Origin of the sequence: Geomonas oryzisoli, assembly GCF_018986915.1 — a bacterium.
In the GTDB taxonomy this organism is placed as follows: domain Bacteria; phylum Desulfobacterota; class Desulfuromonadia; order Geobacterales; family Geobacteraceae; genus Geomonas; species Geomonas oryzisoli.
The window spans coordinates 3,076,085-3,133,114 of sequence record NZ_CP076723.1; the positions used below are offsets into that span (position 1 = coordinate 3,076,085).

The 57,030-nt window shown below is 62.6% G+C and carries 52 protein-coding genes and 3 tRNA genes (1 of these 55 running past the window's edge); 7 read left to right on the forward strand and 48 right to left on the reverse strand.

What is annotated here, in order from left to right; all coding sequences use genetic code 11:
• Positions 1-12 precede the first annotated feature (12 nt).
• Both KP004_RS13410 and KP004_RS13415 read left to right on the forward strand, forming a co-directional pair.
• Complete coding sequence (locus KP004_RS13410; protein WP_216799031.1) at positions 13-426, forward strand: MerR family transcriptional regulator; 414 nt, start codon at positions 13-15, stop codon at positions 424-426.
• A 63-nt stretch (positions 427-489) separates the two neighbouring features.
• Positions 490-1,737 (forward strand): endonuclease Q family protein, encoded by a 1,248-nt coding sequence (locus KP004_RS13415; RefSeq protein ID WP_216799032.1) that lies wholly within the window; start codon positions 490-492, stop codon positions 1,735-1,737.
• On the opposite strand, the gene KP004_RS13420 is transcribed toward KP004_RS13415, so the two are convergent.
• The 3 genes from KP004_RS13420 to KP004_RS13430 form a co-directional block, all read right to left on the reverse strand.
• Positions 1,730-2,437, reverse strand: coding sequence for a DsbC family protein (locus tag KP004_RS13420; protein WP_216799033.1), 708 nt, complete (start codon positions 2,435-2,437; stop codon positions 1,730-1,732). The two genes, KP004_RS13415 and KP004_RS13420, sit on opposite strands and share 8 nt — an antisense overlap.
• Positions 2,438-2,539: 102 nt before the next feature.
• A complete protein-coding gene (locus tag KP004_RS13425) occupies positions 2,540-3,439 on the reverse strand; it encodes an ROK family protein (RefSeq protein WP_216799034.1) in 900 nt (299 codons plus the stop codon).
• Positions 3,436-3,918 carry an HIT family protein gene (locus tag KP004_RS13430; protein WP_216799035.1) on the reverse strand — a complete coding sequence of 161 codons (483 nt, stop codon included), beginning with the start codon at positions 3,916-3,918 and terminating at the stop codon, positions 3,436-3,438. The genes KP004_RS13425 and KP004_RS13430 overlap by 4 nt, the downstream gene beginning before the upstream one ends.
• Before the next feature lie 310 nt (positions 3,919-4,228).
• Between KP004_RS13430 and KP004_RS13435 the strand changes: the two genes are divergently transcribed.
• Entirely contained in the window at positions 4,229-6,544 is a 2,316-nt protein-coding gene (locus tag KP004_RS13435; RefSeq protein WP_239026806.1) for an NADP-dependent malic enzyme, read from the forward strand.
• Positions 6,545-6,864: 320 nt separating this feature from the next.
• Complete coding sequence (locus KP004_RS13440; protein ID WP_216799036.1) at positions 6,865-7,605, forward strand: energy transducer TonB; 741 nt, start codon at positions 6,865-6,867, stop codon at positions 7,603-7,605.
• A 3-nt stretch (positions 7,606-7,608) separates the two neighbouring features.
• On the opposite strand, the gene KP004_RS13445 is transcribed toward KP004_RS13440, so the two are convergent.
• The 20 genes from KP004_RS13445 to rimP all read right to left on the reverse strand — a co-directional run bounded on the left by KP004_RS13445 (position 7,609) and on the right by rimP (position 28,941).
• Complete coding sequence (locus KP004_RS13445; RefSeq protein WP_216799037.1) at positions 7,609-9,468, reverse strand: tetratricopeptide repeat protein; 1,860 nt, start codon at positions 9,466-9,468, stop codon at positions 7,609-7,611.
• A gap of 62 nt (positions 9,469-9,530) precedes the next feature.
• Positions 9,531-11,417, reverse strand: a complete 1,887-nt coding sequence (locus KP004_RS13450; protein ID WP_216799038.1) for a transglutaminase TgpA family protein — start codon at positions 11,415-11,417, stop codon at positions 9,531-9,533.
• On the reverse strand, positions 11,404-12,240 hold the full coding sequence (locus KP004_RS13455; RefSeq protein ID WP_239026807.1) for a DUF58 domain-containing protein: 837 nt from the start codon (positions 12,238-12,240) through the stop codon (positions 11,404-11,406). Before KP004_RS13455 ends, KP004_RS13450 begins: the two co-directional genes overlap by 14 nt.
• A gap of 26 nt (positions 12,241-12,266) precedes the next feature.
• A complete protein-coding gene (locus KP004_RS13460) occupies positions 12,267-13,184 on the reverse strand; it encodes an AAA family ATPase (RefSeq protein ID WP_216802568.1) in 918 nt (305 codons plus the stop codon).
• Positions 13,185-13,344: 160 nt separating this feature from the next.
• Positions 13,345-14,097, reverse strand: coding sequence for a 7-carboxy-7-deazaguanine synthase QueE (locus tag KP004_RS13465; RefSeq protein WP_216799039.1), 753 nt, complete (start codon positions 14,095-14,097; stop codon positions 13,345-13,347).
• Positions 14,090-14,458, reverse strand: coding sequence for a 6-carboxytetrahydropterin synthase QueD (gene queD, locus KP004_RS13470; protein ID WP_216799040.1), 369 nt, complete (start codon positions 14,456-14,458; stop codon positions 14,090-14,092). The genes KP004_RS13465 and queD overlap by 8 nt, the downstream gene beginning before the upstream one ends.
• Before the next feature lie 133 nt (positions 14,459-14,591).
• Positions 14,592-14,945 carry a hypothetical protein gene (locus tag KP004_RS13475; protein WP_216799041.1) on the reverse strand — a complete coding sequence of 118 codons (354 nt, stop codon included), beginning with the start codon at positions 14,943-14,945 and terminating at the stop codon, positions 14,592-14,594.
• 27 nt (positions 14,946-14,972) lie between these two features.
• Positions 14,973-15,581, reverse strand: a complete 609-nt coding sequence (locus tag KP004_RS13480; RefSeq protein WP_216799042.1) for an L-threonylcarbamoyladenylate synthase — start codon at positions 15,579-15,581, stop codon at positions 14,973-14,975.
• A gap of 2 nt (positions 15,582-15,583) precedes the next feature.
• Complete coding sequence (locus tag KP004_RS13485) at positions 15,584-16,687, reverse strand: aminopeptidase (RefSeq protein WP_216799043.1); 1,104 nt, start codon at positions 16,685-16,687, stop codon at positions 15,584-15,586.
• A gap of 238 nt (positions 16,688-16,925) precedes the next feature.
• Positions 16,926-17,366, reverse strand: a complete 441-nt coding sequence (gene dut / locus KP004_RS13490; RefSeq protein ID WP_216799044.1) for a dUTP diphosphatase — start codon at positions 17,364-17,366, stop codon at positions 16,926-16,928.
• Complete coding sequence (locus tag KP004_RS13495; RefSeq protein WP_216799045.1) at positions 17,366-18,622, reverse strand: M16 family metallopeptidase; 1,257 nt, start codon at positions 18,620-18,622, stop codon at positions 17,366-17,368. Before KP004_RS13495 ends, dut begins: the two co-directional genes overlap by 1 nt.
• 53 nt (positions 18,623-18,675) lie before the next feature.
• The gene (gene pnp / locus KP004_RS13500) at positions 18,676-20,766 is read right to left on the reverse strand and encodes a polyribonucleotide nucleotidyltransferase (protein WP_216799046.1); all 2,091 of its coding nucleotides are present in this window, start codon (positions 20,764-20,766) and stop codon (positions 18,676-18,678) included.
• 182 nt (positions 20,767-20,948) lie between these two features.
• A complete protein-coding gene (gene rpsO, locus KP004_RS13505; RefSeq protein ID WP_129127510.1) occupies positions 20,949-21,215 on the reverse strand; it encodes a 30S ribosomal protein S15 in 267 nt (88 codons plus the stop codon).
• Positions 21,216-21,343: 128 nt separating this feature from the next.
• The gene (truB, locus tag KP004_RS13510; RefSeq protein WP_239027049.1) at positions 21,344-22,228 is read right to left on the reverse strand and encodes a tRNA pseudouridine(55) synthase TruB; all 885 of its coding nucleotides are present in this window, start codon (positions 22,226-22,228) and stop codon (positions 21,344-21,346) included.
• A gap of 2 nt (positions 22,229-22,230) precedes the next feature.
• A complete protein-coding gene (locus KP004_RS13515; protein WP_216799048.1) occupies positions 22,231-23,199 on the reverse strand; it encodes a DHH family phosphoesterase in 969 nt (322 codons plus the stop codon).
• Positions 23,180-23,539, reverse strand: a complete 360-nt coding sequence (locus KP004_RS13520) for a ribosome-binding factor A (RefSeq protein WP_216799049.1) — start codon at positions 23,537-23,539, stop codon at positions 23,180-23,182. Before KP004_RS13520 ends, KP004_RS13515 begins: the two co-directional genes overlap by 20 nt.
• Before the next feature lie 232 nt (positions 23,540-23,771).
• Entirely contained in the window at positions 23,772-26,672 is a 2,901-nt protein-coding gene (infB, locus tag KP004_RS13525) for a translation initiation factor IF-2 (RefSeq protein WP_216799050.1), read from the reverse strand.
• The gene (locus KP004_RS13530) at positions 26,673-27,266 is read right to left on the reverse strand and encodes a DUF448 domain-containing protein (protein ID WP_216799051.1); all 594 of its coding nucleotides are present in this window, start codon (positions 27,264-27,266) and stop codon (positions 26,673-26,675) included.
• 1 nt (position 27,267) lies between these two features.
• Entirely contained in the window at positions 27,268-28,419 is a 1,152-nt protein-coding gene (gene nusA, locus KP004_RS13535; protein WP_216799052.1) for a transcription termination factor NusA, read from the reverse strand.
• A gap of 42 nt (positions 28,420-28,461) precedes the next feature.
• A complete protein-coding gene (gene rimP, locus KP004_RS13540; RefSeq protein WP_216799053.1) occupies positions 28,462-28,941 on the reverse strand; it encodes a ribosome maturation factor RimP in 480 nt (159 codons plus the stop codon).
• 403 nt (positions 28,942-29,344) lie between these two features.
• Between rimP and thrC the strand changes: the two genes are divergently transcribed.
• On the forward strand, positions 29,345-30,721 hold the full coding sequence (gene thrC / locus KP004_RS13545) for a threonine synthase (protein WP_216799054.1): 1,377 nt from the start codon (positions 29,345-29,347) through the stop codon (positions 30,719-30,721).
• Between the two features lie 76 nt (positions 30,722-30,797).
• Positions 30,798-31,511: a GMP/IMP nucleotidase gene (gene yrfG / locus KP004_RS13550; RefSeq protein WP_216799055.1), complete on the forward strand. Its 714-nt coding sequence runs from the start codon at positions 30,798-30,800 to the stop codon at positions 31,509-31,511.
• Here the strand turns inward: yrfG and KP004_RS21145 are convergent.
• Complete coding sequence (locus KP004_RS21145) at positions 31,495-31,734, reverse strand: helix-turn-helix domain-containing protein (protein WP_239026808.1); 240 nt, start codon at positions 31,732-31,734, stop codon at positions 31,495-31,497. The genes yrfG and KP004_RS21145 overlap by 17 nt on opposite strands.
• Positions 31,735-32,157: 423 nt before the next feature.
• Between KP004_RS21145 and KP004_RS13560 the strand changes: the two genes are divergently transcribed.
• The gene (locus KP004_RS13560) at positions 32,158-33,924 is read left to right on the forward strand and encodes a M3 family oligoendopeptidase (protein WP_216799057.1); all 1,767 of its coding nucleotides are present in this window, start codon (positions 32,158-32,160) and stop codon (positions 33,922-33,924) included.
• A 178-nt stretch (positions 33,925-34,102) separates the two neighbouring features.
• Here the strand turns inward: KP004_RS13560 and acnB are convergent, their stop codons facing one another.
• The 24 genes from acnB to lon all read right to left on the reverse strand — a co-directional run.
• Positions 34,103-36,622 carry a bifunctional aconitate hydratase 2/2-methylisocitrate dehydratase gene (gene acnB, locus KP004_RS13565; protein WP_216799058.1) on the reverse strand — a complete coding sequence of 840 codons (2,520 nt, stop codon included), beginning with the start codon at positions 36,620-36,622 and terminating at the stop codon, positions 34,103-34,105.
• Positions 36,623-36,840: 218 nt separating this feature from the next.
• Entirely contained in the window at positions 36,841-37,599 is a 759-nt protein-coding gene (gene fdhD / locus KP004_RS13570; protein WP_216799059.1) for a formate dehydrogenase accessory sulfurtransferase FdhD, read from the reverse strand.
• 121 nt (positions 37,600-37,720) lie between these two features.
• On the reverse strand, positions 37,721-39,178 hold the full coding sequence (gabD, locus tag KP004_RS13575) for an NADP-dependent succinate-semialdehyde dehydrogenase (RefSeq protein ID WP_216799060.1): 1,458 nt from the start codon (positions 39,176-39,178) through the stop codon (positions 37,721-37,723).
• A gap of 201 nt (positions 39,179-39,379) precedes the next feature.
• Positions 39,380-40,711 (reverse strand): cohesin domain-containing protein, encoded by a 1,332-nt coding sequence (locus KP004_RS13580; RefSeq protein WP_216799061.1) that lies wholly within the window; start codon positions 40,709-40,711, stop codon positions 39,380-39,382.
• A gap of 210 nt (positions 40,712-40,921) precedes the next feature.
• Positions 40,922-42,256, reverse strand: coding sequence for a S41 family peptidase (locus KP004_RS13585; protein WP_216799062.1), 1,335 nt, complete (start codon positions 42,254-42,256; stop codon positions 40,922-40,924).
• Positions 42,257-42,290: 34 nt separating this feature from the next.
• On the reverse strand, positions 42,291-43,490 hold the full coding sequence (locus tag KP004_RS13590) for a murein hydrolase activator EnvC family protein (protein ID WP_216799063.1): 1,200 nt from the start codon (positions 43,488-43,490) through the stop codon (positions 42,291-42,293).
• A 1-nt stretch (position 43,491) separates the two neighbouring features.
• Entirely contained in the window at positions 43,492-44,439 is a 948-nt protein-coding gene (ftsX, locus tag KP004_RS13595) for a permease-like cell division protein FtsX (protein WP_216799064.1), read from the reverse strand.
• Positions 44,426-45,157: a cell division ATP-binding protein FtsE gene (gene ftsE, locus KP004_RS13600; protein ID WP_239026809.1), complete on the reverse strand. Its 732-nt coding sequence runs from the start codon at positions 45,155-45,157 to the stop codon at positions 44,426-44,428. The genes ftsX and ftsE overlap by 14 nt, the downstream gene beginning before the upstream one ends.
• Before the next feature lie 19 nt (positions 45,158-45,176).
• Positions 45,177-45,590, reverse strand: a complete 414-nt coding sequence (locus KP004_RS13605) for a type IV pilin protein (RefSeq protein ID WP_216799065.1) — start codon at positions 45,588-45,590, stop codon at positions 45,177-45,179.
• A gap of 5 nt (positions 45,591-45,595) precedes the next feature.
• The gene (locus KP004_RS13610; protein ID WP_216799066.1) at positions 45,596-46,090 is read right to left on the reverse strand and encodes a type II secretion system protein; all 495 of its coding nucleotides are present in this window, start codon (positions 46,088-46,090) and stop codon (positions 45,596-45,598) included.
• Positions 46,091-46,109: 19 nt separating this feature from the next.
• Complete coding sequence (locus tag KP004_RS13615) at positions 46,110-48,704, reverse strand: secretin GspD/PilQ domain-containing protein (RefSeq protein ID WP_216799067.1); 2,595 nt, start codon at positions 48,702-48,704, stop codon at positions 46,110-46,112.
• A gap of 11 nt (positions 48,705-48,715) precedes the next feature.
• Entirely contained in the window at positions 48,716-49,393 is a 678-nt protein-coding gene (locus KP004_RS13620; RefSeq protein ID WP_216799068.1) for a type II secretion system protein PulP, read from the reverse strand.
• Entirely contained in the window at positions 49,390-49,944 is a 555-nt protein-coding gene (gene pilO, locus KP004_RS13625) for a type 4a pilus biogenesis protein PilO (RefSeq protein WP_216799069.1), read from the reverse strand. The genes KP004_RS13620 and pilO overlap by 4 nt, the downstream gene beginning before the upstream one ends.
• Positions 49,941-50,480: a PilN domain-containing protein gene (locus KP004_RS13630; RefSeq protein ID WP_216799070.1), complete on the reverse strand. Its 540-nt coding sequence runs from the start codon at positions 50,478-50,480 to the stop codon at positions 49,941-49,943. Before KP004_RS13630 ends, pilO begins: the two co-directional genes overlap by 4 nt.
• Before the next feature lies 1 nt (position 50,481).
• Entirely contained in the window at positions 50,482-51,390 is a 909-nt protein-coding gene (gene pilM / locus KP004_RS13635; RefSeq protein WP_239026810.1) for a type IV pilus biogenesis protein PilM, read from the reverse strand.
• A gap of 15 nt (positions 51,391-51,405) precedes the next feature.
• On the reverse strand, positions 51,406-53,127 hold the full coding sequence (locus KP004_RS13640) for a GspE/PulE family protein (RefSeq protein WP_216799071.1): 1,722 nt from the start codon (positions 53,125-53,127) through the stop codon (positions 51,406-51,408).
• Between the two features lie 7 nt (positions 53,128-53,134).
• Positions 53,135-54,340: a type II secretion system F family protein gene (locus KP004_RS13645; RefSeq protein ID WP_216799072.1), complete on the reverse strand. Its 1,206-nt coding sequence runs from the start codon at positions 54,338-54,340 to the stop codon at positions 53,135-53,137.
• Between the two features lie 73 nt (positions 54,341-54,413).
• A complete protein-coding gene (locus tag KP004_RS13650; protein WP_216799073.1) occupies positions 54,414-54,599 on the reverse strand; it encodes a hypothetical protein in 186 nt (61 codons plus the stop codon).
• Positions 54,599-55,357 carry a polyprenol monophosphomannose synthase gene (locus KP004_RS13655; RefSeq protein ID WP_239026811.1) on the reverse strand — a complete coding sequence of 253 codons (759 nt, stop codon included), beginning with the start codon at positions 55,355-55,357 and terminating at the stop codon, positions 54,599-54,601. The genes KP004_RS13650 and KP004_RS13655 overlap by 1 nt, the downstream gene beginning before the upstream one ends.
• A gap of 221 nt (positions 55,358-55,578) precedes the next feature.
• Positions 55,579-55,655 (reverse strand) — tRNA-Asp (locus tag KP004_RS13660).
• A 106-nt stretch (positions 55,656-55,761) separates the two neighbouring features.
• Positions 55,762-55,837 (reverse strand) — tRNA-Val (locus KP004_RS13665).
• Positions 55,838-55,847: 10 nt separating this feature from the next.
• Positions 55,848-55,924: transfer RNA gene (locus KP004_RS13670), tRNA-Asp, on the reverse strand.
• Positions 55,925-55,962: 38 nt separating this feature from the next.
• Complete coding sequence (locus tag KP004_RS13675) at positions 55,963-56,238, reverse strand: HU family DNA-binding protein (RefSeq protein WP_216799074.1); 276 nt, start codon at positions 56,236-56,238, stop codon at positions 55,963-55,965.
• Between the two features lie 87 nt (positions 56,239-56,325).
• On the reverse strand, positions 56,326-57,030 hold the 3' portion of the coding sequence (gene lon / locus KP004_RS13680; protein ID WP_216799075.1) for an endopeptidase La. 1,716 nt of this gene lie beyond the right edge of the window; the window shows 705 of its 2,421 coding nt (coding positions 1,717-2,421); the start codon falls outside the window, past its right edge; it ends in the stop codon at positions 56,326-56,328.

Sequence of the window (57,030 nt, forward strand, 5' to 3'; positions counted from 1 at the left end):
CGTGAGGTTTTCATGGACATCATCAAAGACGGCGAAGAGATAACCTCGATCGGGGACGTCGCCGCTGCTCTGGGACTCACCACCAGGACCATCCGCTATTGGGAGGAAGTCGGCATCGTCGAGAGCGTGCCGAGAAGCGACGGCGCCACGCGCGGCTTCACCCCCTACTTCGTGCGTCGCATCAAGTTCATCATCAAGCTCAAGGAGCTCGGGCTCACCATCAAGGAGATGCAGGACCTCTACGCCGCGTACGGCGAAGCCAAGCAGACCGAGCGCATGGTGCCGCGGCTGGTGGAAATCCTGGATGAGCATATCGAGAAGATCGACGAAAAGATGGCCAAGCTCGCCTCGCTGCGCAGCGACATCGTCAGCTACCGGCAGCACATGCTCAGCAAGTTCGGCTCCTCCCAGGCCAGCGGCGCCTGACATGCCGCCCCTTCGTCCCCGTGACCGCCGCGACGGCGCGGGGGCGCTACGCAAACACACCCCATGAGATTCACAGCAGACCTGCACATCCACTCCCGTTTCTCCAGGGCGACCAGCCGGGACCTCGACCTGGACCAGCTCCGGCGCTGGGCGCAGTTGAAGGGGATACGGGTGGTCGGCACCGGCGACTGTACCCATCCGGAGTGGCTCGCGGAGCTGGAGCGGGAGTTGGCCCCTGCCGAGGACGGGTTGCTGCGTCTGCGCCGGGAGCCTCCCCCGGACCAGGTGCCGCTTAGCTGCCGCGCCCCCGTTTCCTTCCTGCTCAGCGGCGAAATCAGCTGCATCTACCGCAAGGGAGGGCGCACCAGGAAGGTGCATTGCCTGGTGCTGCTCCCCGACTTTCACGCCGCGCACCGACTGAACGGCGCACTCTCCCGCGTCGGCACCCTAGCCTCCGACGGCAGGCCGATCCTGAAGCTCGACGCCAAGGACCTGCTGGCCATGGTGCTCGATGCTTCCCCACGCGCGCTCCTCATCCCCGCCCACGCCTGGACCCCCCACTTCTCCATCTTCGGCGCCTGCTCCGGGTTCGTGTCCCTGGAGGAGTGCTTCGAGGAGCTCGCCCCCGAGGTGCACGCCATCGAAACCGGACTCTCCTCCGACCCGGCCATGAACTGGCGGCTGTCGGTCCTGGACGGCATCACGCTCATCTCCAACTCCGATGCCCATTCCGCTTCCAAACTCGGGCGTGAAGCGACCATCTTCGACTCGGAGCTGAGCTACGACGGGATCTTTCACGCCATAGCCGGCGGCAAGGGAGTGGCGGGAACCATCGAGTTCTTCCCGGAACAGGGAAAGTACCACGCCGACGGCCACCGCTGCTGCGGCGTCAGGTTCTCTCCCGAAGAGACCATCGCCCACGACTATCGCTGCCCCGCCTGCGGCGGCAAGCTGACGGTGGGGGTGCTGCACCGGGTGGAACTGCTGGCGGACCGGACGGCGGGAGCTAAGCCGGCGCAGGCCCCGCCCTTCTGGTCCGTGATACCGCTCATCGATCTGATCGGGGGGGTGCTGCGGGTGGGGAGCAGCAGCAAGAAGGCGCAGGCGCTCTACTTCGAGCTCCTGGAGGGGCTGGGCAACGAGTTTCACATCCTGCTCGAGGCGCCCTTGAACGAAATCGCCGCCAGGTCGACGGCGACTCTGGCGGCGGGTATCGGCAGGATGCGTGCGGGGGAAGTGGAGATCGAGGCCGGATACGACGGCAGGTTCGGCACCGTATCGGTCTCCGCTTTACACGAGGATCTTACTTGAGCAGTTCGTCCAGGCGGTTCAGGTCGGCGCCCACCACCATCTGCCCGTTGATGAAGAAGGTGGGGGTCCCGGTGACGCCGGCCTTGCGGGCCAGGTCCATGTGCTCCTGGGCCAACCGCTTGATCTCGGGAGAGGCGGGCTTGGCGTTGGCGGGAATCTCCTGCCCCAGCATCATGGCGTCGTAGGCCTGCACCTTGTTCTCGGCCGAGAGGATGTACTCGATCTTGGTGATCGCGCCGGGATGGGCCAACGGCGCGAAGAAGATGTACTGGGTCACGTCGGTCCGCTTGGTGAAGTACTCGGCGCCCCTGCGGCAGAAGGGGCAGTCCGGGTCGGTGAACTCGATGACCACCTTCTTGCCGTCGCCGATCTTGAGGGCCTTGTCCAACGGCATGTCCTTCACCACCTTGGCCATCATGGCCCCTTTGCGTTCGGCGGTGCGGCTCTTCAGGTCCTTGCCCACGATCTCGCCGGTCACCACCAGTTCCTTGTCGGGGTAGTAGTAGAAGATGCGTTGCCCGGAGATGACCTCGTAGAGGCCGGGAATCTCCGTCGGCGTCATGCTGTCGAAGGGAACCTGCGGGAAAGCGTTGCGGAAAGAGTCCTCCGGTTTGACCGGGGCTGCGGCGAACGCGGTGGCCGCCAGGGCGAACAGAACGCACACAGTGAAAAGAGTGGTGAAAATCCTTCTAAACGACATGGACGCCTCCAGATAGCATGAGGTTGAAGCCCCGGCGTGCGGGACAGCGGTAACTATAGCATAGGTTCGCCGCAAACGGCGCCTTAATAATGAGAGTTCCTTCTAAAAAACGGTATCGAAGGCCGCCACCGCAGCCCCCAGAACCCCGGCATCGTCCCCAAGCTCCCCCGGTGCGACATGCACGCGGCCGCCGGAGACGGGAAAGGTGCGGGAAACCAGTTCCCGGCGCAGGGCGGGCTCCAGCAGGTCGAAGCTCTGCGCCACCCCGCCGCACAGGATGACCGCCTCCAGGTTCAACATATTCACCACGCCCGCCGCGGCAATCCCGAGGTAGCGCCCGGCCGCGGCAAACGCCGCGAGTGCCGCGGCGTCCCCCTGCCGTGCCCGGCGGGCGACCGCTTCGGCACCCTCCCCCTCCCGGGCAATGGCGCCTGCCGAAGCGTACTGCTCCAGACACCCCCGGCTGCCGCAGCCGCAGGGGCGTCCCTCCGGCTCTACCGGGATGTGGCCGAACTCCCCCGCAGCACCGTCTACCCCGGTCCAGAGTTTACCGTCCAGGATCAACCCCGCGCCGACCCCGGTCCCTATGGTGAGGGCTATCAGGGAGTGGTAGCCGCGCCCGGCACCGTAGCGTTTTTCTCCCAGAGCGCACGCGTTGGCATCGTTGAGCACCACAACCGGCATCCCGGTCGCTGCGGAGAGCTCCCGGGCCAGGGGCACTCCCTCGAGAGCGGGGACGTTGACGCTGGCGCGAACGACACCGTCGCTGCAGACAAGCCCCGGAACCCCGACGGCGAGTGCGGCGACGGAAGTCCCGATGCGGGCGGCCTCCTCCTGCAACTGCCCAACCCGCGCCTGCAGCCGGGAGAGCAGGGAGTCGAGCCCGGCCGACGGCAGGGTGGGCTCCGCGCTGCGCGCCAGCACCCTCCCTTGCCGGTCCACCAGGGCGAACCTCAGGTTGCTCCCCCCGAGATCCACGCCGATGCACAGTTCCCGCTTCACGCACCCTCCGTTTCACGGAAGAAGGGGAGCAGGCGATCGTAGGTCGTCAGCAGGGCCTCGGGAAGCACCCGAAGGTCGGCGGTCACCGACATGAAGTTGCTGTCGCCGTTCCAGCGCGGCACCACGTGCAGGTGGAGGTGGTCGACGACGCCCGCCCCGGCCGCCTTGCCCAGGTTCAGCCCGATGTTGAAACCGTCGGGACTGCTGGCGCGGGCCAGCACCTCCTTGCACAGCGCCACGGTACGAAACAGCTCCTGCATCTCTTCCCCGGAAAGCTCGTTCAGCTCGGCGCTGTGACGGTGCAGGGAAACCAGCAGGTGCCCGTTGCAGTACGGGTAGCGGTTCAGCATGACGCGGGCCAGCGGCGTGCGGTGAATGATGAGCAGCTCCCGATCGTCCCCCTGCGCGCAGAAGATGCAGCCAGGCGCCGGCGGCTGCGTCAGGTATTCCATCCTCCAGGGCGCCCAAAGCCTGTCCATGACATCCTCCCCTCGTTTCCAGTTATAGCCGCGAAGATTATCAACCAGATTGTCTCAATTTTCAACCTCGACCTGACATTGCAGGAAAGGCACTGCGGGTCGTGATGGTCTTGAAATCAATCTGGCGGCACGACCGGAGATTGATCCGGTGACCTGCCATGCTATAATTTCGCATCCCCTTCTACAACTTCCCTTTTCTGATCAATCTTCATGTGGCAGCACCGTTTCCTTCTTTACACGTAGACATCGCTCCAGCCGTATTTTCCAGTCCGTATAACTCACCGTCCCTACCTGTCTCGAGGAGGATCCCATGACGAAGAAGATAGACGCACTCGAATATCACGCCAGCGGCCGCAAGGGAAAGATCGAAGTCGTCTCCTCCAAGCCCTGTCTCACGTCCCTCGACCTGTCACTCGCCTACACCCCCGGCGTCGCGGAGCCCTGCCTGGCCATCGAACAGCGCCCCTCGGACGCCTACCTCTACACCGCCAAGGGGAACCTGGTGGCGGTCGTTTCCAACGGCACCGCGGTGCTCGGATTGGGCAACATCGGCGCCCTGGCCGGCAAGCCGGTCATGGAGGGCAAGGGGGTCCTCTTCAAGCGCTTCGCCGACGTCGACGTCTTCGACCTGGAGGTGAAGTCGGAGGACCCGGACGACGTGATCAAGGTGGTGCAGCTCCTGGAGCCGACCTTCGGCGGCATCAACCTGGAGGACATCAAGGCGCCGGAATGCTTCTACATCGAGGAAGAGCTCAAAAAGACCATGAACATCCCGGTCTTTCACGACGACCAGCACGGCACCGCCATCATCTGCTCGGCAGCACTCATCAACGCGCTGCAGCTCGTCGGGAAGAAGATCGAGAAGGTCCGCATCGTGGTGAACGGCGCCGGTGCCGCCGGCGTCGCCTGCGCCAACCTGGTCATCTCGCTGGGGGCGAACCCCGAACACCTCTGCATGTGCGACACCAAGGGGGTGATCTACCGGGGGAGGCCCGAGGGGATGAACCCCTACAAGGAACGCCTCGCACTGGACACGGAGCTGCGCACCCTGGAAGAGGCGATGCGCGGCGCCGACGTCTTCATCGGCGTTTCCGCCAAGGGGGCGGTGACCCCGCAGATGGTGCGGGACATGGCCAAGGACCCCATCATCATGGCGATGGCGAACCCGGACCCGGAGATCACCCCGGAAGAGGCGCTCTCGGTGCGCTCCGACGTGATCATGGCCACCGGCCGCAGCGACTATCCGAACCAGGTGAACAACGTGCTCGGCTTCCCCTTCATCTTCAGGGGCGCCCTCGACGTCAGGGCCAGCACCATCAACGAGGAGATGAAAAAGGCGGCGGTGTTCGCGCTGGCTCAGCTGGCCCAGGAGGAATGCCCCGACTCGGTCTGCCGTGCCTATGGCAACGAAAGCTTCTCCTTCGGGCGCAACTACATCATCCCCAAACCCTTCGACCCGCGCGCGCTGTTGCGGGTGGCGCCGGCGGTGGCGCGAGCGGCCATGGAGAGCGGCGTGGCGCGCACCCCCATCGAGGACATGGACCGCTACGTCGAGTGGCTGGAAACCCTGCAGGGACGCGCCAAGGAGACCATGCGCGCCATCATCAACAAGGCCAAGTGCGACCCGAAGAAGATCGTCTTCCCCGAAGGGGACAACGAGAAGATCCTCAAGGCGGCCTACCACCTGGTGGAGGAAGGGATCGCAAAGCCGATCCTGATCGGCAACCGCGACAAGGTGCTGGAGAAGATGGCCGAATTGGGGATGGAGCTCAACGTGACCATCGTCGATCCCGAGGACTCCGAGCTGACTGAGTCCTATGCCCAGGAGCTGTACCGAATGAGGCAGCGCAAGGGGATCACGCTCACCGAAGCGCAGCGCATCGTGCGCCGCAAGTCGCGCAACCATTTCGGCGCCATGATGGTGCACATGGGGGACGCCGACGCGCTCCTGGGCGGGATCGACACCCACTACCCGGACACAATCCGCCCGGCGCTGGAGGTGATCGGCAGGCAGCCGCAGCTGACCGGCGTGCACGGCATGTACATGATGGTCTTCAAGAAGGGGATCTACTTCATGGCGGACACGACCGTGGAGATCGAGCCAACCGCGGAGGAACTGGCGGAGACCGCGCTCCTGGCTGCGGAAAAGGTGCAGCTGCTGGACATCGTGCCGAGGATCGCCATGCTCTCCTTCGCCAACTTCGGCTCGGTCAACCACGCGCTGACCCAGAAAGTGAAACGTGCGGTGGAGATCGTGAAGGAACGTGCCCCGGACCTGGAGATCGACGGCGAGATGCAGGCGGACACGGCGGTGACACCGGAGCTTCTGGCCAACTACACCTTTTCCACCCTGACCGGCCCCGCCAACATCCTGATTTTTCCGGACCTGAACTCGGGGAACATCTGCTATAAGCTGTTGCACCGACTGGGAGGCGCCGAGGCGATCGGGCCGCTGTTGATGGGAATGAAAAAACCGGTGCACGTGCTGCAAAGAGGGGACGACGTGGCCACCATCGTCAACATGGCAGCCATTGCGGTCGTGGACGCACAGAGCATGCAGGAGGAGCTGCGCTGGGACTTTAGCCGGACCGCCCCTGCCCTTGGCGCCCCCTCCCCCGCCCCATAACCCGAGGGGCGAGCCCCCATCCTTCCGAGGACAGCTGCTGAACCTCCCCCTCCCTTGACGGGAGGGGGCCGGGGGGGTGGGTGAAGCTGCCATGAGCATCGGAGGTGGCACCCTCCCCCACCCCCTACCCCCCTCCCGCAAGGGGAGGGGAATCTCCCATGGTTGCGGATGAACGTAAAAAGGGACCCGTTAAGGTCCCTTGCTTTTTCCGTAAACGTCTTTCTTTGGTTGCCAGATCCGACGCGAATTTGTTATACATGACGGACACTAACCATGCCCGCCGCCCCGCTTTTCAGGCCCGGAGAAGGACCCAAGCCGTTATGCAAGACGCGATAGATCCACTTGATCCTCTCCAGGAAGAGAACTACCCGACCAGCCTCAACAAGCAGTTGATCACCGGCCTCGGGGTCTCACTGATCTTGCACCTGGTCTGCGCCGCGCTGATCCTGGGCATCCCCGGAGGAGGCGAACCCGCCCGCCCCGCCGTGACCTACGTCGACCTCAACACCATCCCAGCACCCGTTCCGGCCGCCCCCGCAGTGCAGCCCCAGCCGGAGCCGGAACCCGAACCGGAACAACCCCAGGAAGAGGCGGAACCGCTCCCGCCGACGCCTCCAGCGCAGCAGGCGCAGGCTGCGCAACCCGCGGCCCCCGTCCCCCAGCCCGCGCAGCCCCAGACTGCAGTCGAGGAGCGTTCCCACACCACCTTCGGAATGGGACTCACCAAGGGATACTTCAAGCCGCTGAGCGACGGCGAAACGCTGCGCCCGGAGATCAGGGAGTACTATATTCGGCTGCTGCAGGGGGTAAACGAGAAGTGGTGGCTGGAACAGAAGGATCAGAAGGTGGCGCCGATAGTGGTGAACATCACCATCACCCGTAACGGCGAGATCATCGGCAGCACCATCCTGCAAAGTTCGGGGAACATCGTCTACGACCGGGCCGTGCAGAAGACGCTGGAAGCGGCCGGTCCGCTGCCACCGGTACCCGCCAACTACATCGGGGACTTCTTCCAGGCGCCGGTCCGCCTGGTCCCGCCGCTCAACCTCTTATCCTGGTAAGGGTCAGCTCCCCTCTTCCAGCTCCAGGTCGATGATGTCCGGGATTTCCTCGCCCGAAAGGGTGGAAAGCCTGTTGGAAGCATCCTGGTAGGCGGGGTTGGCACGGATCACCTCCCGGTACATTTCAATTGCCTCATCTGCCGCGCCTCTTGCCTCCGCCAGCACCCCCAGCTCATAGTTGAGACAGGTACGCTCATCCTTGGAAATGACGTCCAGGTCCAGGCCGCGCCGCAACAGCTCCTCTGCCTTGGCCGGCTCCCCCTTGTCGCGGTAGCAGATCGCCTGCAGGGTCAGGCAGTCGAAACGGCGCTGCGGGTTGGCCGCGGCGATGTCGAACTCCTTGATGGCACCGGCGTACATCCCCATCTCCTTGTAGCCGATCCCCAAATCGTAATGCGACTCCAGCTCCTCGAGGTCGAGGTCGGCTTCCCCGGCTGCGGCGTTCGGAAAGATCTCCTCCCACCCGCGCTGCCTGACCGGCTCCGGGGGGGCGAGCGCTTCCGGCTCCTGCTCCTCGAGCGGCTCCTGCTCGGACACCAGCTCGAGCTCCGGCTCCGCGAACGGCTCGAGTTCCAGCTCTACTTCCTCGAGCTCGGCCAGCTCCTCCGCCTGCTCCGGCACCTCGGGCTCTTGCGGCAGCTCCTGCTCCCCTTCTTCCTCCCAGGAGAGCTCGCCGAAAGGAGCTTCCTGGTCCGGCAGGGTCAATTCCAGTTCCCCTCCCTGTTCCAGGTCGAGCTCAACCACCGGCACCTGCTCCGGCTCGGCCTCCTCCAGTTCCTGGTCAACCTCGTCGAAGTTCAGCTCCAGCGAAAAATCGAGCGGGAGCTCCACCTCGGCCGCAGGCGCGGCGGCGGGCTCGGGGGGCGCCTGGGGCTCCTCGGAAACCGCAAACGGTTCGGGAGCCGGTGCCGCCTGGAAACCATCGTCATCCAGGTCGAGATCGATCTCCTCTTCCCAGGCGATGGAACCCGCCGACTCGGCGTCTTCCTGCTCGGTGTCCCAGGGCGCAGGGGCCTCGTAGGAGGCCGGGGCCGTCGCCGCGGCTGCGGGTTCTGCGGGTTCTGCAAGTTCGGCCTGCGGTGTCGCCGGTGCCGCGAAGGGATCGGGGAGCTCAGCCGCGGGAGCGTCCCAGTCCGGAAGCGCGGGTTCCTCGATGGGAGCCTCCCAAGGGGCCGCCGCCACACCGGGCACCTCGTCACCTGCGTCGAAACCGTTCACGGAAAGCCCTTCATTTTCAAGGGAAACCGGGGGCTCGACGGCTTCCTGTTGCGGGAAGAGCTCCCGGGCGCGGGCTACGACCGAGGCGGCCTCGCCTGTGAGGCCGCGGCTGCGGAGTCCGGCCTCCAGAGCGGCAAAGGCCTCCCGGGACTGCTCCTGCGCGCCAGTCGCGTACAGCAGCTCCGCATATTTCAGCTTGGTGGCAGCATGGTCGGCGTCGACGCCCACCATCTTTTCCACCACCTTGAGGGCCTCCTTCAAGTCCCCTTCTCTCTCGTAGTGCGCCACCACCTGTCCGTATTCGGCCATCGCGTTGCCGATCAGTCCCTGCTGGTGATTCAGGTGGGCGATGGTGAGTGCGGTGGACAGATTGCCGGGGTTGAGACGCTGTATCTGCTTATAGGTGGCGATCGCCTTGAGGAAATAGCCGTTGTCGGCGTAGTGCTTGCCGATGTCCTCGTATTGCTGGCTCGCCTCATCCTTGCGGTTGTCGCGCACCAGGAGCTCGGCCAGACGCTGGCGCGAGCGGAGGTCGCCGGGCTCCATGGCCACCACCTGCTGGTACTCCTTGATAGCCTTGTCGATCTGCCCCTTCAGCACGAACCGCTGGGCACTCTCAAGAATTTTGTCTTTTTTGGAAGCCAAGTTAACGCCTCGTAACCGCTGAGAATACGGAATGCTAAAACTAAATCAAACCCGGTCCGGTGTCAAGGACGATCCTGGGATACTTCCCGAACGATTTGCTCGAGCTCTGCGGCCTCGACGCGGCTTAAGGGGCGATCGTGGTAGACGGCGGAGCCGTACACGGCGGCGAAGCGGGCCAGGTGCCGGTCGTGCAGCCGGGCGGAGAGTTCGAAGAGTCCCTCGTTCCCGCTGATCTCTCCGGGGTACCGCTTGGCCAGCTGGCGGAGCATGCGTCGCAGAAGACGCGCCTCGACAGTGGCCGGTCGCCGTCTGCGCCACAGGATCCAAAGCAGCAGCGGCACCACAGCGAGCAGGGCCAGCAGCCCCCCTCTCCCGAAGGAAGTGGGCAAGTGCAGGTTCCGTGCTTTGCTCCCGGCATTTCGCACCAAGGCCAACTGTTTGTCAAGGTCATAGGTGACCACGGCCTGGTCCCAATAAAAGCCGACCATGTCGAGGTACATGGAAATCCCCCTCGCCTGGCTGCCGCGCACCGTCCCCAGTGCCCACGCGCTCGGGTCCACCATCCGCCACCCCACCCCATCCAGGTACGCCTCCACCCAGACGTGCGCCATATCCTCGGTGACCAGGTAGTAACCGCCGATGTCGTTGTAGGTCCCGCCGCGGTACCCTCCGACCAGGCGCGAGGGAACCCCGGCCAGTCGCAGCAGCAACGCGTAACAGGAGGCGAAGTACTCGCAGTTGCCACGCTTCTTGTCGAAGAGGAAGGCACCCAGCGGGTCTTCACCGACCGGAAGGTCGGTGTTGGCGTAGCGCAGGCGCTGGTCGCGGAAGAAAGCCTCCAGTGCCGTCATCTTCTCTTCGGTACTCCGGCCGGTACGCGCCAGCTCGCGCCCCAGGGCCCGCATCCGTTCCGAGACCTGCTCCGGAAGCCGGAGGTAGAAGTCCCGTTCGATGTGCCTGGTCCGGAGCGTGTCGGCGAGTACCGACTCGGCACGGTACCTCACCTTTTTGTCCAGGGGGCGCCGGGACACGAAGGTGCCGTCGCTGGCCCCCTCGTTGCGCAGGTCCGAGACGGCGCGGGTGACGTTGAGGGCGGGGAGATAGGAGGTAGCCGAGCGCTCGGGATAAATCTCCTGGAGCACCGCGTCCCCCTTGGCTACCGATGGGGCATCGCCGGCTACCGGCTCGCGCACCCAGGCGTCCTTTTTGAACGCGTTCAGAACCACCGCACGCCAGTACAGTTTCTGTTCCGGGACCTTGGGGGTCACCGCCCTCAGCACCACCCCCTTCACTTCCGAGACGGCCGGAGCGCTCCCCGGCTGCACCGTGTCCGACAGTCCCGTCTTCTTCCCTGCCGGCCCGTTCAAGAAGTTCCACATCGGATACTGCGTCCTGGGCAGGACGAAGAAGAGCAACAGGAGCAGCGGCAGCGAAGCGACCGGCATCAGCGCTGCCACGGTCAGCACCATCTTCGCCTCCCGCCCCGGCAGGACGGTTGCCGGATCCTGGGCGTGGAAGGTCAACAGCACCAGGGCCACGGCCACCAGGATCAGCAGGGAGAAGATATACACCAGGAAAACGGCGGATATTTCGTAGAGTGATGAGGCGGCCAGACAGAAGAGGGAAAGGGCGAAGGCCTGCAGGTAGTTGCGCCCGATCCGCTCGCCCAGAAGCCTTACGCCGAGAAAGACGACCAGCAGGTCGGCCGTTACCGGCACCAGCCGGCTCAGGGAGAACTGCGAAGCGAGGAAGAAAAAGAGCAGTATCGAGGCCGGTGTCAGCACCCGTGGCGGCAAGGGCCGCCCGCGGAACTGCAGGTAGGCCGCAAGCAGGAGCGCCGCCGGGAAGAAGTAGCGCGCGAAGGGGTCGAGGTAGGCCTGCAGGGGCAGGTACCCGATCAGGGCGATGCAGGCGGTGAGCCCGCTCAGAAGCAGGTCAATTCTTACCATGGTTGCCAAGTTCCGTGAGGAGCCTCAGGCGATGGCTCCTGGTGCTGCCGGGGGGGATGACACGCTCCCCCAGCTTCAGGCCGACTGGGCGTCCCCCCTTGATGAGGCGGTTCACCAGGAAGGTACAGAAAGAGAGGCGCTGTTCCACGTCGCGCCCGGGGATCGAATCAAGCTCGAGCAGCAGCGGTTCGGCGGCCGTCGCGGTGAGCTCCTTCACCTTGAACACCTCATGCTTGGCGGACAGGCGCCAGTGGATCAGTTTCAGGGGCTCCCCGCCCCGGTAGTCCGAGATCTTGGCCAGCTCCCCGTCGTAACCCGCGGAGGCGGTGGCGGCCGCCTCCCCGGCATCGGGCTTTCCGCCCGGCGCCGGGACCTGCAGCGGGCGCGGCGCGGGAAAAACCGTGCAATCCTGGTGGATAGGCAGCGACGTGGCACGGATGAAGAAGTTGACGGGAAAGGGGGAACTGATCGAAGCCTCGGCCAGTTGCAGGGGGCCGCGCACGGGAAAGGAAAGCAGCAGCGCCCCCGACTGCGGGCGTTTTCTCTCCACGAGGAGAAAGGATGTCGTTTCTCCCAAAACGGCCACCCGGATCAGGAAGGACGGCAGGAACTTCTTCGCGTTATGGAGCGTGATGGAGAGGAAGGTGTCCGTGCCGGCATAGACCTCGTCCGGCAGGTGCACGTTCAGGGTGAGCCCCCGAATGTTCAGCCACCCCAGCACCCCGGTGGTCGCCATGAAAGCGAGCATGGCGGCGACGATGAGAAAAAGGAGGTTGTTGCCGGTGTTGACCGCGGACACCCCCAACAGCAGCGTGGAGGCCACGTAGAGCCCGCCCCCCGTGGTCAGCTTTATGTGAGAGGGAGGGGTATCTCTTTTAAGATCGCGTTTAATACGTGCTCCTTGTCCACTCCTTCGTGCTCGGGGCGGAAGATGAGGCGGTGCGGGCAAACGGCGTGGGCGACATCCCTGACGTCCTCGGGCGCCACGAAGTCGCGGCCATGCAGGTAGGCGGCCGCCTTGGCGGCGTCGACCATGCCGATGCCGCCGCGGGTGGAGAGGCCGGCCTGGATCAGTGGGTGGTTGCGGGTCGCCTTGATGATGGCGTAGACGTAGTCGGTCACCCTCTCGCCCACGTACACCTCGCTCTTCACGGTGGCGATCGCGGTGACCAGGTCATCCATCCGCACCAGCGCCGGGATGTGCATGATATCGTCCCGGATGCTCCCCTGCCTCAGGATACCCTTCTCGATCTCCTCGGGGGGGTAGCCGATGCCGGTGCGGATCAGGAAGCGGTCCATCTGCGACTCGGGCAGGGGATACGTCCCCACCTGCTCCACCGGGTTCTGCGTCGCCAGCACCAAAAAGGGCTCGGGGAGCTGATAGGTGACCCCCTCGACGGTGACGCGGCGCTCCTCCATCGCCTCCAGGAGCGCGCTCTGGGTCTTGGGCATGGCGCGGTTGATCTCGTCGATCAGGACGATGTTGTTGAAGATGGGGCCCCGGATGAAGTTGAAGCGCCCCTCGGTGCGGTCGAAGACGGAGAGACCGGTGATGTCGGAGGGGAGCAGGTCGCTGGTGCACTGGACCCGGCCGAAGGAGAGCCCCAGGGCGCTGGCGAAAGCGAGGGCCATGGTGGTCTTGCCCAGGCCCGGGATGTCCTCCAGGAGGATGTGACCGCCGGTCAGAAGGGCCATCAGGCTCAGGCGCAGGGCCCTCACCTTTCCCTTGAGGTGCTGGATGGAGAGCTCCTCCAGCACCGCGTTCATCTCGTCTACCTTGGCTAGCTTCTGCACGTGGAAAACCTCCTGGACGATGCCACAGCCACTCATTATAACGGGCACCCCGCCAAAATGAAAGGGCGCCCGGAACGGGCGCCCTTAGGCTCTGTCGTGTCTCCCCTCCCCCACTGGAGAGAGAGGACGCGGGCTAGAGCTGCCCCATGAACTTGTGGGTCTGCGGGATGACCCGCACCTCCCTGAGTGACGAGCAGAGTTCCTGGAGTTCCAGGGTCCGCAGGGCGTCGATGCCGATGCTCCCGTCGGCGCGGGTCACCGGCTGTAGGATGAGCGGGATGGCCGGATCCACCGAGGCGATCATGGCGCAGGCGCGCTGGATCTCCCAGTCCTCGGTCCCCTGGGCCACCACGATCTTGACGAAGACCTCCTTTATGGCCGCAAGCTCGAGGAAGGCGTGGTGCTGGTCCCACAGCTCAGGGCAGCCGGTCGAGGAGGGAAGCTTGATGTCCATCCCGATCGAGTCCAGATGCGGGATGAGCGGCGCCAGCGCCTCGGGGAGGGTCCCGTTGGTTTCCAGGTAAATAGGGAGGAGCTTTTTCAGCACCGGCAGCCACTCTTCGAGCAGGGTCCCGAAGAGAAGCGGTTCGCCGCCGGTGACGCTGATGGAGTGGTGGATCCCCGGCCAGGCGGCGGTCCAGCTTTCGATCAGGGTGGCCACACGCTCCAGTGGAACCGGGTTGGGCACCTTGAAAAAATCGCGCCGCCCCGGGGTGAGCTCCAGCAGGCAGTCATCGGGAACGGCGCTCATGCCGGGGGTGTCGCAGAAATTGCAGTTCAGGTTGCAGCCGGAGAAGCGCAGGAATACCTGGCGCAGGCCGACCAGCACCCCCTCCCCCTGGATGGAGGAGAAACATTCGACCAGGGGCGCCTGCAGTTTACTCATAATAGCTCGCTGCCGCGAAGTCGGACTCCCACACCGTGACCATGTCCACCTTGACCTTCTCCGAACCGAAGATCTTGGTCAGTTCGTGGTAAAGGTAGCGGGCGATGTTTTCGGACGAAGGTGAGACCTCGGCAAACGGCGCCAGTTCGTTGAGGTATTTGTGGTCCAGCGTCTTCAGGAGATCGTTGGTCTCCCGCTTGAGTATCTTGAAGTCGATGCCCAAGCCGGCCTTGTCAAGCTCGTTGGTGGTGATGGAAACTTCGACCTTCCAGTTGTGGCCGTGCAGGTTCTCGCAGTCGCCCTGGTAATTGATCAGATTGTGGGCCGCGGCAAACGCAGTGTGAATGGTGAGACGGAACATGCCACCCTCCCTTTTCATTATTTTTGGTCCGGCCAATATATCATGAAAACGGGGTTGAGGTTAAGGTTAAGGTTGAGGAGAACCGAAAAAAGCGGGTCGTTTTCTCAACCTCGACCTTAACCTCAACCTGCCTTTAAATGTTGATGCTCTCTCCCGGCGGGAGGGCCGGAGGGGGGGGCGTGGTGATCCAGGTGTACGTGAAGACGAAGAAGAGTACGACCAGGGAGAAGAGGAGCACCAGGCTGGGGAAAAGGCGCACCCGCGGCTGTCCCACCCCGCTTTGCAGCAGGCCCAGGGCGGCCATCAGCACACCGAAGCCTCCCAGCATGCCGGACAGGAAAAATCCCAGGAAGGTGAGGCGCGCCTCCCCTTCGATGCCGAGCATGAGCAGGGTGGAGAGCTCGCTATGGAAGAAGGTGGCGACGATCAAGGCGATGATGCCGGCGCAGATGGCTCTGATGCCGCGGCGCACCGTGGTTTTACGCATGGATGATAACCTCGGGTCGGGACGGCCCTATTCGCACCAGCTCACGTCCCCGACGCCCTTTCTGAGCACCTCGGGACGGTCGCCGATCAGGCTGACCACGGAGCTCACGTCCGCGGAAAGATCGCCTCCGTCCACCACCAGGTCCAGCTGTTTGCCGAGTTCGTGTTCGACGGCCCAGGGGTTGCCGATCGGGTCCTCGCCGGAGAGGTTGGCGCTGGTGGTGACGATGGGGGCACCGAGTTCCTTGACGATGGCGAGGCAGATCTCGTTGTCCGGGATACGGATGCCCACCGTTTTCTGCTTGGTCTGCAACAGGTCCGGCACCACGGTGGCCGCCTCCAAGACGAAGGTGTACGGCCCCGGGAGCAGGCGGCGCAGCTGTTTGAAGGCGTAGTTGGACACCCGCGCGTAGCGGGCGATCTCGCTCATGTCGGTGCAGATGAAGGAAAAGGGCTTCTTGCGGTCGCGCTGCTTGATCTGGTAGATCCGCTCGATCCCCTTCTTGCTGAAGATGGAGCAGCCGATGCCGTAGGTGGTGTCGGTGGGGTAGGCCACGACGCCGCCGTTTTTCAGGATCTCGACCACCTTGGCGATCAGGCGCGGTTGCGGATTGTCGGGGTTGATCTCAAGCAGCATGGCTAGTCACCGGGGTTGAGTCCCAGAAGCGGCTCGTGCACGAAGCGGCCGTCCTTCTGGATCAGGATGTCGTCGAACCACAACTCGCCGTCGCCAGCGAGGATCTTCACCATGTCCCAGTGCACGGCGGAGCGGTTGCCGTTGTCGCACTCGTCGTAGGCCTGGCCCGGGGTGAAGTGGATCGAGCCGAAGATCTTCTCGTCGAAGAGAATGTTGCGCATCGGCACCCGGATGTTGGGGTTCACGCCGATGGCGAACTCGCCCACGTAGCGCGCCCCCTCGTCGGTGTCGAGGATGCGGTTCAGCTCCGCGTCCATACCGGGCGAGGTCGCCTTCACGATGCGCCCCTTCTCGAACTCGAGGCGGATGTTGTTGAATTCCTTACCCTGGTACACCGTCGGGCAGTTGTAGGTGATGTACCCCTCCACCGAGTCGCGTACCGGCGCGGTGAAGACCTCGCCGTCCGGGATGTTCAGGCGCCCGTCGCACTTGATGCCGGGGAGCCCCTTGATGCTGAAGGAGAGGTCCGTGTCCGAGGCCTTGATGCGGACCCGGTCGGCGGCGTCGACGCAGGCTTTCAGCGCGTCCTGCTTCTTCGACTCCTCCTCCCAGTCCATGCAGCAGGCGGCGAAGAGGTAATCCTCGTACTCATCCAGGCTCATGCGCGCTTCCTGTGCGGCGCCGTGGGTCGGGTAGCGGGTCACCACCCAGCGGGTCCCCTTGACGCGCTGGTCGATGATGGGGCGCACGACCTTGGACCAGGCGATCATGCTCTTCTGGTTGGCCTTGGCCATCACCATGGAGTTGTCCGCAGCGGAGAGGCCGAAGTAGACGTCCACCTGCTTCATGAAATCGAGCTTGTGCTGCGGGAAATAGGCGAGCTGATCGGCGCTGGCGAGGTTGTAGAAGTAGCGGCCGATGTCAGGGATGCTGAACTCGTACTCGACGTACTTGGCACCCTTCTCCAGGCACAGGGCGTAGAGTTCCTTCACCAGCGGCGCCCCTTCCAGGCCGGCGCAGGAGATGAGCACCACGTCGCCCGGCTGCACGCGGGCCGAGTAGTTGACCAGGACTTCGGCGAATTGTCTGACGCGAGGATCTTTCATATGCGTGCCCCCTTCTGGAGTTTTCAGTGTGGGTACCGCCGCTTCAGCTGCCATGACGTCCCCGCCCCCGCCTGCGGACCATAGCCCTACGGTGGGCGAAGGCCCGGAGGGGGAGGGACAGGGAGGGGGCTTCTGATCTTGGGGTTTAGGAGCATCCCCCCTCCCGACCTCCCCCCTCCGGGGGAGGAGCGTGGACCGGGTGTCATTCTTAATCTCAATCTTTGTCTTAATCTCGCCTTTACCTGCCTGTATGCCCGAACCCGCCCGCGCCGCGCTCGGTCTCGCCCAGCTCGTCCACCTCGATGAACTCGGCGCGTTCGCAGCGGGCGAAGACCATCTGGGCGATGCGCTCGCCGTCTTTGATGGCGAAAGGCTCGTTGCCGTGGTTGATCACGATGACGCCGATCTCGCCGCGGTAGTCGGCGTCGATGGTGCCCGGAGAGTTGACCAGCGCGATGCCGTGCCGAAGCGCGAGCCCGCTCCTGGGCCGCACCTGCGCCTCGAAGCCGGGGGGAATCTCGACGGAAAGCCCGGTGGGGACCAGGGCCCGCTCGCCTGGATGCAGCACGAAATCCTCCTCGAGCGCGGCATGCAGGTCGACACCCGCCGCCTGCTCGGTCATGTAGCAGGGAAGAGGTGTTGACCGCAGGCGCTTTATCCGTATCGGGGTCGTTTTCATCAGACGTTGATGTCGGAGTTCGTAAAGGCGGGCGTGCCGATCCGGCCCAGCATGACCAGGGTCAGCGCGTCGTTGTCCAGGATCTCGTTGGCGAGTTGCTGGATGCTCTCGGAGGTGACGTGGTCGAACCCGTCCATGATCTCGGAAAGCGGCAGCGGGGTGCCGAAGTAGATCTCGTTTTTGGCCAGGCGGGACATCCTGTTGTCGCTGGATTCCAGCGACAGGAGCAGGTTCCCCTTCAGTTGCTCGCGGGCCGCCTCGAGCTGGTCGGCGGGGACGGGCTCGCGCTTGAAGCGCCCGATCTCGCGCAGCATGATCTCGAGGAGTTCCTTGGCGTTTTCCGGGCTGGCGCCTGCGTAGACTACCAGGGAACCGGCATCGGCATGGGAGGCGATGTAGGAGTAGACGGAGTAGGCAAGGCCGCTCTTCTCACGCACTTCCTGGAACAGACGCGAGCTCATGGAGCCGCCCAGGATGGCGTTCATGATGAAGGCGTCGTAGCGCTGCGGGTGGCTCTGCTGCACCCCCTTGAGCCCCAGGCAGACGTGGATCTGTTCCAGGTCCTTCTCGACCAGCTCGATGCGGCGCTCGTACACCGGCGGCACCGACACGGACCTGCCGTGGCCGGGGGCCACGCCCTGCAGGTACTCCTCCAAAAGGGCGGTGAGCTTTTCGTGGGTTACGTTGCCTGCGGCGGTGACGATGATGTCGTCGGCGCGGTACATCTGATCCTTGTAGGCGATGATGGCATCGCGGGAGAGACCGGTGACGCTCTCGGCGTCGCCCAGGATGGACATCCCCAGCGGGTGCCCCTTCCAGAAGTGCTGGTGGAACAGGTCGTGGATCAGGTCGTCCGGGGTGTCCTCCATCATGTTGATCTCCTGGAGCACCACGCGGCGTTCCTTTTCGATCTCTTCGCTGTCGAAGGTGGAATGGAGGAAGATGTCGGTCAGAAGGTCGACCGCACGGGGGAGGAACTTGTCCAGCACCTTGGCGTAGTAGCAGACGTACTCGCGGCTGGTGAAGGCGTTCAGGACGCCGCCAACGGAGTCGATTTCGCGGGCGATATCCAATGAAGAACGACGTGCGGTGCCTTTAAAGAGGAGGTGTTCGATGAAATGGGCGACGCCGTTCGACTCCCGCCTTTCGTGGCGGGAGCCGTTGGCGACCCAAATTCCGATGGAAACCGAGCTGGCATACGGAATCCGCTCGGTGATGACGCGGATTCCGTTATTTAGGGTGGTCTTTTTAATCATGGCTAGAACTATACCGGGAAACCCATGAATTGCCAGTTTTCACATGAGAGAAATTATTCGGTGAAGGTCTGGCCCAGGGCCTCTTTGCGGGACAGCTTGATCTTGCCCTGCTTGTCGATGCCGATGCACTTCACCAGCACCTTGTCGCCTTCTTTCAGGATGTCGCTCACGTTCTTCACACGCTCGGTGTCGAGCTCGGAAACGTGCACCAGGCCGTCGGTGCCCGGGAAGATCTCGACGAATGCGCCGAACTCCATGATCTTCTTGACGGTACCCATGTAGAGCTTGCCTTCTTCGGCCTCTGCGGTCAGGTTGCGGATCATCTTGATGGCGAGGTCGCAGGCTTCCTTGTTGTTGGAAGCGATGTTGATCTTGCCGGTATCCTCGATGTCGATGGCAACGCCGGTTGCCTCGGTGACGCTGCGGATGTTCTTGCCGCCGCTACCGATGACGTCGCGGATCTTGTCGACTTTGACCCAGATGGTGGTGATACGCGGAGCGAAGGCGGAGAGGTCGCCGCGGGCGGTGGAGAGCGACTTGGCCATCTCGCCCAGGATGTGCACGCGGCCGGCTTTCGCCTGTGCCAGTGCAGCACCCATGATCTCGCGGGTCACGCCGCCGATCTTGATGTCCATCTGCAGCGCGGTGACGCCTTCAGCGGTACCGGCCACTTTGAAGTCCATGTCGCCCAGGTGGTCTTCGTCGCCCAGGATGTCGGAGAGGATGGCGTAGTCGTCACCTTCCTTGATGAGGCCCATGGCGATACCGGCGACCGGTGCCTTGATCGGGATACCGGCGTCCATCATGGACAGCGAGCCGCCGCAGACGGTAGCCATCGAGGAGGAGCCGTTGCTCTCGGTGATGTCGGAGACGATGCGGATGGTGTAGGGGAAGTCGTCGTGCTTCGGAAGCACCTGCTGCAGAGCGCGCTCGGCCAGCATGCCGTGGCCGATTTCGCGGCGGCCCGGGGCGAGGCGGAAGCTGGTCTCACCGACGGAGTACGGCGGGAAGTTGTAGTGCAGGAGGAATTTCTTCCTGGAATCGCCGTAGAGCGAATCGATGCGCTGCTCGTCGACCGAGGTGCCCAGGGTGGCAGCCACGATGGACTGGGTCTCGCCGCGGGTGAACAGGGCAGAACCGTGCGCGCGCGGCAGGAAGCCTACCTCGGTGCTGATGGTACGGATGGTCTTGGTATCGCGGCCGTCGATCCTGGAGCCGTCCTTGATGATGTGCTCGCGCACCAGGTCGTACTCGAGTTCTTCGATGAATGCCTTGACCTCTTTCTCGGAGCCTTCGAACTCACCTGCCAGAGCCGCCACGGTCTTCTCGGTGATGGCGTCGATGGCGTCGTGGCGCTCGCCCTTGGCCTTGATGCGCACGGCCGCTTTCATCTCTTCTTTGGCGAGAGCGTCAACCCGTGCCTTCAGCTCGGTGTTCACCACCGGGGCAGGGATGTCGCGCTTGACCGGCTGCACTTTGGCAACCAGCTCTTCCTGTGCGGCCAGGATGCCCTGGACGGCTTCCTTGCCGAAGAAGATCGCTTCGAGGAGGTCGTCCTCGGAGACTTCGGAGGCGCTGCCTTCTACCATCAAGATGGCGTCCTTGGAAGCGGCGATCACGATCTCCATGTCGCTCTTCTCTTCCTGCTCGGCAGTCGGGTTGGCGACGAACTGGCCGTCCACGCGCGCCACTTTCACGCCTGCGATCGGGCCGGCGAAGGGCACGTCGGAAACCATGAGGGCAGCGGAAGCGCCGATCATGGCCAGGATGCCGGGATCGTGGTCCTTGTCAGCCGACATGACGGTAGCCATGACCTGGGTGTCGTTCAGGAAGCCTTCCGGGAACAGCGGGCGGATCGGGCGGTCGATGAGACGGCTGGTGAGGGTTTCGTTGTCGGAGGGACGACCTTCGCGCTTGAAGAAGGAGCCGGGGATACGGCCGCCTGCGTAGGCTTTCTCCTGGTAGTTGACGGTCAGCGGGAAGAAGCCCTGCCCTTCCTTGGCCGATTTCATGGCGACGGCGGTGACGAGCACCATGGTGTCGCCGCTTTTGATCATGACCGCGCCGCTTGCCTGCTTGGCGATCTTGCCTGTTTCGATAGTGATAGTTTTGCCACAGCACTCTGCTTGGACAGTGTGTACCATTGTTACGGCCTCCATTAGGGTGTTTCGGTTGGTGTTGGGGCCGCCGAGAAAAGCGCCATGCGGGCGTAACAGTGCGCCGCAGGGCAGTTTTATCCACGCCCCCAACAAGAAAAAGGGCACGAGGCCCTTACATGATGAAAAAGAGGAAAGGCAATATACCCGGGGAGGTATACTGCCTTTTCTTACCTTCTGATGCCGAGTTTAGCGATGATCGCTTTGTACCTTTCGACGTCTTTCTTCTTCAGGTAGTCAAGCAGACCCCTTCTCTGACCGACGATCTTCAGCAGACCGCGACGGCTGTGATGATCCTTCTTGTGAGTCTTGAAGTGCTCAGTCAGATAAGTGATACGCTCCGAAAGAATTGCAATCTGCACTTCCGGCGAACCCGTGTCGGAATCGTGCAGCTTATGAGCTGTGATGATTTCCTGCTTCTTTTCCGTTTGCAGCATGTGGTTACACCCCCTTCCGCTTCCTAGTTATTTTGCTTATTTATGCCTACCCGCTGAGATTGCTCCCGCGGTTTAGATCAAGACCTTTAACTCTTATCACAAAAGCAAGTACGTGTAAAGAAGGAATACTAATTGAATACGCGTGCCAGGCGCAGCCCTTTGAGCTTGTCGTACTCCGCTACTGCCGCAAAGCGCTCCCCCAGATAGAGTCGCACCTGCTCCCCCTGTGCAAAATCTCCGGGAGGTTCAACGAATTCATGAGGCTTGGGCACCACGCCGTTCAAGACCTTCCTCCCGCCCGCCTCGGTGAGCGCCAACGCCCTCAGGTGGTCGAGTGCCCGGTCCAGCGGCATGAGCAGCGCCTCCTGGTCGGCGCCCCCGGCCAGCGCCTCGATGCTGATGGCGTCGGCCTCGCGGAAGAGCCCGCTCCTCGTGCGCCGCAACTCCAAGAGATGGGCGCCGCAGCCGAGCGCCTCGCCGATGTCGCAGGCGAGCGTCCTGACGTAGGTGCCGCGCGAGCAGCGCACGGTGAAGCAGGCTTCGGGAAGACGGATCCATTCGAAGGTGAGCGACTGGATCTCCACCTCGCGCTCCTCGCGCTCCACCTCGATCCCTTTCCTGGCCAGCTTGTACAGCGGCACCCCGCCCTGCTTGATGGCGGAAAACATGGGAGGCAGCTGCTTCTGGAGCCCGAGAAACTGCGGCACCAGCCGTTCCAGGTCCTCGGCCGTCAGGTGCGACCACTCCCGCTCGGAGATTACCGCTCCGGTCAGGTCCTGGGTGTCGGTGGCGATGCCCAGCCGCAGCACGGCCCGGTACTCCTTCTCCGACTCGTCCAGGAACTGGATCGCCTTAGTCCCCTCCCCCACCGCGACCGGCAACACGCCGGTGGCAAAGGGATCCAGGGTCCCGGTGTGCCCGACCTTCTTCTGATTGATGGCGCGACGGACCTTGGACACGATGTCATGCGAGGTGACACCGGCCGGCTTGTCGATCACGAAAAAGCCGTTCAGCATCAGCGCATCTGCTCCAGTCGGTCGAAGACCTGCGCCTTGACCTCGGCGAGCGTGCCGCGCACCATGCAGCCGGCGGCGTTGTGGTGCCCGCCGCCGCCGAAGGAGGCGGAGACGGCAGAGACGTCGACCTTACCCTTGGACCGGAAGCCGACCTTGAAGGTCCCCTCGTCGACCTGGCGGAAAAAGAGCGCCACCTGCACCCCCTTGATGGAGCGGGGGTAGTTGATGAAGCGGTCGGTGTCCTGGGCGGTGGCGCCGGTCTTTTGGTACATGTCCAGGGTCACGGTGACCGAGGCATACTCGCCGGACGGGGAGACGGTCAGGTCGGACAGCGCCAGTGCGAGGAGCGCGATCCTCTGCAGCGGCTCGCTCTCGTAGAGGTTCTCGTTGACGCTCCAGGCGTTCACCCCCTTGCCGATCATCTCGCCGGCTATGGCGAAGGACTCGGGGTCGGAGTTGGAATAGTGGAAGCTCCCGGTGTCGGAGAGGATGGCTGTGTAGATGCAGAGCGCGGTCGGGTAATCGACCTCGTCACCGGCAGCCCGGATGACCCTGTAGATGAGGGCCGCAGTGGCGCTCGCCTTGGGGTCGATCAGGTTACAGACGCCGAAGTTCTCGCACCCCAGGTGATGATCGATGTTGATGTAGCGGCCTACCCGCTTGTTCTCGGTGACCGCCTTGCCGGCGCGCCGGAACTCGCCCACGTCCAGCACGAAGCAGACGTCGAAGTCGCGGTCAGGCATCTCGCCGTAGACCTGCTCGGCCATGGGGAGGAAGGAGCAGTTATCGGGGACCGGGTCGCTCAGGTAGACGGTGACGTCCTTGCCGCGCGCGGTGAGGTAATTGGCCAACGCGAGGGAGGAACCGACCGCGTCGGGGTCGGGGCTCTCGTGGCTGGTGATAAGAAAGCTGTTTGCCTGCTCGATCTCCGCAACTATCCGTTTAATCTCAGCTGTCGTCGCCGTCATCCGTAGCCCCAATCTCCTTCAGAATCGATTCGATATGCTGGCCGTAATCTAACGAGGTGTCGTACTTGAAGATCACCTCGGGGGTGAAACGCAACTTGAGGGCCTGGCCGATCTCTTTACGGATGTAGCCCTTGGCGGAGTTGAGGCCCGCCTCGGAGTTCTTCTTGGCGGCGTCGTCACCGTGAACGGTGAAGTAGACGGTCGCCTGTCTCAGGTCGGGAGTCAGCTTGACGCCGGTAATGGTGAGGAAACCAATGCGGGGGTCCTTGAGACCCTTTATCAGGAGTTCCGAGATGATCTTGTGGATCTCTTCGGCAACCTTGTCGGAACGCTTTACCATGATCTTTCTCTCTTGTGTGTATCCCGGCCCTTCTTACAAGTACGGGGTTGCTTACAGGTCCCCGCCCCCGGAGGGGGAGGGTCAGGGAGGGGGATGTTTACTGGTAACTGCAGCCCCCCTCCCGGCCTCCCCCCTCCGGGTGGAGGAGCTGAGGCGAAAACGATAAGGGGAGAGCGGCCTCCGCCGCCGGGATGCCGGACGCGGGACGCCGCTCTCCCCGTTTGCTTGACTGTTAAAGCTTGCCGGCAACCTTCTCCATCTCGAAGCACTCGAAGATGTCGCCGACCTTGATGTCGTTGTAGTTCTCCAGCGACATGCCGCACTCGTAACCGGTAGCCACTTCCTTGACATCGTCCTTGAAGCGGCGCAGGCTGCCGAGCTTCCCTTCGAAGACCACCATGTTGTCGCGCAGCAGGCGGACCTGAGCGTTCCTGATGATCTTGCCGTCGGTGACGTAGGAACCTGCGACCATGCCCGCCTTGGGCACCGAGAAGACTTCCCTGATCTCGGCGCGGCCCAGGTATTTCTCCTTGAAGGTCGGCTCGAGGAGGCCTTCCATCGCCTTCTTGATGTCGTCCACCGCGTCGTAGATGATGTTGTACAGCCTGACGTCGACACCTTCCTTCTCGGCGAGCGCCGCCGCCTTGACTTCGGGACGGACGTTGAAGCCCAGGATGATGGCGTTGGAGGCACTGGCCAGGTTGACGTCGGTCTCGGTGATGGCGCCGACGGAGGCGTGCAGCACGTTGAGACGGATGGCGTCGGTGGTGAGCTTCCTGAGGGACTCGGCCACGGCCTCGACGGAACCCTGCACGTCGCCCTTGACGATGGTGTTGAGGTCCTTGACCTCGCCCTTCTGGATCTTCTCGTAGAGCTGCTCCAGGGAGAGCTTGCTGTGCTTGGCCAGTTCGGACTCGCGCAGCTTCATCTGGCGGTGGCTCGCGATCTCCTTGGCCTGCTTCTCGTCGGTCATGGCCACGAAGATGTCACCCGCATCGGGCACTCCGTTGAAGCCGATGACCTCGACCGGCATGGCCGGGCCGGCGGCGGTCACCTTCTCGCCGCGGTCGTTCTGCATGGCGCGCACGCGGCCGAAGTGGATGCCGGCCACGAAGTAATCGCCCGCCTTCAGCGTACCTTCCTGGACCAGGACGGTGGCGACCGGGCCGCGTCCCTTGTCCAGCTTGGCCTCGACCACGGTGCCGCGCGCGGTCTTGTCCGGGTTGGCCTTGAGCTCGAGGACGTCGGCCTGCAGCAGAACCATCTCGAGCAGCGACTCGAGGTTGAGATGCTTCTTCGCAGAGACCTCGACGAAGATGGTCTCTCCGCCCCACTCCTCGGAAACCAGGCCGAACTCCATCAGTTCCTGCTTCACCTTGCTCGGGTTGGCGTCCGGCTTGTCGATCTTGTTGATGGCGACGATGATGGGAACGCCGGCAGCCTTGGAGTGGTTGACCGCCTCGCGGGTCTGCGGCATGACGCCGTCGTCGGCCGCGACCACCAGGATGACGATGTCGGTGACCTTGGCGCCCCTGGCGCGCATCGCGGTAAACGCTTCGTGGCCCGGGGTGTCGAGGAAGGTGATCTTCTGCCCCTTGAGCTCAACGTCGTAGGCGCCGATGTGCTGGGTGATGCCGCCCGCTTCGCCGGCGATGACGTTGGCCTGGCGGATGGCGTCGAGCAGCGAGGTCTTACCATGGTCGACGTGACCCATGATGGTGACGACCGGCGGACGCTTGATGAGGGATTCCGGCGCATCGGGCTCGGCCTCGAGGATCTCGTCCACGTCCAGAGCCACGTTCTCGATCTCGTAGCCGAAATCGGTGGCCAGAAGGGTCGCGGTGTCGAAGTCCAGCGGATGGTTGATGGTCGCCATGACGCCCAGCTTCATGAGGGCGCGGATCAGGTCGGTGGCCTTGATGCCCATGCGCTTGGCCAGTTCGCCCACGGTGATGGACTCGCTGATCTTGATGATCCTCTTGATGGCCTTGGGCACCGTGATCTCGGTCTTCTTGCCGATCTGGACCTTCTCGACGTACTTACCCTTCTTCCCCTTGGAGCGGGGACCGGGCTCGAAGACCCGCTCGCGTTTGTCGAGCATGTCCTTGAAGCTGTCTTTCTTACCCTTGCCGGCGGGTGCGCCACCTTTCTTGGCGTTCTTGCCGAAGTCGGTGCCACCTGCCGGAGCGGGCTTACGCCCTTTCCTGCCACGGTCGTCAAGCATCGGCGGCGGCTCAACCGGGGTCAGCGGGGCCGGACGGTCCGGACGCGGACCGGTGGGGCGCTCGCCGGGACGGCCTGCACCCGGGCGGGGTGCCGGACGCTCGGTGCCGGGACGCTCGACGCCGCGCGGCATGCCCGGGCGCGGTGCCGGACGCTCGCCCTGCGCGGGGCGCTGGTACTCGCGGCGCTCGGCCGGACGCTGGGTCGGGATCGGGATCTCGACGCGGCCGAGGATCCTGGCGCGGGTCGCGGTCGGTTTATCCGGCTCGGGCTCAACCTTGGCGGCTGCGGCCTCCGGTGCCTTGGCCGGAGCGGCCTCGACAGCAGGCTGCTCGACCGGCTTGGCTGCCTCAGGTGCTGCGGCCGGAGCTGCGGGAGCGGCTTCTGCCTTGGGGGCCTCGACGGCGGGCTTCTCAGCCGCAACCGGCGCCGCCGGGACGGGCTCGGCAACCGCGGGCTTCTCTTCCTTCACGGGCGCGGCCTGGGGGGCCGGCGCCTCGGGCTTAGCCACCGGCTTGGGTGCGGGAGCCGCCTCGATGATCCTGGCGCGGACCGGTTCCGGACGCTTGGGAGCCTCCTCTACCGGGGCCGGCTTCTCGACCGGTGCGGGCTGTGCGGCCTCGACCTTCTCCGGCTCGTTCGGCGCTGCCGGCTCGGCCGCTGCTGCCGGGGCTTCCGGCTCGACCGCCTTGGCGCGACGGCGGATCAGGGTCGGTTTCACCCTCACTTCTTCCTGGGATACTTCTTTGTGGGGGGTCTGCGCAGGGGCGGATACCGCCTTGATATCCGAATCCTCAAGGACAGCCATATGGTTCTTGACCTGCACGCCTGCCTCGGCCAACCTTGCCATAAGCTCCTTATTGTCGATCCCCATCTGCTGCGCCAGCTCATATACGCGGGTTTTGCTCATCTACTCACGCTCCTCCTCAAAGAAGTTCCTGTACTTTTCCATTTCCAATCCAATCGATCCCACGAAGCCGCTTTCCATAACAACCAGGACGCTTCTGAGTTCCTTTCCCAAGAGTTCCCCAAGGCGGTCCTTGGTGAACAGGGAGATGCAGGGGACCTGTTTGAGCTGCGCCAGCCCCCTGAATTTTTCGCCGATGTCCGGCGAGATGTCGGTGGCGACGAACAAAAGACCGGCGCCCCCTTTTTTCAATTTATCCTGTACCTGGTCCGAGCCCGACACCACCTTGCCCGCCTTGTTGGCCAGGCTGATGTAGGAGGCGATGCGCTCTTCGAGCTTGTGCAGCACCTGCTGCACCAGCCCGTCTGCGTCGGCGCCCAGCACCTCCCCTTTGAAGCCGCGGGAGAACTGCTTCTTCTGGGCCGCCTGCCTCAGGCAGGAGGCCTTCAGGCAGGTGTACGCCCCGCGACCGGGGAGCTTGTTCTGCAGGTCGGGGACCAGGGTGCGGTCCGGTGCCAGCACGAAGCGAAGCAGCTCGCCCTTGTCCTTGGTCTCACGGCAGGCAAGACAGCTTCTCTGTGGTGTGGCCTTGGGCATGCTAATCCTCTTCGGTCGCCTCTACTACTGCCGGCTCGGCTGCCTCAACCGGCTCGGCGGGCTCTTCTTCAGACTCGGTGCCGTCGTAGGAGGCGAACTGCTGCAGCTCGGCCTCGGCCATGCGGGTCTCGCTCTTGATATCGATCTTCCAGCCGGTCAGCTTGGCGGCGAGACGCACGTTCTGGCCGCGCTTGCCGATGGCCAGCGAGAGCTGGTCGTCCGCCACGATGACTTCCATGGCGTAGTCCTCTTCGTCAACATACACCTTGGTGACCACGGCCGGGGCCAGGGCGTTGCAGGCGAAGCGGGCGATGTCCTCGCTCCAGGGGATGATGTCGATCTTCTCGCCGCGCAGCTCGGACACCACATTCTGGACGCGGGAGCCGCGCATACCGACGCAGGCGCCGACCGGATCGACGTCGCCGTCATGCGAGTAGACAGCGATCTTGGCACGCCCGCCCGGCTCGCGTACGACGCTCTTGATCTCGACGATGCCTTCCGCGATCTCCGGCACCTCGGCCTCGAACAGCTTGGCCAGCATGGTGGGATGGGTGCGGGAGAGCATGATCTGGGGACCCTTGGTGGTCATGCGGATCTCGGTGATGAGGGCCTTGACGCGGTCGCCCTGGCGGTACACCTCGCGCGGAGCCTGCTCCTTGTGCGGCAAGAGAGCCTCGGCGCGGCCGAGGTCCACGATCAGGTCGCCCTTCTCGAAACGGCGCACCACGCCATTGACTATCTCGCCCTGGCGCTCCTGGAACTCGTTGAAGATGGTCTCGCGCTCCGCCTCGCGCACGCGCTGGATGATCACCTGCTTGGCGGTCTGCGCGGCAATCCTGGAGAAGCCGGACGCGTCCATCTTCATACCGATGGAGTCGCCGATCTCGACCTCCGGATCCTCCTCGCGCGCCTCGTCCAGCTCGATCTCGCGGTAGGAATCCTGCACCTCTTCCACGACAGTTACGAACTCGAACAACTCAACCTCGCCGATCTCGGGGTTGTAGTGCGCCTCCAGATCGCGGGTATTGCGGAATTTCTTGTTAGCCGCGGTGAGAACTGCCTGTTCCAGCGCCTCTACCACAATCCCTTTATCAATACCCTTCTCTTTTACGATCTGGTCGATCGTGTGCTTGAGGTTAAAGCTCGTTTCCACGTGACTGTCTCCTTCTGCTTGCTGATAATTGCAAAGTAAATTTTAGAATTCGAATTCGAGGTTGGCCTTGGCCACCTTGTCCAGCGGGATCGAGGCGTGCTGCCCCTCGGTGAGATCGATGCTGATCATCCCGTCCTGAACCCCGAGCAGTTTCCCGGTGAAGGTCTTGCGCTTGTTGCCCGCATCGTCAGCGAGCATGTCGAAGGTCTTCACCTTGACCAGGTGCCCCTGGAAGCGCTCGTAGTCGGCGAGCTTCTTAAGCGGACGACAGATACCCGGTGAGGAAACCTCCAGGTTGTAGTGGTCCGGCATGAAGTCTTCGACGTCCAGCATGTCGGAAAGCTGTCTGCTCACGTCGGCACAGTCGTCGAGGGTGATGCCGCCTTCCTTTTCCAGGAATACCCGCAGCACCATGTCGCGGCCTTCTCGCTTATACTCCAGGTCCACCAGGTCGATCCCGAGAGGCCCGCCGACTTCGGCGACAATCTCTGTGACTCTTTCTACTACATCAACCTTTGCCATCTGCGTTTTCCCATAAAAAAAAGCGAGCCGGAGGAGCTCACTTTTGAGTGAACATTAACATGTGACCCATTATGTAGCATGGAAGGCTTCTTTATGCAAGCGCTTTTTTTGCGAAAGTAAGCTGTTTTTCTAGCTTTCACGCCTGATTTGCAGCTGATTCTGCTGCGCTGTTTTTTGTGTCGCAGCACCCCAAAATCTCCGTTCAGGGAGTGTGACATTGTCGCAATTTAATAGTCACCTGTAATTTTTCCTGTGCGCACTGCGTTTCCTCCTGCCAGTGGACCCCAGCACGCCCCTGACAACAGGGCCGTTCCAACCAATCTCTTCACTTTTGCAGTATTAACTGCTATATATTGGCGTTGCCGCAACGGCACAAAAACCAGCACCAGGAAAGAGAACTGACATGAAATACATAAGCACCAGGGGAAACATCGCGCCGATCGGCTTCAAGGAAGCAGTGATGATGGGACTTGCCACCGACGGCGGCTTGATCCTGCCGGAGAGCATCCCGCAGATCGCACCGGAAACCCTTGCCGCGTGGGCCAAGCTCCCCTACCGCGAGCTCGCCTTCAATATCATCTCCCTGTTCGCCACCGACATCCCGGCAGCGGACCTGAAAGCGCTCATCGACCGCTCCTACGGCAGCTTCGAGCACCAGGAGACCACGCCGCTGGTCAAGAAGGACGGCGTCTACATCCTGGAACTCTTCCACGGCCCCACCCTCGCCTTCAAGGACGTGGCTCTGCAGTTGCTGGGCAACCTGTTCGAGTACCTCCTGAAGGAGCGCGGCGAGAAGATGAACATCCTCGGCGCCACCTCCGGCGACACCGGCAGCGCCGCCATCGCCGGCGTGCGCGGTAAGGAAAACATCAACATCTTCATCCTGCACCCGCACCTGAAGACCTCGCCCATCCAGGCGCTGCAGATGACCAGCGTGCTGGACGCCAACGTGCACAACATCGCCGTCGAGGGGACCTTCGACGACTGCCAGAACATCGTCAAGACCCTGTTCAACGACCTCGAGTTCAAGAAGGAATACGCGCTGGGTGCGGTGAACTCCATCAACTGGGCCCGCGTGCTGGCGCAGGTGGTCTACTACTTCTACGCCTGGGGCAGGCTCCCCGAGCAGGGCAAGGTGGTCTTCTCCGTCCCGACCGGCAACTTCGGCGACATCTTCGCCGGCTACCTCGCCAAGAGGATGGGACTCCCCATCGAGAAACTGCTCCTGGCCACCAACGAGAACAACATCCTCGCCCGCTTCGTGCAAAGCGGCGATTATTCGCTGGGCCAGGTGGTGCAGACAGTTTCCCCGTCCATGGACATCCAGCTCGCCTCCAACCTGGAGCGCTACCTGTACTACCTCTTCAACGAGAGCGCCGAGCGGGTCAGAAGCGCCTTTGCCGAACTGCAGCAGACCGGCAAGATCGTCTTCACTGCCGAAGAGGTGCAGCGCGTGCACAGCGAGTTCTTAAGCTGCACCGTCAACGAAGCGATGACCCTCGAAACCATCGCCTCCTTCAACAAGGAAACCGGCTATGTGCTCGACCCGCACACCGCGGTCGGCGTGCGCGGCGCACTCGAGTGCGTCAAGGGGCACCCCGCCGTGGTCTGCCTGGCTACCGCCCACCCCGCCAAGTTCGGCGAGGCGGTCGAGCGCGCCATCGGCACCCCCGCACCGCTGCCGCCGCAGTTGGCCGCCCTGCAGGGCAAGGAAACCCGCTGCGAGATCATGGCTGCCGATAAGGAGCTGGTAAAGGCCTTCGTTAAAGCCAAGGCTTAGTCGGACTGTCAGACGTCGGACCTGTCGGACTAGTCAGACTAGTCGGACAGGTCCGATCAAAAAGAGAACCTTTTCAATGCCCCTCCCCTCCCTGAATGTAGACTGGCACCTCATCGACACCGTCCACCTCGACATGGACGGAACCCTGCTGGACCGGCACTTCGATGACCACTTCTGGCTCGAGCACGTTCCCAAGCGCTACGCGGAAAAGAACGGCATCAGCGAGCACGCCGCGCAGGAGAAACTGCACCGCATGTTCCGCTCCCAGGAGCAGACCCTCAACTGGACCGACCTCGATTACTGGTCGGCACAGCTCGGGCTCGACATCCCCGTACTCAAGGAAGAGGTGAACCACCTGATCGCGGTGCACCCCTTCGTGGTCGAGTTCCTCCTCTTCCTGCGCCAACACGGCAAGAAGATCTACCTGGTCACCAACGCCCACAGTAAGACCCTGAACATCAAACTGCGCCTGACCAGGATTGGGAGCTACTTCGACGGGATTATTTCTGCCCACGACCTGGGACTGCCTAAGGAAGATCCACTTTTTTGGGGAAAGCTGCAGCAGAAGGTGCCTTACGATCCGGAACGGACCATGCTGGGAGAGGACAGCGAGACCAACCTGGAGACCGCGCGCCGCTTCGGCATCCGCTACCTGATCCACGTCGGACGCTTCAGCTCGACAACGACGCCGGTCCAATCGGAAAGTTTCCACTCCATCCATTACTTCAGTGAACTGATCCCGCGCGATGGCGGCATGTGCGTGGAACTCACCGCTAGCCGCGGGATTTGACCCGGCACAGCCCGTACTTCTTGGCCAGGTCGTAGAGGGCGGGACGGCTGACGCCAAGCACCTCGGCCGCCTTGCTCATGTTTCCTCCAGATGCCTCGATGGCATCGTGCACCATGTAGCGTTCCACCCTGTCTCGGGCTTCCCTGAGTGTCAGTTGCCCGGAACCAAGCCCCGCCATGCCGCAGGCGGTCTGGCTGCCCTGGCCCAACTGCCCGCCTGCCAAGGGCGTGTCGTTTCGGCACGAGAAAAGCCTCTGCAACACCACGCATTGAGCACCCATCCAGCCATGGGCCTCGTTGCCATTCCCCGAAGGGGGTCGACAAGCCGCGCTTTCAACTACCCGACGCTTTTTCATGACGTCCATCCTCGCCTGCTAGCGGTTGACAGAGGAACCACTTGCGGAAGCGGAGGCATCCGCTTCCTACCCGGAAGAACAGTCGGCCTAACCCTTTACATAATTATATTTTTTTAACATTCGCTAGTTCTATCGCACCCCCCCGGGTTGTCAAGGAAGTTGAATGGCGGTAGAGTGCCTGATACAAGTCCTCCAGTGCACTCCCCTTCCTTGACACCATGCACCCCATGCATTACTATCGGTTCCATTCATTCGAAATCATTGAATAATCCACGCCTGCCAGGAGGAACAATGAGCAGCGATCTCACGTGGGATACCACGCCACTTTACCCGTCCCCTTCCGCTCCCGAACTGACCCAAGCCTTCGAAGGCGCCACGGCACAGGTTGCCGGATTCAGAGAGCGTTACCGCGGCAAGGTTGCCAAGCTTTCCGCCGCTGAACTGCTGGAGGCGCTGCAAAGTTACGAAAAGCTGCAGGAAGAGTTGTCCGTGCCGCAGCTCTACTCGCACCTGCTCTTCGCCGCCGATAGCGAAAGCGACCTACACAAGCGCCTCTCCCAGAAGTCCCAGGAGTTCGGCAACGCCATGGGTCGCGAACTCCTCTTCTTCGATCTCGAGATCATCCAAATGGAGGAGGAGCCCTTCCAGCGACTGCTGCAGGATCCGCTGCTTGCGAACTACCAGCACTTCCTAGCGGTGCTGCGCAAGTTCAAGAAGCACACGCTATCCGAGCGCGAGGAGAGCCTCCTTACCCAGAAAAGCCTCACCGGCGTGCAGGCCTTCTGCCGGCTCTTCGACGAGGTATCCGCCTCGCTGCGCTACACGCTGGAGATGGACGGCGAGAGCCGGGAGATGACCGGAGAGGAGCTGCTGGCGCTCTTGCACCACCCCGATGCGGAACTGAGGGAGCGCGCCTTCGGCACCTTTCTGAAAAAGCACGAGGAACACAGCATCCTCTACTCGGCGGTGTTCAATAACGTCGCCCTGGACCATTCCCAGGAGATGGAGCTTAGAAACTACAGCCATCCGATGGAGCCCACCAACCTGGGTAACGAGATCCCCAACGAGGTGGTGGAAAGCCTGATGCAGGTTTCCGAAAAGAACTACCCGCTGGCCCAGGAATACTTCTGTCTCAAGGCCAAGTTACTCGGCATCCCCAAGCTGAAGAACACGGACGTGTACGCGCCGCTCACCGAAAGCGACCGCAAGTACAGCTTCGAAGAGGCGCGCGCCATGACCGTCGAGGCTTACCGGGGCTTCTCGGAGGAGTTTGCCGAGTTGGCCGACTCCTTCTTCACCGGGAAGCGGGTGGACGTGCTGCCGCGGCCGGGGAAGAGCGGCGGCGCCTTCTGCATGGGGATGACCCCGTCGCTCCCGCCATACCTCCTTTTAAACTTCACCGGCAACCTGCGCGACGTCGCCACCATCGCCCACGAGGTCGGCCACGGCATCCACTACCAGCTCGCCCAGCGCCAGACCATGCTGAACTACCACCCGCCGCTGCCGCTGGCGGAGACCGCCTCGGTGTTCGGGGAGATGCTGTTGACTCGCCAGCTCCTGGAGCGGGAGACCGACGTCGAGGTGAAGAAGTCGCTTTTGTGCGCGAAGATCGAGGACATCATCGCCACCACCTTCCGTCAGAACGTTCTGACCAGGTTCGAGGAGCGCATGCACCTTGAGCGGGTGAACGGGCTTTTGACCGCCAACGAGCTGGCCGACCTGTGGTGGCAGGAGAACGCCAAGCTGTACGGCGACGCGGTCGAAATGATCGAGCCCTACCGCTACGGCTGGAGCTACATCTCCCACTTCATCCATGCCCGTTTCTACTGCTATTCCTACACCTGCGCCGAGTTGGTGGTGCTGTCGCTGTTCCAGCGCTATTTGAAGGAGCGGGAGAGCTTCGTTCCCATCTACCGCGACATCCTCGCCGACGGTGGTTCCAAGTCCCCCGGCGACACCCTGGCACCCGCCGGCATCGTCTTCAGCGACCCGAGCTTCTGGCAGGGTGGCTACGACCTCTTGGCCGACCTCATTGCGGAGCTGAAGGCACTGCTGTAGCCTCTCCCCCCTCCCCTTGCGGGAGGGGGACAGGGGGGTGGGGGAAGCTGCCACCTCTTAGGTCATGGCATGGTCACCCACCCCCAGCCCCTCCCGTCAAGGGAGGGGAGTTGAAAACAAAAAGGCCCGCCGGATTCCCGGCGGGCCTTTTGTCGTTCTGCGCTACTGCCAGTACGACCTACATCTCGTCGAACTGGAGGTACTTGTACACGCTGTCCTTGTTCGGCTCGACCTTCTCCTTGTACACGGCCAGGTACTCGGCCGGGGTCGGGAGCTTGCCCATGTTGACGGTGACGGCACCGAGCTCGGCGGAGCCCAGGAACACCTTGGCGCCATTGCCGATCCTGTCGTCAAAGTTACGGGTCGAGGTGGAGAACATGTTCACCCCGTCGGGCACGCGTGCCTGGTTACCCATGCACAGCGAGCAGCCGGCGATCTCGACGCGTGCGCCCATGGCGCTGTAGACGGAGAAGTATGCCTCGTCCTTGAGCTTCGCCTGGTCCATGCGGGTCGGCGGGCAGATCCAGGTGCGGACGTTCGGGTTGAACTTCTGGCCCCTCCAGATCTCACCTGCAGCGCGGAAGTGGCCGATGTTGGTCATGCAGGAACCGAGGAACACGTCCTGGATCGGAGTGCCGGCAACCTCGGAGAGAAGCTTGACGTCGTCCGGATCGTTCGGGCAGGCGAGGATCGGCTCGGTGATCTCGGCGAGATCGATCTCGATGACCGCGGCGTACTCGGCGTTGGCGTCTGCGGAAAGGAGCTTCGGATTCTTCAGCCACGCGTTGGCTGCGTCGATCCTGTTCTGCAGGGTCTGCGCATCCTGGTAGCCGTCGGCGATCATCTGCTTCATGAGTGCCACGTTGGAGCGGAGGTAGGTAGCTACCGACTCCTCGGAGAGTTTGATGCAGCCTGCGGCGGCGCTACGCTCAGCGGCGGCGTCGGTCAGCTCGAAGGCCTGCTCGACGGAGAGCTCCGGAAGACCTTCCATCTCCAGGATGCGGCCGTTGAAGATGTTGACCTTGTTCTTCTTGGGCACGGTGAGCAGCCCCTGCTTGATGGCCCAGTACGGGATCGCGTTGACCGCGTCGCGCAGGGTGATGCCGGGGTTGAACTTGCCCTTGAAGCGGACCAGTACGGACTCAGGCATGTCCAGCGGCATGAAGCCGAGGGCGCCTGCGAAGGCGACCAGGCCGGAACCTGCCGGGAAGGAGATCCCGATCGGGAAACGGGTGTGGGAGTCGCCGCCGGTACCGACGGTATCCGGAACGAGCAGACGGTTCAGCCAGGAGTGGATGACGCCGTCGCCCGGCTTCAGGGGCACGCCGCCACGCTCGATGATGAACTGCGGCAGGGTCTTGTGCATCTTGACGTCGGCCGGTTTCGGGTAGGCAGCGGTGTGGCAGAAGGACTGCATGAACATCGGCGCCTGGAACTTGAGGCAGGCGAGCTCTTTCAGCTCGTCGGCGGTCATCGGGCCGGTGGTGTCCTGGGAACCGACGGTGGTCATCTTCGGCTCGCACGCGGTGCCCGGCAGGACGCCGGCAACGCCGCAGGCCTGGCCGACCATCTTCTGTGCCAGGGAGTAGCCCTGGCCCGGCTTGGCAACCGGGTTGACCGGCAGGGTGAAGACGTCGGTCGGAGCGAGCCCGAGTGCCTTACGTGCGCGATCGGTGAGGGCGCGGCCGATGATCAGCGGGATACGGCCGCCGGCGCGGAACTCGTCGAACAGGGTGTTCGGCGCCACGGTGAAGGTGGAGAGCACTTCGCCGCCTTCGGTGGTGATCTCACCCTTCTTGGAGTTGATCACGATGACGTCGCCGGTCTTCATCTTGGTCACGTCGGTCTTGATCGGGAATGCACCGGAGTCCTGCGCGGTGTTGAAGAAGATCGGGGCGATGACGCCGCCGATGATGATGCCGTCGCGACGCTTGTTGGGAACCGCCGGGATGTCCTGGCCGATGTGCCAGAGCACGCTGTTGCAGGCGGATTTACGGGAGGAACCGGTACCCACGACGTCGCCCACGAAGGCAACCTGGAAGCCGTCAGCCCTGAACTTGGCGATGGTCGCGTTGCCGTCCGGGAAGCGGGTCTTTCCCATGGCGAGTGCGTGCAACGGGATGTCCGGACGGCTCCAGGCGTCGCCCGCCGGGGAGAAGTCGTCGGTGTTGATCTCGCCGTCTACCTTGTAGACCTTTACCTTCACGGTCTCCGGCAGGCCCGGCTTGGAGGTGAACCACTCGGCGTTAGCCCAGGACTCGAGCACCTTCTTGGCGCCGGCGTTGGACTTGGAGAGTTCGAGGACGTCGTCAAAGGCATCGTAGACGAGGGTGGTGCCGCAGAGAGCCTTGACTGCCTCGTCGGCAACCTCGGCGTCTTTGAGGGCAGCGACCAGCGGGGCCACGTTGTAGCCGCCCAGCATGGTGCCCAGGATCTGGACCGCGTCTTTCTTGGAGACCAGCGGGGACTTCTTGGTGCCGGACAGGATGGCGGCGAGGAAGCCTGCCTTCACTTCGGCTGCCGGGTCAACGCCCGGGGATACCCTTTCCTTCAGGAGGTTGAGCAGGAACTCCTCCTTGCCTGCCGGGGGCGCTTCCAACAGTTTGCAAAGTTCCGCGGTCTGCTCAGGGTCGAGCGGCTTCGCAGGAATCCCGAGTGCCTTTCTTTCTGCCTCTTGCTTCAGGTACGCTTCGATCATGACTCCTCCTAGATAATGTGCAGCTATTTACGGAAGTTATCAAAACTCTTCTGTCAGCTGATGCTTCATTTGAACGGATACTGTATACAATTTTTACCCTGCTTTGTCAATTGTTGAAAGCGCCTGTAAAATGGCGCAGATCTGCCTCGAAAGAGTTGTTACTGTGGCGTTTTAGCTGGAATCAGTGCGGCTGGATCACTGTGAGGAAGAGCAAAGCATTAAGGAAATAAAATATATTGCGGATGAGTGTAGGCGGTGAACCTGGTGCCGCGCAGGTAGCCAACCAGGGTGATGCCGGCCTGATCGCAGATGCGGATGGCCATGTCGGTGGGAGAGGTGCGGGAAACGATGACGGCGATGCCGAGCAGCGCCGCCTTGGCGGCCATCTCGGCGGAGACACGGCCTGAGGTGGCCAGGATGGTGCCGGCGAGGGGGATTCCCTTCAGCAAGGCCTCCCCTGCCAGGCGGTCGATGGTGTTGTGCCTGCCCAGGTCCTCGGCGTGCAGGACGAGGGTCCCGTCAAGTGCGCCGATGGCTGCGGAGTGGACGCCGCCGTGGCTCTTGTAGCTGGTGGAGTGCAGCGCGAGTTGCTTCATCAGTTCGAAGATGGCCGGGACCGAAACCTGCTCCCTGGTACCCCCCACCCTCACACCGGCAGCTTCCGGCAGCGAAAAGGTGATGCCGGTGCCGCACCCGGAGGTTAACACCGGTTTCAGTTCCTTCGGGATCTCCCCCTTGATGCGGACGTTGGCGATGCCGTAGTCGTTGCAAACGCTCAACACCAGGAAGTCGTCCAGGTGCGAGACGAATCCCTGCAGGCGCAGGAAGCCCGCCACCAGGAAGCGCAGGTCGTGGGGCGAGGCGACCAGCGTGACCAGCTCGCGGTCGTTGACCCGCAGCACCAAGGGGAATTCCCGCACCACGTCGACCTCGCCGCGCAGCACTTTTCCATCGTTGTAGGTAGTAACTTGTGTCATACGCTGTCCCAAAGTCCCTTCCCCAGGAGGGGGAGGGACAGGGAGGGAGAAAAGCCATGGAGTTCCCCCCTCCCAGCCTCCCCCCTCCGGGGGGAGGGGTAACGGCTGGCGGTGTTTTTCATCATCGTATGCCGCCGATGCAGAGGTACTTGATCTCGAGAAATTCCTCGATGCCGTACCTGGAACCTTCCCGCCCGATGCCGGACTCCTTGATGCCGCCAAAGGGAGCCACCACCGTGGAGATGAGACCTGTGTTGATGCCGATGATGCCGGACTCGATCGCTTCGGCAACCCGCCAGACCCGCGTGACGTCGCGGCTGTAGAAGTAGGCGCACAGACCGAACTCAGTGTCGTTGGCCAAACGGACCGCTTCCTCCTCGGTACTGAAGCGGAACAGGGGAGCCACCGGGCCGAAGGTCTCTTCCCGGGCGATGTGCATCTCCGGCGTCACGCCGGCGAGGACGGTAGGCTCGAAGAAGCACCCTCCCAGGGCATGGCGGTTGCCGCCGGTGACGACACGGGCTCCCTTGGACAGGGCGTCGCCGATATGCTCCTCGACCTTCTCCACTGCCGCCATGTCGATCAGCGGCCCCTGCTGGGTCTCGCCCTTCAGCCCGTCCCCCACCTTCAGCTGGGCGACCGACTGCGCCAGCTTCTCGGCAAAGCGGTCGTAGATCCCTTCCTGCACCAGGAACCGGTTGGTGCAGACGCAGGTCTGGCCGGTGTTGCGGTACTTGGAGATCAGCGCCCCTTCAACGGCGGCATCGAGATCGGCATCGTCGAAGACGATGAAGGGGGCGTTGCCGCCCAGTTCCAGGGAAACCTTCTTGACCGTCCCGGCGCACTGGGCCATCAGCTTCTTGCCGACCTCGGTGGAACCGGTAAAGGTGAGCTTGCGCACCAGCGGGTTCCCGGTCATCTCCCCCCCGATGGCCGCCGCGGAGCCGGTGACGACGGAAAAGACGCCTTCCGGGACCCCGGCGCGTTGCGCCAACACCGCCAGCGCGAGGGCCGAGTATGGGGTCGCCGTGGCAGGCTTCACCACGATGGTGCATCCTGCCGCCAGTGCAGGCCCCACTTTCCTGGTGATCATGGCGGAGGGAAAGTTCCAGGGGGTGATGGCGGCGCATACGCCGACCGGTTCCTTGAGGACCACGATCCGCTTGCCGGCCTGATCCGACGGGATCACGTCCCCGTAGACCCTTTTCCCCTCTTCGGCAAACCATTCCAGGAACGAAGCGGCGTACACCGTCTCGCCGCGCGCCTCGGCCAATGGTTTCCCCTGTTCCGCCGTCATCAGCACGGCCAGGTCGTCCTGGTGCTCAAGCAGCAGGTCGGCCCAGCGCCTGATGATTACCGACCGCTCTTGTGCGGTCCTTGCGCGCCAGGATGGCAGGGCGGCATGGGCCGCCTCGATGGCACGACGAGCCTCGGCGCCTCCCATCTTGGGAACGGTACCCAGTTTTTCCCCGGTGGCGGGGTTCATGACGTCCACGGTCTCGCCGCTGTCAGCACCGGTCCAGGCGCCGTTGATGAAACAAAGCTGGTGAAATAGACCTTTGTCCTTGAGCTTTAGCATCGGCTCCTCCCGTCAAAGTATTCTCTGATGGGCGGCAGTCATGGTGTATACCTGATAGCCGCCCTTGCGGCAACAGAAACATGCCGCCTCTGTCCTCTGTCGCCGTGAGCGGGTGAGACCACCCGTGCACGACAATGCCCCCCTCGAAGTCGAAGAGGGCATGTCCCCTGCCGCCAGGCACGCCATCATCCCGGTCCGGCGCTAAGGCGCCTGCAGAACGGTACGCACCAGGTAGTTGGCCGCATAGATGTAGTCATCGACGTAATCGCGGCGGCCGTCTTTGTTGAGGTCGAAACGCGGACGCGCCGCGGTCCCCCGCTCCTTCAGGAAACGCATGAAATCAGCCTCCTTCACCGGCCGCTTCCCCGGCACCAGGACAACCTTGGGCGCCACCGTCAGCGGGAACTCCTGCCGCAATCCGCTGTAGAGCATGGCGACGTCCGCCTTCACCACATCCCGCTTCGGCCGTGCCTGTATCTCCCACCCCGCCTCGGTGCGCCGGTGCGAGACGTAGGTGCAGCCGCTGAAGGTGAAGCTGGGGGTGGCCTCCCCGGTCACCATGGTGATGACGAGTGTCACCGTCGACTTGCCGTCGGCGAAGGCAATTGGAGGGATTTGGCGGTAGCCAGCTGGGGCATCCTGAGTGAAGAGGGCGATCAGGTTGGCCGGGGTACGCTCCCCCTGGAAAGACTTGAACCGGTCCAAAACGCTGGCGATGACGACCGGCGAGGTTACCTGCGGCGGGGGCGCAGGTGTCTCGGGGCGGACCGGGGCTTCCTGCTCGGGAGGGGGCGGGTTCTCCTCCCGGTCCAGCGGCGGTTCCTCACCTTCCAGCTGCGCCTTTTTGGTACGCAGCCGCTTCTTAGCGACCGGCATATCCTTCGCCGGCAGTTGCGCCTCGGTCGCCACCACGACCTCTTTAGCCGTCCCGTCCTGGACGGTTGCGGGGTCCTGCCCTGGCATGGTCACCGTCCCTCCGACCATCAAGGGACGGGTGGGGACGGGATTTGCACCTGCCGGGACCGTGTCGCTCTTCCCCTCCTGCCCGGCCTGCGCAGTCGCGTTGCCGCCGTCATCCGCGGCCACCACGGCCGATGGATTAACGATGATTGGTTGCGCCATGGTGAGTCTCTTACCCGCCGCATCGATGAGCGTACCGGTGATCAGGGTTACCACGCCGGGGGAAGTGCCGGTCCGGTCGAAAGCGACGGTGGCTATGATGCCGCTCCCTTTGAGCCCGCTCGTCCCGACGATCGCGAGGCGGATCGGGTTGCCGGGATTGGCCGCATTCATCATCCCCTGCACCATCTTTCCGATGCTGACCCGCGGATTGACGAGCGTGGCGGAATCGTAGCCGATAGTAAGGTCGAGACCCGCGACGCCGTCCATCTGGTCGCCGCGCAGGACGAAGACGCCGTCGGACGCCGGTGAGGATATGGTGAGGGTCGGCAAGGCGAAGGCAGGAGAAGCCGCAACGGTCACCAGGAGAAAAAGAAGCAGCCAATACCAACGACAGCAAGTCTGCCTGATCATGGTTGACCTCGGTGCTTAGGGAGGGGAATAACCGCCGGAAGGGACCGGTTTACTTTACTGACCCCCTCGGGGGCTGTCAAGCAGGCGGTTCTGAGACGACGGCTGCCGGACAACGGAAAAGGGGTGGCCGCACGGCCACCCCTTTTCTTTACTGCTCGTTGTGTCTGACCTAAAGGGGACAGGCACCTGGCGGAGCCAGTCCCCCGCCTCTTAGGAGGGGAGTTTGCCCATGCTCTTCAGGATGTCCCACCCTTTGAGGAGATCGAGGGCGCGCAGCACCTGCGAGTCGTTCTTGATCATCTCGTCGGTCTTGTAGGGAGCAGGCTTCGCCTTCTTCTCGTCCTGGTCGTCCTTCTTGTCCCCTTCAAAATGGTTCTCCAGATCCTTCTCGCGGATGTGCATCCCTTCCTTCTTCTCGCTGCTGGCAGCCATCTCGACACGCTCGGCGACGATGTCCGGGGTGATCCCCTTGGCCTGGATGGAGCGGCCGCTCGGGGTGAAGTAGCGGGCGGTGGTGAGCCTGAGACCCGAGTTGTCGGAAAGCGGGATGATGGTCTGTACGCTCCCCTTGCCGAAGCTCTGGGTACCCATGATGACCGCGCGCTTGTGGTCCTGCAGGCAGCCGGCCACGATCTCGGAAGCCGAAGCGGAGCCGCTGTTGATCAGCACCACGATCGGGTACTCACTCTGCTTGTGGCTCTTCCTGGAGGTGAAGCGCATCTGGGAGTCCTTCTCGCGCCCCTCGGTGTACACGATCAGCTTCCCTTCGGGGACGAAGTGCTCGCAGACGCGGACCGCCTGATCGAGCAACCCGCCGGGGTCGTTCCTGAGGTCCAGCACCAGGCCCTTGAGCTGCTTCTTGTCGCCCTGCAGGGCCTGCAGCGCCTTCTCGAGATCGTCATCGGTCTTTTCCTGGAACTGTGCGATCCGGACGTAGCCGTAGCCGTCATCGAGGACCTTGTACTTCACGCTCTTGACCTGGATGATGTCGCGCTCCAGGACGAAGTCCTTGGTCTTATCGAACCCTTCACGCATGATGGTCAGGGTGACCTTGGTCCCCTTCACGCCGCGCATCCTCTTCACCGCGTCGGTGATGGTCAGGTCCTTGGTGAACTTGTCATCGATCTTGAGGATCTGGTCGCCCGCCTTGATCCCGGCCCGGAACGCCGGGGTGTCTTCGATCGGGGAGATGACGGTCAGGATACCTTCCTTGACGGTGATCTCGATGCCCAGGCCGCCGAAGGCGCCCTTGGTGTCGATCTTCATCTCCTTGTAGGTTTCGGGGGGCATGAAGGAGCTGTGCGGATCGAGCGAGGTGAGCATGCCGTTGATGGCGCCGTAGACGAGCTTCTTGGTGTCCACTTCTTCGACGTAGCTCTTCTTAACGATGGCGAGTACGTCGGTGAACAGCTCGATGGACTGGTAGTCGTTGCCACCGCCCTGGGCGGCGCATCTGCGTTGCACGCCGAACGCTATGACGAGCGTCAGCAGTGAAACGGTAGTGACAAACAGGGTTGTCTTCTTGAATTTGCTGCCCTTGAACATTTTGCCTCCCTGGATTTTTCTTGCGATACCCTGCTTATCTGAACCAGGGCGACGGATCTACCGGCTTTCCCTGATACCTAATCTCGAAATAGAGCATGGGCCCCTTCGTTGAGTCAACATCGCCCACGCTGGCAAGGACATCGTTTTTGGACACCTTGGAGCCGACCCTTTTAGCTATGGACGAGGCGTGGGCGTAGAGACTGAAGAACCCGTCGCCATGATCGACGATGATCATATTACCATAGCCTTTGAAATAGTCGGCAAAAATCACTTCTCCGTCATAGATCGCATGAATGGCACTGCCGGCGGGGGCTGCCACGGAGATCCCGTTACTGACAGTAAAGGAATCAAATTCGGGGTGCTTATGTCTTCCGAAGCGGTCGACAATGTTGCCGCGCACCGGCAGCGAGAGCCGCCCTTTCTGTGCACCCAGCCCCTGGTTCGGAACCGGGGTGGACTTGGCGGTCACGCCGGGACGGGCCGGTTCGGCTGCCTTGCCGGGACGAGCCTTTGAACTATACGCTTTTCTACTTTTCGCTTCAAGCCTTTGAATCATGCTCTGCAGACGGCTCGCGTTGGCCTGCAGCTCCTTCAGCGAAGCGAGGTAGCTCTGCTTGTCCTGGCGCACCTTGACCAGGTACGTGGCCTTGCGCGTTTTTTCCTGCTCGATCTCGCGTTTCTTCGCCTCGATGGAACGACGCAGCCCCTCTTTCTTGACCGCCTCCTGTTCCAGGCGCTCCTTGAGCCTGCTCAGCCGCTCCAGGTTGTCGTTGTACTGCTGGAACAGCTTCCTGTCGTTTTCGAGGATGCTGCGCATGTAGCGCAGATTCTCGCTCATCTGCGGAAAGGACTCCGAGGAGAAGAAGACGCGCAGGTTGCCGGTATCGCCCCCCTTGTAGAGCGCGGCGACGCGGCGGTTGATCTGCGCCTTCTTGCGCTCGGCCTCCTGCCGCTCGCGCTCGATGTCCTCGTGGGTCTGGTCGATCCCCTTCTCGACACCGGCCAGGTCGCGCCCCAAGGCGGTCAGGCTGGACTGCTTCTCGGCGAGCGACTTCTGGATCTGCACCAGCTCCCCCGAGACCTTGGTCTCCACCTTCTGGGTCTTGGTGATGAGCCGGTTCTTCTCCTTGATCTGCTTCTTGATGTTCTGCAGCTCCTCGTTGGCTCCGGCACGGCAAAGCGTGGGGGTCAGGAGGGCGAGGACGAGCAGGATTGTGGCGGTAAGCTGGCGCATGCTAGACGTTTATGAACCTCTTGAGCGAGGTCGCGCTGCCGACGAAGCCGAGCAGCACCCCTCCCAGGACCACCCCGGCCAGGTGGGTGGCGGGAAGGAAGGAGAGCCCGGCCGACGCCGGGTTGATGCCGAGGAAGTCGCCGGCGTTTTTCAGGAAGGCGAAGTAGCAGCCCAAAAGCGCCAGCAGCGAGATCACCGCTCCCGCGGCTCCCTGCACGATCCCCTCGATCAGGAAGGGGGCCTTGATGAAGAACCGGGTCGCACCTACCAGACCCAGCAGCTCCAGTTCGTCCTTCCTGGCGTAGATGGTGAGTTTGATGGTGTTGGAGACGATGAAGAGCACGGTGATGGTCAAAAAGCTCCCCAACAGCGCACCCATGAGCCGGAACAGGTTCATGAACGAGTTGAAGCGCTTCACCCACTCCTCGCCGTACTGCACCTCGGTGATCCCCTGGATCTGCTTCAGCTTCTTGACGTAGGCGGCCACCGCGTCGGTGTCGCGGTGACTGCGGTCGAGTTTGATCTCCAGTGAGGCAGGGAGCACCTCAGGCCTGATCCCCTCCAGAAGCGATTCCTGCCCCTTCAGGCGGCTCCTCAACCGCTTCTCGGCCTCGGCCTGCCCCACGAAGACGACCTTCGAGGTTCCCGGGATGGCCTGCACCCTCCCCTTCAGCGCGGCTACCGCGAGCGGCGCCGGTTCCTGGTCGAAATAGGCGGTCACCTGCACCTTGTCGCTCCACCCGTTCGCCATCCCTTCCAGGTTCACGTAGACCAGCAGAAACAGCGAGGCGATCAAAAGCGCCAACGCGATGGTCCCGACGGTGACGGCACTGACGAAGACGTTCTGCCGCAGGTTGGCAAAGGCGCGGCTGGTGAAATAGGAGAACCTGCCGAAGAAACCTTCCTGCTCGAGCTTGGGGCGGACCGCTCCCTTGTTAGCCTTGGACATCGGTCACCTCCTCAAGGGGACAGGCACCTGCGGAGCCAGTCCCCCCTCCGACCAGAAAACCAGGCGTTTCCACGATGGACCCTTTGTCGAGCCTGATCACCCTGCGGTGGGAGTTCTCGATCACGCGGCGGTCGTGGGTCGCCACCACCACCGTGGTGCCGCGGATATTGGCCTCCTTGAAGATGGAAAGGATCGCCTCCTTGTTCTCGTCGTCCAGGTTGCCGGTGGGCTCGTCGGCCACCAGGATCTTGGGGTCGTTCACCAGGGCGCGCGCCAGCGCCACGCGCTGCTGCTCGCCGCCGGAAAGACGCAGGGGAGTGGCGTTGATCTTATCCTCGATCCCCATCCGTTTGAGGATGTGATAGACCTTCTTGCCGATGTCGCGCTTGCCCCACCCAAGCACCTCCAGGGTGATGGCCACGTTCTCCAACACGGTCCGGTTCGGAAGCAGCTTGTAGTCCTGGAATACCACCCCGATGGAGCGGCGCAGCAGGGGGACCTGCGAGCGGGAAAGCCGGGTCAGGTTGACGCCGTCGATCAGCACCTGTCCCCGGGTGGGGGTCAGGTCGGCGTAGATCAGCTTAAGGAGCGTCGACTTCCCCGCCCCCGACTGCCCGGTCAAAAAAACAAAATCCCCTTTGGGGATCTTGAGGTTTATGTCGGACAGCGCGCTCGACTCCGGCTGGTACGACATGAAAACGTTATGCATTTGAATCATCGGTCTGTAGGCCTCGTAACTACCATTCGTTGTACGGCTTGCCGTCGCTGCCGACCAGCGTGGAACCGCTATGCACGTCGTAGACCCCGCCTCCCCCCCCCTCGGAAGGGGTATCGGTGGCGGGAGGCGCGGTGATTACCCAGCTGTCCTTGGACCTGGTGAAGGGGTCCTTGGGAATCTCCCTCAGGTACTTGTTCTTGTTGTCGACCAGTTCCTGCAGCGTCTCGGGGTACTTGCCCTGATCCGCATAGTACTGATCGATGGTGGAGCGCATGGTGTAAAGGTCTTCCCGCAGCACCGCCTCACGCGCCCTAATGATGCCCCACTGGTAATTGGGAGCGCTGATCGCCGCCAGAATGCCGATGATGGTAACCACTATCATCAGTTCTATGAGCGTAAAGCCTCGCTGACTTTTAACTATCCTCTTCAACATGAGGTTCACCAGTCCTTGTATTTCGTACCGTCTATGGCGACGCCTTCGCTCAGGGAATGAACGTCGAAAACGTCCTCGCCTCCCCACTTGGTGCTGTCGAACTCGTCGGCATGGGAGCGCAGCCCCCACCCGGTATCGTCATCCCCTTCGCCCTTGAAGAAGGGATCCTTGGGAATGCGCCGCAGAAACTTTTTCTTTTCCTTGACCAGCCCGCCGAAGTCGTCCCCTTCCACCAGCAGGCTCAACTTTTTGGGGTAACCGGTGGCATTCAGCACCTGCACGGTTTTCTGGTCCGCCTGCGACTTGTCATAGTTTTTCTTGTACTCGTCTATGGCGGTCCTGATCTCGCGCAGGTTCCTTCTCAGCTCGATTTCCTTGGTCCGCTTGGAAGCCAGCTGGGCCGACGGAACGATCAGCGAGGCGAGCAAGGTGAGGATGACCATGGTCACCACCATCTCGATCAGGCTGAGGCCCCGGTTATTTTTAAGGATCTTCCACATCGCCGCGACAGCCCGTGGGCTACTTTACCTCCACAACCGACTTGAACGGGGTCACGGCGATCTGCCCTCCCCCTTTTTGCGTGAAGCTGGTGTTGGAGAAGGAGAGCGGGGTGCTCCCCTGGCCGATGGCCTTGAAGGTCACCTGGGCCAGGACACCGTTGCCGGTGCTTCCTTCGGTCTTGCTGCCGGACATCCAGATCTCGCCCTTCTTCTTGTCTGCGAAGGATTGGAAGGTGGAGGGCTTGCTCGTCTCCTTGAGAAGCGTCCCTTCGGTCTGTGCCACTGCCTCCAGGATAGTGGGATCGTAGCTCAGCACGAACACGGCCTTCTCGAGATCTTTCATGCCCGAGGCGTTGATCTGTACGCTGAACTGGTCATTGAGCTTAACCGAAGAAGGGAGGCTCAACGCCAGCAGGGCCTTCTCAAGCGGGACCGGCGAGATCGCAGGCTTGGGCGCCGTGTTGGCCGCGGCAGCAGCGGCTGCAGCGGCTGCGTTTGCAGCAGCCCCCTGCTCGGCGGCGGTTGCAGCAGGCGCCTCTGCCCCGGGCTCAGCCGGAACCTCGACGGTGGTTTCGTCCTCCGCGGCGGTGGCCGGGGCCGCGGCGCCCGGTGCGATCACAGCCTCAGTACCAGGAGCGGCAGCGCCAGGAACGCCAGGAACGCCAGGAACGGCGGGAACGGCGGGGGCAGCGGGGGCTGCCGGTGCCGGGGTGGCCTTTTTAGCCGGGGCCGCCTTTGCGGGCGCAGCCTTGGCCGGAGCGGCATCGGCAAACTCGGGCTCGATGAAGGACTGGTACGGCTTGTTGGTGGAGGGTTCGTCCTCGCGACCGGACCAGAAGGCCGCGACGTCGTTGTCGGGAACCGTCACGCCACGCACGATCCTCGGGGTGATGGCCAGCAACAGCTCGCTCTTGTCGTTGGACCTGCCCGTGTTGGAGAAGAGGTTCCCGAGCACGGGGATGTCGCCCAGCAGGAATATTTTCTTCTTGCTGTCGGTATCGTTTTTCTGCATCAGGCCGCCGATGATGCTGGTCTCGCCGTCTTTCAGGGACAGGACGGTATCGAGGTTCCTGGTCCCGATGGTGACCACGGTGGTGGCCTGGTCGCTGCCGACCTTCTCGCGCCCGAGGATGGAGCTCACCTCGAGGCCGAGCTTGATGGAGACCTCGTTGTTCAGCTGGATGGTCGGCTCGGCGTTCACCTTCACACCGACGTCGACATACTGAACGTTGACGCTGGTGCCGGTGGAGGTGGACGAGGTGGTGGTGATCGGCACCCTGGTACCAACGTTGAACTTGGCCTTCTCGCGGTTCTTCACCCTGATTTTTGGGTTGGACAGCGTTTCGCCGTTGGAGAGGGTCTTGCCGAAGTTGAAGGTGGCATTGGGTACCGTGAGGTAGCCGTTGTACCCCTTCATCCTGAAGACGTTGAGCAGGTTGCTGACGTCGGCGACCGTGGTGGTGGTACCCGTCGTGGTCGACGTAGTCGTGGTGGTGCTCAGGGCATCGGAGAGGAACTTACCCTGGGGCCCGGTCACGCCGAGGGAGGCGGCATAGCTGGACAGGGCAAGACCGAAGGTTTCGGTACCCGCCTTGGAAAGCTCGAACACCTCGACATCGAGAAGCACCTCGGCGTCGGGGACGTCGTTGGCCTCGAGGATCTTGCGGGCGACCTCCACCACCTCCGGCGTGTCGCGGATCACGAGGGCGTTGGCCTCCTCGTTCACGTAGATCTTCTTAACCTGGAGCATGGTGCGCACGAGGTTTACCGCCTTCTTGGCGTCGAGCTTGTTCAGGTAGAAAGTCTGGACGAAGAGCTCCTCGTACTGTTTGATCTTGTCGGGGGTCTTGGGATAGATGATGATGGTGCTCTCGTTCAGCACCTTTTTGTCCAACTTCTGCATCCCGGTCAGCAGTTCCATGGCCTGCTGGAAACTGCCGTTTTCCAGGTGCAGTGAAACGTTGACGTCCTTCACGCCGTCGTCGAAGACGAAATTGATGCCGGAGAGCTGGGTCAGGATGTTGAAGATGTCCTTGAGCTTCGCGTCCTTGAACTTGAGGGTGATCGGCTTGGTGGACTTCAGGTTCAGTTCGAAGCCGTCCAGCTTCTGCTTCTTCCCGGCCAGGATGCGGTCCAGCCCCTCCTTGGCGGCCTTGTTGCCCGGCTCGAACTGGAGCACGTGCTGGTACGAGGTCATCGCCTCGCGCAGCTTGTGGTCCCTCTCGAAATCCGCACCCTCCTGGAGATAGGTCTGGGCGTTTCTCAGCTTGATGGTCTGGTCCGCGCGCGTCTTCGCCTCGATATAGGTCGGATCCATGGCGTAGGCGGTCTGGAACTCCCTGAGGGCTTCGTCGTAATTCTTCTTCTCGAAGAAGGCCTCACCCTTTTTGAAATGCACCTTGCCGGCGGCCTGGGTCACGTTGAGAAGCTTTACCCGGTACTCCCCTACCTCCGGGTGCTTGGCGGCGACTTCGGCATACTTGACCAGCGCGGCGTCCAGGTCCCCCTCGCGCTCGAGCTGCTCTGCCTTGCTGAAAGCGGTGCGGCCACCGGCACAGCCGGAAAGGGCCACGGTCAGCAGCATCAGGGTTGAGATCGATCTTAGTCTATGCATGAAGTTGCTCCTTAAGGCCTGGGACTGGGGCTGTGGCTCAGGCTGGGACGGCGGATGCTGAGCGCCCTGTTCTCTACCAGCGGAATCACAAGTTGCCGGTCGCTCTGCAGCGACTTGATGGTGATGGCATCATCGGTCACGTTGGAGACCTGGAACCTCGGCCCCACCTGGCCTCCCTTCTTGGCGAGGAAGATCTCGCCGCCCTTGGAGAGGAACACCGTCTTCTCCGTCCCTTTCTTCAGAAAGCCGATGAACACGAACTTGCCCAATTCGGCGTCATCCAACTGCTCCTGGGTCGGCGGCGGAGGAGGAGGAGGCGGCTCCGGCGGCGGTGCCACCGGCAGCGCGGAGGGCAACGGAGGGAGCTTCTTCGGCGGCGGCGGTGGCGGCGGCAGCTTGAGAGACGAGAGCTTCTCCTCATCTCTGAAGATGGGAGAGAAGATATTGCGCCTGAAGCCGCTGGATCCTGGCTGCTCGCGCCGCAGCAGATCCAGGTGCAGAGCTCCGCCGGTAGCGGTTGCCGCTTTTTGGGGGGCGCCCGGCTGCTTTCTGAGCACAGTCGCCTTGGCGCCCGGCTGGTTCTTGAGGGTGGCTACCTGCTGCTGCCTCGGTGTGCGCACGACAGCGTACACGATCGCCCCGACAAGGACGATGAGCAGCAGGAAAAGCGCTAGTTTCTGGCGATTCATGCCCCCTCCGTCAGGTAGACCGTGGTCTGTATTCTAAGATTTACCTTTTCCTCGGTTACGCTGCTGTTGCTCAGCGAGATGGACTCTACGATCAGCATTTCCCGGTAACGCGCCAAGTCCGCAAGAAAGCTCTTTACTGATGCGTACTTGCCGGTGACGTTAAAGGAGATGCCGTAAGTCACCATCTGATTGCCTTTGCCCTTCTCCTTGCTCGGCCTGTAGTTGATCCCCGACAGGACCAGGGAGTTGGTCTTGGCCGTGCCGTAAATCCGGCTCAGCAGCGCGGCCAACTCCTTCTTGGGAAGCAGGTGCTTGCGAAACTCGTCCAGATCGCGCATCCCCTGCTGGTACTTCGTGGCGTCAGCCTGCGTCTCGCCACGGGCCAGGGCGTCGCGCTTGGTGAACCAGGCCTGCTGGACATTTGCCAGCTCCGGCCTCTGATAGGTTGAGATGTACGCCTCAATCCCAAGGGCAAGCAGCGCCAGGAAAGCGATAAATGTGAAGGACTTGCGCCGCGCCGCGATCATGTCGAGTAGCATCTGGTAGCTCATCGGTTACTGACCTTACAGGAGAGTGTGAAACCGTAGCCTTGCTGGGTTTTCCCCACCTTGCGGTCGCTTTGGCCCAACAGGTACACCTCAGAGAAATTCGGCGAACGCTCCATGTTCTCCAAAAAGGAGCGCAGGTTCTCGAAGGTCAGTGCCACGCCGCCCAGCGACACGACCTGGGGGTCCTTCGCTGACGGCTCCACCTGGGTAAGGGCCACCCCGGCGGGGACCACGAGTTCCAGCTTGTCCAGCAGCGACAGCCAGTTCACCGCTTTGCGGTCGATAAGGGCATTGGCGAAGGCAATGTTCGCATCCAAAGCCCTCATCTGCTCGACCGGGATCGGAGCGGCACCGGCAGGACCGCGACTCGCCGCGGCGCTCTGGCTCTTGATCTTGTTGATCTCGACCTGGTTGGTGGCCAGTTCGCGGACCAGGTACACCAGGACCAGCGCCAGGATAGCGAAAGAAGCGGCCAGGATGGTGTTGAGCTGGCGCAGGTTTACGTAGCGCCTGGTAGCCAGGTTGATGGTCAGTTTCATATCACAGGCTCCTCAGCGCGGCGCCCACCGCACCGGCCAGCGCGTGCAGTCCGGGCCGGTCCAGTCCCAGGGTGGAGCCCTGCCGCAGCATGCGCTCCAGGTCGAGCAGCACCGGCTCAAGCCCGCTGGCTTCCGCCACCAGTGCGCGGAAGGACTCGGCATCGCCAGGGGCGGCGGCGCAGAATACCTCGCTGACGCTCTGGCCGGGGGCCTGGTCCTTGTAGACCAGGAAGGAGCTGTTGACCTCGCGGAACAGGTGCTGCACGTCCCCCACCCCCTCCTTGGTCCGGTAGAAGCTGAGTACTCCGCCGCTGAAGACAAGCACCGTCATGGCCCCCTGGTAGAAGCAGACGAAAGCGCCGTCCTCGGAGAGTTCCAGCCTCGGGGAGAAGAGACGGTAGAGGTTGAATGAGGTGAAGTCGATCAGCTTGGGCTCCAGCCCCGCCTCGAGGATGAGCTCCTCGTACTGTTGCACCACGGGACGGGAGATGATGGAGACCAGCAGGGAAACGGCTCCGTTTTGCTTTTCCTCCAGGGTCTGGTAGTCCAGATGGACCGCGCTGATGTCGAAGGGGAGGCTCTTTTTGAGCTTCCAGCGGATCACGTCCATCCCCTCCTCGCGGTTCTTGAAGCGTGCCTCCAGCTCGAGGAGCACCACGCGTCCCACCGCATCGGGCAGCGACACGCAGACAGCACGTTCCTTGGTCAAAAGACGCAGGTGGGCTTCTTTGAGGGCGGCGACGAATCCCTTGGCATCGGCGATGTTTGGGTCGCGGCGCGACAGGCTCAGCATGCCCGGCGCAAACGGCAGCGACAGTCCCGCCTCGACGAGCGGGGTCTTGCCGCCGCTTACCACGGCGAAGCTGAACCCGGCGGCTGAGAGTTCCAGCCCAAGACTTTTCCCGGACATTAGCATATCTGGCACCTACTCCACAAAGGTGACACGGTTGATCTCCTTGATTGTCGTCTCACCGGCGAGCACCTTGGCCACGGCCGATTCCCTGAGGAACATGGTCCCCGCGGCCTTGGCGGCCTTTTTCAGGGCGGCGATGGGGGCCTTGGAGATGATCAGCTCGCGGATCTCGTCGTTGAGATCGAGGAGTTCCACGATGGCGGACCTGCCCCGGTAGCCGGTGCCGTTGCAGTCGTCACAGCCGCGGGCCTCGTACAGGGTGAGGCCGCGGGTCCGCTCCGGGTCTATGGCAGACTCGCGCAGCTCATCGTCGGAAACGGTGACCGCCTTCTTGCAGGAAGGGCAGATCTTGCGCACCAGGCGCTGCGCCATGACGCAGTTGAGGCAGGCGACGAAGTTGTAGGGATCGATCCCCATGTGGGTGAAGCGCCCGATCACGTCGAAGACGTTGTTGGCGTGCACGGTGGTGAACACCAGGTGACCGGTCAGCGCCGACTGCACGGCGATCTGGGCTGTTTCCGAGTCACGGATCTCGCCGACCATGATCTTGTCCGGGTCGTGACGAAGCACGGAGCGCAGGCCGCGGGCGAAGGTAAGCCCCTTCTTCTCGTTGACCGGGATCTGCGTGATGCCGGAGAGGACGTACTCGACCGGGTCCTCGATGGTGATGATCTTTTCGAGCCCGGTGTGGATCTCGGTGAGCGCGCCGTAGAGCGTGGTGGTCTTGCCGGAGCCGGTGGGGCCGGTGACCAGCACCATGCCGTAGGGTTCCTTGATCATCTTCCTGAAGCGCTTGATCTCGTGGGAGGCCATGCCGAGCGTCTCCAGGGTGAGCCCCCTGAGGTCGCTGGCAATGCTCTCCTTGTCCAGAATACGGATGACCGCGTCCTCGCCGAAGGCGCTTGGCATGATGGATACGCGGAAGTCGATGGACTTGGCGCCGATCCTGACCTTGAACCGGCCGTCCTGCGGGATGCGCCGCTCCGAGATGTCCAGCTCGCTCATGACCTTCAGCCTGGAGATGAGCGGCCCCTGGAAGTGGTTGTCGATGGGGTCGGTCGCCTTGTAGAGCACGCCGTCGATACGGTACTTGATGATTACCCCTTCCTGCGCCGTCTCGATATGGATATCGGAGGCGCGCCGGGTGAGGGCATCCAGGATGGTGGAGTTGACCAGCTTGATGATGGGACTGGTGTCGGCGGAGACGTTCTCGACGGAGAGGATCTCCTCACCTTTCTCGGTCTCGGTCACCAGTTGCAGCATGAAGTCTTCCGAGACTTCCTTGAGCACGCGGCTGGTCCCCTCGCCCCGCTTGAGAAGCTGGGAGATCTCTGATTCGGCCGCGACCTTGAAGGTGAGGGGCCGCTCCAGGAGCAAAGAGATCTCGTCGAGTTGCAGCACCGCGGTGGGGTCGGCAATGGCGACCACCAGGAGGTCACCCAGCAGTTCCAGGGGCACGAAGTGGTACCGGAACATCACCTCGGGGGGGACCACGTTGAACAGCGACTCGTCCGGGCGCGCGCCCTTGAGGTCGACGAACTCCATGCTGAACTGCTGCGCCAGGGCCTGCGCCAGCACCATGTCATTGATCAGCCCGTCGGCGATACAGATGGCGCCCAGGCGCTCTTTGGTGCTCTGTTGCTTGTCCAGTGCATAGGCGAGCTGGTCGTTGGTCAGCTCACCCTGTTCCAGGAGGATGTCGCCCAGCCTTTGTCTTTTGAACGGCTTCAGCATGTTCCCTCTAGCTGACGGTGCTGGCGATCTTGAAGATCGGCAGGTACATGGTGATGATGATGGTGCCGATGACCACCCCCATGACGATCATGATGGCGGGTTCGATGGCGGAGGTCAGCACCTGCAGGCTCCTCTCGATCTCGTCCTCGAAGTAGTCCGAGATGTCCCCGAGCATCTCCTCGAGGGCGCCGGTGGTCTCGCCCACAGAGAGCATGCGCAGCGCAAGCGGCGGCAGCAGCTTCATGTTCTCCAGCGCCGTGGAGAGCTTGCTACCCTCCTCTACCCGGAGTACGGCCATGAGCAGGCCGCGCTCCAGCACCTTGTTGTTCAGGGTCCCCACCGACATCCGCATCGCTTCCACGATCGGGATGCCCGAGCCGAGGACCGTGGCCAGAGTCCGGGTAAATCCGGAAAGCGCGTAACGGACGACGACCGACCCGACCAAGGGGGTCTTGATCTTAAATCCGTCCACGGTGTAGCGCCCCGACTCGGTCTCCTTCCAGCGCCTGAAAACGGTCACCGCGCCGAAGATGAGTCCCACGAAGACCAGCAGGTAATGGCGCAGGAAACCGGTGAAATTGATCAGCATCTGGGTCGGCACCGGCAGAGCGTTGCCCGAGTCGGCGTAGATCGTGCTGAAGGTCGGCACGACGTAAATCAGAAGCACGGTGACCGCAATGAAGGCTACCGAAACGAGGATGGCCGGGTAGAACATGGCACCGATGATCTTGCTTCGGAACCCTTCGGTCCTCTTCAAGAAGGCGATGTAGCGCCTGATGGTCTGCGGCAGGTCACCGGTGCGCTCGCCGGCGCGGATCGAGGCGATGTAGAGCTGCGGGAAAATCCGGGGATACTTCTCGAAGGCTGTCGACAGCGCCAGGCCTCCCTTGATGTCCTCCCTGACCGCGTTAAGAACCTCGGTGAGCTTCCCGGTCCCGGATTCCAGAACCGTGTCCAGCGCCTGGATGATGGGAAGGCCCGCCTTCAGGAGCACCAGCAGTTCCTGGTTGAAGAGCAGGAGGTCCTTGTTGCCGATCTTCTTGCGGCCGATGCCGGAGTCCAGCAGGAACTGGAACGGCTTCTTGCGCACCTCGAAAACCACATATCCCTGTTCCTCCAGACTCTGACGCAGCAGAGCCTCACTGACAGAATCGAGTTCCTTGGTAAGGATTCGGCCGTCGGAGGACCCTATTTTACAGGTATAAACAGGCATAAGAACTTATGAGTACCACAAATGTGAGAGAATTAAAACATCAAAAGGGGACCGGATTCTGTCTACAACAGCGTTAGGCCTGCATCATGCCAAGGACCCACACCACGAAGAACAGCAGCACCCCCGCCCCCCACCTCAGGGCCGCCTTGCCCTCGAAATGGTCCCGCGCCGGAAAGGCACGCAGGATGAAGAATATGGTGCAGATGACGAAGCCCCAGACCCCGGCCACGCAGACTATCGACCACAGCGTCGAGGCCATTATCCCCTCCCCTTCGGGAGCACCGCACGCAGCAGCGACCCCAGCTTGAGCTTCCAGACCATGAGTACAGCCTCGCGCACGATCTTCTTGGACATCTTGGAGGTTCCGGCGTGGCGGTCTATGAAGATGATGGGGACCTCGCTGATGCGGAACCCTTTTTCCTTGAGGCGGTAGTTCATCTCAATCTGGAAGGAGTAGCCGTCCGAGCGGATGCTGGAGAGGTCGATCGCCTTGAGCGCCTCGGCGCGGAAGCATTTGAACCCGCTGGTGCAGTCGGAGATGGTGAGGCCGGTGATGACGCGGGTGTAGACGCTGGCAAAGTAGCTCAGCATGAGCCGGCGCAGCGGCCAGTTCACCACGCTGACGCCGTTCAGGTAGCGCGAGCCGATCACGAGGTCGGCCTGCCGGGTCTCCTCGAAGAAGTACGGGATCATAGCCGGGTCGTGGGAAAAATCGGCATCCATCTGCACCACCAGGTCGGCACCCATGGCAAGCGCCTTGGCGAACCCTTCACGGTAGGCGGAGCCGAGCCCGAGTTTGCCGCTGCGGTGCAGCACGGAGACCCGCCCCGTATCGGCAGCGAGGGCTTCCGCAAGGTCGCCGGTGCCGTCAGGTGAGTTATCGTCCACCACCAAGAGCTCGAGAGCGGGGCTTAGGGCCAGGACCTGCCTGACCAGTTTTTCCAGGTTGTCTCTTTCGTTGTAGGTGGGGATCACCACGATAGGCTTGATGGGTTTCAAGGGGGGCTCGCTTTCCATGTTCATTTAACGGCTAAAACCGCAAAATCAGGGGCCGGTTGGGGAGTTGACGTCCCCAAACGGAACATCGGAGAGGATAAACGATTTTGATCTGGCAAGTCAAGCTAAAGGGATCGCGGCAAAAGCGGGATGGGCGGCAATCGGCGCAACGCCTCACCCTGCCGGGGGGAGGACAACGAGAAAAAGGAAAGGCCGCCTGATGTGGCGGCCTTTCCTTTTGATGGCGGGGTTGACGGGGCTCGAACCCGCGACTTCCAGCGTGACAGGCTGGCACTCTAACCGACTGAGCTACAACCCCAACTTGTGAACCCGTTGGCGGCGGTTCGAGGTTCAGCGTTTGAACCTGAAGCCGGCAACGTGTTAGTTGGTAACGTTGAACGTAGAACGTTGAACGGTTTTTCTAGTGGTGGGTGAAGAGGGGATCGAACCCCCGACATCCAGCTTGTAAGGCTGGCGCTCTCCCAGCTGAGCTATTCACCCAAATTTTATATGGCGGGGTTGACGGGGCTCGAACCCGCGACTTCCAGCGTGACAGGCTGGCACTCTAACCGACTGAGCTACAACCCCGCATCTACTACATCCCGAAACCGGGACTTTGTTACTTATTAAGCGTTGATCAGTTCCTTCAGGGTGTTGCCCGGCTTGAATTTCGGAGCGGTGGAAGCCGCGATCTCGATCTTCTTACCGGTCTGCGGGTTCTGACCGGTGCGGGCGGCGCGCTCGGCGACGCTGAAGGTGCCGAAGCCGACCAGGGTTACCTTGTCGCCAGCGGCAAGACAGTTGGTGAGTGCGTCAAGAATTCCAGTCAGTGCCTTGTCTGCATCAACCTTGGTCAACTGTGCTTCTTCAGCAATGGCGCTTACCAGTTCTGCCTTGTTCATTAGCTCCTCCTAGGGGTGCATCGCAAAGTGAAATGAGTATATACCAGAGGCTCGTTCCGACTGTCAACCCTTTTTCTAATTTTTTTTCTAGTGCGGCACCACGGTGCTGTCACCGGCCGCCTGAGCTGCATCCGCATACAGAGCGGCTGCGGGGAGACCTACCGGCGCCAGCAGAGCGTGACCGAGCACCTCGTCCATGTGCGCCACCGGGTATACGGCAAGCCCGGCCAGGATCTCTTTCGGCACCTCGGCCAGGTCCTTCTCGTTCTCCTTGGGGATCAAAACGGTGCGGATGCCGCCCCGCCCTGCCGCCAGAAGTTTCTCCTTCAGCCCCCCTATCGGGAGCACGGTGCCGCGCAGGGTCACCTCGCCGGTCATGGCGACGTCGCGCCGCACCGGCCTCCTGGTCAGCGCCGAGGTGAGCGCGCAGGCCATGGCGATACCGGCCGACGGGCCGTCCTTGGGGATCGCCCCTTCCGGGACGTGGATGTGGATGTCGAGATGCTGGTAGAAGTCCTTGGCGAAGCCCAAGAGCTCGCCGCGGGAACGGACGTAGGTCATGGCGGCCTGCGCCGACTCCTGCATCACCTCGCCCAGCTTGCCCGTGACGGTGAGCTTCCCTTTGCCCGGCAGCGAGACCACCTCGATGTTGAGGAGCTCCCCACCCACCTCGGTCCAGGCCAGGCCGGTGACCAGGCCGATGGCGTCCTCCTGCCCCACCTCGCCGTACTTGTAGCGGGCAGGTCCCAGGTAGCCGGCGATCTGCTTGGGCTGCACCGTGCGGCGCACCTT

Excerpts from the sequence above, each read along its gene's own strand:
- KP004_RS13410 (WP_216799031.1), top strand. The coding sequence starts at position 13 with ATGGACATCATCAAAGACGGCGAAGAGATAACCTCGATCGGGGACGTC.
- KP004_RS13415 (WP_216799032.1), top strand. The coding sequence starts at position 490 with ATGAGATTCACAGCAGACCTGCACATCCACTCCCGTTTCTCCAGGGCG.
- KP004_RS13420 (WP_216799033.1), bottom strand. The coding sequence starts at position 2,437 with ATGTCGTTTAGAAGGATTTTCACCACTCTTTTCACTGTGTGCGTTCTG.
- KP004_RS13430 (WP_216799035.1), bottom strand. The coding sequence starts at position 3,918 with ATGGACAGGCTTTGGGCGCCCTGGAGGATGGAATACCTGACGCAGCCG.
- KP004_RS13435 (WP_239026806.1), top strand. The coding sequence starts at position 4,229 with ATGACGAAGAAGATAGACGCACTCGAATATCACGCCAGCGGCCGCAAG.
- KP004_RS13440 (WP_216799036.1), top strand. The coding sequence starts at position 6,865 with ATGCAAGACGCGATAGATCCACTTGATCCTCTCCAGGAAGAGAACTAC.
- KP004_RS13450 (WP_216799038.1), bottom strand. The coding sequence starts at position 11,417 with ATGGTAAGAATTGACCTGCTTCTGAGCGGGCTCACCGCCTGCATCGCC.
- KP004_RS13460 (WP_216802568.1), bottom strand. The coding sequence starts at position 13,184 with ATGAACGCGGTGCTGGAGGAGCTCTCCATCCAGCACCTCAAGGGAAAG.
- KP004_RS13465 (WP_216799039.1), bottom strand. The coding sequence starts at position 14,097 with ATGAGTAAACTGCAGGCGCCCCTGGTCGAATGTTTCTCCTCCATCCAG.
- queD (WP_216799040.1), bottom strand. The coding sequence starts at position 14,458 with ATGTTCCGTCTCACCATTCACACTGCGTTTGCCGCGGCCCACAATCTG.
- KP004_RS13475 (WP_216799041.1), bottom strand. The coding sequence starts at position 14,945 with ATGCGTAAAACCACGGTGCGCCGCGGCATCAGAGCCATCTGCGCCGGC.
- KP004_RS13480 (WP_216799042.1), bottom strand. The coding sequence starts at position 15,581 with ATGCTGCTTGAGATCAACCCCGACAATCCGCAACCGCGCCTGATCGCC.
- KP004_RS13485 (WP_216799043.1), bottom strand. The coding sequence starts at position 16,687 with ATGAAAGATCCTCGCGTCAGACAATTCGCCGAAGTCCTGGTCAACTAC.
- dut (WP_216799044.1), bottom strand. The coding sequence starts at position 17,366 with ATGAAAACGACCCCGATACGGATAAAGCGCCTGCGGTCAACACCTCTT.
- KP004_RS13495 (WP_216799045.1), bottom strand. The coding sequence starts at position 18,622 with ATGATTAAAAAGACCACCCTAAATAACGGAATCCGCGTCATCACCGAG.
- pnp (WP_216799046.1), bottom strand. The coding sequence starts at position 20,766 with ATGGTACACACTGTCCAAGCAGAGTGCTGTGGCAAAACTATCACTATC.
- rpsO (WP_129127510.1), bottom strand. The coding sequence starts at position 21,215 with ATGCTGCAAACGGAAAAGAAGCAGGAAATCATCACAGCTCATAAGCTG.
- KP004_RS13515 (WP_216799048.1), bottom strand. The coding sequence starts at position 23,199 with ATGACGGCGACGACAGCTGAGATTAAACGGATAGTTGCGGAGATCGAG.
- KP004_RS13520 (WP_216799049.1), bottom strand. The coding sequence starts at position 23,539 with ATGGTAAAGCGTTCCGACAAGGTTGCCGAAGAGATCCACAAGATCATC.
- infB (WP_216799050.1), bottom strand. The coding sequence starts at position 26,672 with ATGAGCAAAACCCGCGTATATGAGCTGGCGCAGCAGATGGGGATCGAC.
- KP004_RS13530 (WP_216799051.1), bottom strand. The coding sequence starts at position 27,266 with ATGCCCAAGGCCACACCACAGAGAAGCTGTCTTGCCTGCCGTGAGACC.
- rimP (WP_216799053.1), bottom strand. The coding sequence starts at position 28,941 with ATGGCAAAGGTTGATGTAGTAGAAAGAGTCACAGAGATTGTCGCCGAA.
- thrC (WP_216799054.1), top strand. The coding sequence starts at position 29,345 with ATGAAATACATAAGCACCAGGGGAAACATCGCGCCGATCGGCTTCAAG.
- yrfG (WP_216799055.1), top strand. The coding sequence starts at position 30,798 with ATGCCCCTCCCCTCCCTGAATGTAGACTGGCACCTCATCGACACCGTC.
- KP004_RS13560 (WP_216799057.1), top strand. The coding sequence starts at position 32,158 with ATGAGCAGCGATCTCACGTGGGATACCACGCCACTTTACCCGTCCCCT.
- acnB (WP_216799058.1), bottom strand. The coding sequence starts at position 36,622 with ATGATCGAAGCGTACCTGAAGCAAGAGGCAGAAAGAAAGGCACTCGGG.
- fdhD (WP_216799059.1), bottom strand. The coding sequence starts at position 37,599 with ATGACACAAGTTACTACCTACAACGATGGAAAAGTGCTGCGCGGCGAG.
- gabD (WP_216799060.1), bottom strand. The coding sequence starts at position 39,178 with ATGCTAAAGCTCAAGGACAAAGGTCTATTTCACCAGCTTTGTTTCATC.
- KP004_RS13580 (WP_216799061.1), bottom strand. The coding sequence starts at position 40,711 with ATGATCAGGCAGACTTGCTGTCGTTGGTATTGGCTGCTTCTTTTTCTC.
- KP004_RS13585 (WP_216799062.1), bottom strand. The coding sequence starts at position 42,256 with ATGTTCAAGGGCAGCAAATTCAAGAAGACAACCCTGTTTGTCACTACC.
- KP004_RS13590 (WP_216799063.1), bottom strand. The coding sequence starts at position 43,490 with ATGCGCCAGCTTACCGCCACAATCCTGCTCGTCCTCGCCCTCCTGACC.
- ftsX (WP_216799064.1), bottom strand. The coding sequence starts at position 44,439 with ATGTCCAAGGCTAACAAGGGAGCGGTCCGCCCCAAGCTCGAGCAGGAA.
- ftsE (WP_239026809.1), bottom strand. The coding sequence starts at position 45,157 with ATGATTCAAATGCATAACGTTTTCATGTCGTACCAGCCGGAGTCGAGC.
- KP004_RS13605 (WP_216799065.1), bottom strand. The coding sequence starts at position 45,590 with ATGTTGAAGAGGATAGTTAAAAGTCAGCGAGGCTTTACGCTCATAGAA.
- KP004_RS13610 (WP_216799066.1), bottom strand. The coding sequence starts at position 46,090 with ATGTGGAAGATCCTTAAAAATAACCGGGGCCTCAGCCTGATCGAGATG.
- KP004_RS13615 (WP_216799067.1), bottom strand. The coding sequence starts at position 48,704 with ATGCATAGACTAAGATCGATCTCAACCCTGATGCTGCTGACCGTGGCC.
- KP004_RS13620 (WP_216799068.1), bottom strand. The coding sequence starts at position 49,393 with ATGAATCGCCAGAAACTAGCGCTTTTCCTGCTGCTCATCGTCCTTGTC.
- pilO (WP_216799069.1), bottom strand. The coding sequence starts at position 49,944 with ATGAGCTACCAGATGCTACTCGACATGATCGCGGCGCGGCGCAAGTCC.
- KP004_RS13630 (WP_216799070.1), bottom strand. The coding sequence starts at position 50,480 with ATGAAACTGACCATCAACCTGGCTACCAGGCGCTACGTAAACCTGCGC.
- pilM (WP_239026810.1), bottom strand. The coding sequence starts at position 51,390 with ATGTCCGGGAAAAGTCTTGGGCTGGAACTCTCAGCCGCCGGGTTCAGC.
- KP004_RS13640 (WP_216799071.1), bottom strand. The coding sequence starts at position 53,127 with ATGCTGAAGCCGTTCAAAAGACAAAGGCTGGGCGACATCCTCCTGGAA.
- KP004_RS13645 (WP_216799072.1), bottom strand. The coding sequence starts at position 54,340 with ATGCCTGTTTATACCTGTAAAATAGGGTCCTCCGACGGCCGAATCCTT.
- KP004_RS13650 (WP_216799073.1), bottom strand. The coding sequence starts at position 54,599 with ATGGCCTCGACGCTGTGGTCGATAGTCTGCGTGGCCGGGGTCTGGGGC.
- KP004_RS13655 (WP_239026811.1), bottom strand. The coding sequence starts at position 55,357 with ATGGAAAGCGAGCCCCCCTTGAAACCCATCAAGCCTATCGTGGTGATC.
- KP004_RS13675 (WP_216799074.1), bottom strand. The coding sequence starts at position 56,238 with ATGAACAAGGCAGAACTGGTAAGCGCCATTGCTGAAGAAGCACAGTTG.